We start from the raw sequence: 57671 nt of genomic DNA, 5'->3' as shown, positions 1-57671 counted from the left end.
TTTGCACCGTAGAAATTTCAAAATGGGACAGCGTTTTGAAGAAAAACAATTTATGATAAAGAAGTGGTATTTTTATGCGAGTTTGATCGTTATTATTACATTTTTAAGTTTGGGTTTTATTCCCTCAAATGAAAAAACCAAACCTTGGTTTTTAATCGAAACAACAGATGGATCTGAATATATATTTCCATCACAAGAAAAGGATGATTATCCTAATTTAAACTTCCCATACACCGGAAATCATTTTATAGGTTTTAAAGAAGCGGTAGCTTTTAAAGAATCTCAAGGAAAATACCGGTTAGTCAATTCTCTAGGATACATGGGTAAATATCAATTTGGTTCTAAAGCTCTAAGAGCAATTGGAATTAAGGATGATAAAGCCTTTTTAAAAGATCCCGCTTTACAAGAAAAAGCATTTGTCGCATTGTTATCCAAAAACAAATGGATTTTGCGATATGAAATTCAAAAGTACGAAGGGAAAATTATCAATGGTATCGAAATTACTGAATCTGGAATTTTAGCTGCAGCTCATTTAGGAGGTGCAGGTTCAGTAAAGAATTTCTTTAAAAACAAAGGAAATAAACATTTTAGAGATGCTTTTGGTACTTCGTTAAGAAGTTACATGAGAGACTTTGGAGGTTATGATCTTTCTTATATAGAGGCAGATAATGATGCCGTTATTAAGAAATAAAAGAAAAATAAAAATCCCGATAACTTCGGGATTTTTTATTTAATCAATTAAGATTTCAAGTATTTTAATCGCAGCTTCGCTGATTTTGGTTCCAGGGCCAAAAACAGCAATTGCACCGGCATCAAATAGAAATTGATAGTCCTGCGCCGGAATCACACCGCCTACAATGACCATAATGTCTTCTCGATTGTGTTTTTTTAGTTCTTCAATTACTTGTGGTACCAATGTTTTATGTCCAGCAGCTAGAGAAGAAACACCTAAAATGTGCACGTCGTTTTCTACTGCTTGTTTGGCAGCTTCGGCAGGAGTTTGAAAGAGAGGACCTATATCTACATCAAAACCAACATCTGCATAACCAGTTGCTACTACTTTTGCACCGCGGTCATGTCCGTCTTGTCCCATCTTGGCAATCATAATTCTAGGGCGACGACCTTCTTTTCTGGCAAAGTCATCGGCTAGTTTTTTTGCTTTTTCAAAATTCTCGTCGTTTTTTATTGCTGCACTGTACACACCGCTAAATGATTTTATTTGCGCTTTAAACCTGCCAAATATACTTTCTAAAGCATTGCTTATCTCCCCTAAAGTTGCTCGGTTTCGAGCTGCTTCAATTGCGATTTCAAGTAAGTTGCCTTCGCCGGTTTTTGCACAAAGTATTAATTTTTCTAGTGATCGATTTACTTTTTCAGTATCTCGTTTTGCTTTTATCTCATCAAGTCGATCTATTTGCTGCCTGCGTACCATTTGATTATCAACATCTAAAATATGCAGTGGATCTTCTTTTTCTAATCTAAACTTATTAACACCAACAATTATATCCTGTGAGCTGTCTATTCTGGCTTGTTTTCGTGCGGCAGCTTCTTCAATTCTTAGTTTTGGAATTCCGGCTTCAATTGCTTTTGTCATACCGCCCAATTCTTCCACCTCTTGAATGAGTTTCCAAGTACTTTCTGTAATTTCATTTGTCAAACTTTCTACATAATAGCTACCTGCCCAAGGATCAACAGTTTTGGTTATTTTTGTTTCTTCCTGCAAATAAATCTGGGTATTGCGTGCAATTCTCGCAGAAAAATCTGTTGGGAGTGCAATTGCTTCGTCTAATGCATTGGTGTGTAAAGATTGTGTTCCTCCAAAAGCTGCTGCCGTTGCTTCGATACAAGTTCGCGCTACATTATTAAAAGGATCTTGCTCTGTCAGACTCCAGCCGCTGGTTTGGCAATGGGTTCTTAAAACTAAAGATTTGTCACTTTTAGGATTAAACTCCTTTAATAATTTAGCCCAAATCAATCGGCCGGCTCTCATTTTGGCAATTTCCATAAAATGATTCATGCCAATTGCCCAGAAAAAAGATAATCTCGGAGCAAACTCATCTATCGTCATTCCGGTTGATAATCCAGTTCTTATGTATTCTAAACCATCAGCGAGAGTGTAGGCAAGTTCAATGTCAGCTGTTGCACCAGCTTCCTGCATATGATAACCAGATATAGATATAGAATTAAATTTCGGCATTTTTTTGCTCGTAAATTCAAAAATATCAGCTATGATTTTCATCGATGGCGCTGGCGGATAAATATAAGTATTACGAACCATAAACTCTTTTAGAATATCGTTTTGAATGGTTCCGGAAAGTTTTTCGATAGCAACTCCTTGCTCTTCTGCGGCTACAATATAAAATGCCATAATAGGTAAAACCGCACCATTCATAGTCATAGAAACCGACATTTCATCTAATGGAATCTGATCAAAAAGCACTTTCATATCTTCAACAGAATCTATTGCAACCCCAGCTTTTCCAACATCACCAACCACTCTTTCGTGATCAGAGTCATAGCCGCGGTGCGTAGGTAAATCAAAAGCAATAGAAAGACCTTTTTGTCCTGCAGCCAAATTTCTTTTATAAAAAGCATTACTTTCTTCAGCAGTCGAAAATCCGGCATATTGACGAATAGTCCACGGCCGTCTCACATACATTGTAGCGTATGGTCCACGCAGATTGGGAGCAAAGCCAGCTCCGAAATCAAGAAACTCTAAAGCTGAAAGATCTTTCTCAGAATAGTTTTTTTTAAGTTCAATCCCTTCAGCTGTAAAAAAGCTTTCAGTCAGCGTTTCTGGCTTTTGACTTTCAACTTTTGAATTTTGACTTTCAATATTAATATGTTTAAGATCTTTTCTTATCATGTAAATACTCTTTTGAGCAGATTATTAATTACTTAAAAAATGATTATTCTAATTCTAGTCGTTCCTGTTCCAGCTTTTCAGCTAATCTTTTTTCTATAATCGGCGTAATTAATGTTTTTCTCGGTTTGATTTTTACAAAAGGAAACAATTCTAAATCGTGTTTCATTTTGTCTTCTTTATTTGGGTATTTATTTGTGCCTAATAAAACCTCTTTTTTACTGTCAAATAAATCTTGTTCTTTAGCAGCACTTTCCTGAATTTTCTTTTTGATTGTTCCGTCGTTCAAAAGTTTTAAAAATCCTCCATTTGACTCAATATCTTTAAATAAAGCCAGACTTTTTTCGGCCAGCTGCATTGTTAAACTTTCAATATAATAACTTCCGTCAGCAGGATTGTTTACTTTGTCAAAATAACTTTCATGTTTTAAAATCAACAATTGATTTCTTGCAATGCGGTCTCCAAATTCGTTGTCTTTATGATATAGAGAATCATAAGGCAGATTAGCTACAGCATCTGCACCGCCAAGAATAGCAGACATGCATTCGGTTGTAGTACGGAGCATATTGACATTATAATCGTAAATAGTTTTATTGCGTTTAGTAGGTGTTGCCAATAGATGACATTCTAAATCTGTATTGTATTCGGCAGCAATTAACTTAAAAAGCATTCTCAGTGCACGAAGTTTTGCAATTTCAAAGAAATAATTGCTCCCAACTGAAATCTGAAAAACAATTTGTTTAGGGATTTTTGGCACACGATTTAAATATTCGTTTGCATGCGCGAGACTATAAGCAATTTGCTGTGTAATAGTAGCGCCTGCATTCTGATATAATCCTAAATCTACGCTGAGCAGAGAGAGATTTGTCGTTGATTTGGATATTAAATCTATAGTGTCGAAATTATTTTTATCCGAAGTTGTAAACCAGTTTCCTTCACGTGCAAAATAACCGATCGGGTCTAAATTGCAGTAAAAAACACTCTTTTTTTGAATTGATAATGAGTCTAATAATTTTACGAAATCGATTGAAATAAAATTCAAATTAAAGTAAACGATTCTATTTTCTAAAGGAAGATTTTCTAGTAATTTTTGGATGTCAGTTTTTTCGTTTTGAATAGTAAAACGCAAACTTTCTGCACCTCTTTCGAGAGTGTTTAAGGCTCTTTGAATAGATTTATCCACATCGTAAACAAAAATATTCTGGCAGATTTTAAAATCGGCTGCTTTTGTTTCTACTAGCGCTGCTTTAGAAAACTCATCAATATGATAAAAAGGTTTTACCTGGATATCTTCTGGAGAATTCCAGATTACAGTTTCGTTATAATCGGCTCCATCCAATTCAAACTGAATTTTTTGTTTCCATTGTTTGGATGAAAGTGGATTAAAATCGTCGAATAGAGTAGTAGCCATTGATTTTTTCTGATTATTCTTTATTGTCTTGAATAGTATCTCCTTCAAATTGAATGATGTAAATATCTTCGCTGTCTTTTTTCATGAAATATTTTTCGCGAGCATATTTTTCTATTTGTTCTGGATTTTTAAGCTGTTTTATCTGTTCCTGATCTTTTCGGATCTCTTCCTGATAATATTTTTTATTATCCTGCAGTTCGTTGATCTGACCGTCTAGAAAGCGATGATCAAAATAAGAATAGTTATCTAAAAATAACATCCAAATGACAAAAAATAGTAGAACCCAAACGTATTTATTGCCCAGATATTTAAACCAGGATTTGTCTTTGTATGGGTTTTTTATTTTAATTTTCAATTTAAACGATTTTTATCTTTAATATTTTGATTCATCTCTTTGGTCTAAACAAAGACGAAATCAGGAAACAGCTCCTAAATTTTTATGGAATAAATTTACAATAAAAATTATGAAATTCTCTGATTAATTACGGCACGAACAACATCAATTGCTACAGTGTTGTATTTATCATTAGGAATAATAATATCAGCAAAAGCTTTAGAAGGTTCTATAAATTGCTCATGCATAGGTTTTAAGGTGTTTTGGTAACGGTTTAAAACCTCGTCGATATCACGTCCTCGTTCTGAAATATCTCTTTTTAAACGACGAACTAATCTTTCGTCAGAATCGGCATGAACAAAGATTTTGATGTCAAAAAGCTCACGAAGTTCAGGATTTGTCAGAATTAAAATTCCCTCAACAATCATAACTTTTCTAGGATGTGTAGAAACGGTATCATCTGTTCTATTGTGCTGTATAAAAGAATATACAGGCTGATCTATTGTTTCACCTGCTTTTAGTGCTTTTAAGTGTTTTACTAACAAATCAAAATCAATAGATCTTGGATGGTCAAAATTGATTAATGCTCTTTCGTCAAAAGACAAATTAGTTGTCTCTTTATAGTACGAATCCTGAGAAATTACCCCAACTTCAGTGTCTGGTAATTCGGTCATGATTTGGTGTACTACTGTTGTTTTTCCACTTCCTGTTCCTCCTGCAAGTCCAATAATGAGCATAAATTTGATGTTATAATTTGTTTTGCAAAAATAATAATTTAAGTGAATTGTTAAGCATATAATATAATTTAACCATATAAGTAATGTAAGTAAATTTAAGCAAACAGATATTTAAGCAAAACGTTGCTTGAATGAATTAATATTACTTATATGGTTAAAAGATTATTACTTATGTGGTGAAAAGCATAAAAAAATCCCGAAAGTAAACCTCCGGGATTTCGTGCAATCAGTATAGTTTTAATAAAATATTCTGAATTTAGTAAGCACTTGTAATTATTTATTCTTTTTTGCTTTTATCATCATTTCGAGCTGATCCCAAAGTTCTTCTGGAATTGCTTCTAACAAATTAAATTGTCCGGCACCTTTTAACCATTCTCCACCATCAATCGTAATGACATCTCCATTTACATAAGCTGAAAAATCAGAAACTAAATAAGCAGCCAAATTGGCTAATTCCTGATGATCGCCCACGCGTTTTAATGGTACTTTTTTTGCCATATCAAATTTTTCGGCTAAATCTCCAGGAAGTAATCGATCCCAAGCGCCTTTTGTTGGAAAAGGACCTGGTGCAATTGCATTAGAGCGAATTCCGTATTTAGCCCATTCTACAGCAAGACTTCTTGTCATTGCCAAAACTCCCGCTTTTGCAGTCGCACTTGGTACCACGTAAGCAGAACCTGTCCAGGCATAAGTAGTTACAATATTTAAAATCGTTGCCGATGTTTGTTTCGTATCGATCCAGTGTTTTCCAAAAGCCAGCGTACAGTTTTTAGAACCTTTAAGTACAATATCTATAACAGTATCAAATGCATTTGCAGATAAACGCTCAGTTGGCGAAATAAAATTTCCGGCTGCATTGTTCAAAAGAACATCGACTTTACCAAAAGCTTTTAAAACTTCCTGAAGCATATTTTCTACTTCTTCATAATGACGAACGTCACATTGAAGTGGAAGACATTTTCCGCCGGTTTCGCTTTCCAGCTCTGTTGCAGTTGCTTTCAGTTTTTCTAAATCTCTGGAAGTAATCGCTACTTGAGCTCCTAATTCTAAGAAATATTTAGTCATTGCTTTTCCTAAACCACTTCCACCGCCTGTAACAACAATCACTTTACCTTTCAAAGCGTCGTCACGTAACATTTTATCTGTATAGCTCATACTTTTTCTTTTTACAATATTAATTAAATAAAATAGGATGCGTGCATAATAATGTTATAAAATTTTAATAAACTTTAAATATTACATATTTTTTTTGCTGCAGACTCTAAAGTGAAGTCATCTTTAGCAAAGCAAAAGCGTATTAGTTTTTGATCTTTGTGATCGGAATAAAAAGTCGAAATTGGAATTGCTGCAACGCCGTGATCCGTAATTAATTTTTTGCAAAAAGTAACATCATCATCCTGCGAAATATTAGCATAAGAAGCCACTTGAAAATAGGTCCCTTCACAAGGTTTTAATTCGAAACGGCTGTTTTGAAGCAGTTTCTGAAAATAATCTCGTTTTTCCTGATAGAATTTTCCTAAAAGGTTTACATCAACAACATCTAAATATTCGCTGATCGCAAATTGTGAAATGCTGTTTACGCTGAAAACCAAAAACTGATGTACTTTTTTAATTTCCTTCATCAAATGTTCTGGTGCTGCAGTGTAGCCAATTTTCCATCCAGTAATGTGAAATGATTTTCCAAAAGAAGAAACCATAATACAGCGCTCTAAAAGAAAGTTTTTGGTATGTGCAGAAATATGTTTTTCTTCAAAAGTGATATATTCGTAAACTTCATCAGATAAAACCAAAAGATCAGGATATTTTGAAAGTATTTTTTCTAATTCAAGAAAATCAGATTCGGTCAATATTTTTCCTGTTGGATTATGCGGATTATTAATGATAATCATTCGGCTTTTTGCCGAACACGCTTTTTCGATTGTCTCCCAATTTGGTGTGTAATCGTCGTTCAGCGCCACTCTAATTGGTTTTGCATTACATAATAAAACCGGAGATTCATAAGAATCATAACTCGGATCCAGAATAATTACTTCGTCTTTTTCTTTGACCAAAGCCAAAATAGAAGTAAAAATTCCCTGAGTGGCGCCAGCTGTAACTAAAAGTTCTAATTCAGGATTAATCGTTCTGTTGTAAGAACTCTGAATTAATTTTGCTATCTGGTTCATCAAAGGCGGATAACCTGCCATTGGCGTATATTGATGTACATTTTCCTTCGCTAATTTTGCCAAGATATCTGTTAATCTTTCATCAACAGGAAAATTTGGAAATCCCTGCGAAAGATTTATAGCATTATATTCAGCTGCCATTTTAGACATTACGGTAAAAATGCTTGTTGTTACGTTTGGAAGTTTACTCATTGTAAAGTTTGATTAGTAAAAAACTTGTGAGTACAATATAAAACAATTTATGCTTTAAATTAGTTTATAGGTAGTGTTGCTGCATAGAAAACCCTGACATCTTCATTATCTTTTTTACCAGGATTCCATCTGGGACATTTTTTTAAAACCCGAATGGCTTCGGTTCCTGTTCCGTAACCCGCATCGCTTAAAACTTCAATTTCGGTTAATAAACCATCTTTTTCAATTACGAAAGTAACAAAAACTTCTCCCTTCACATTAAGCTCTTCGTCGGGATATTTAGTGTTAAAATTCATGAATTTATAAAATTTATTAATTCCTCCTGGGAATTCAGGTGCAACTTCTATGTCTTCAATATTATAAATTTTATTGTCAATCTTTGTGATCTCTTCGCGCGAATCAGTAATATTATCTTCTTCTAAAATACTAGGTTTAGATTGTTTTTTTTGAATATTAACTGGTTTCGTATTTTGGGTTTTAGAAACTTTTGTTCCTGAAACACTGTTGATATTTGGAGAAGAAATGCAATTTGTGAAACAAATCAAAATCAGGATTGACAGTTTTTTCATAAATGAAGTTTTATGAGTTGCTTTTACATTTTATGAATTATAAAAATAGTTGGTCTGTTATGTAAATCAACTTTTAATTTTTTCCAATCAGAAATTTTCATTGTTTTAATGAATTCTGTTGGCAGCGTGATATCTGTTGCAATGCATAAATGCGTTGAAGGATTTAGGATTTGCAAAATATCTTCGACTAGTTTATTATTTCTATAGGGAGTTTCTATAAAAAGCTGTGATTGATTTTTATCCTGCGATAATTTTTCAAAATACTTTAATGCAGACTTTTTTTCGTCTTTATCAATTGGTAAATAACCATTAAAGGTAAAACTCTGTCCGTTCATTCCAGAAGCCATCATGGCCAATAAAATAGAAGAAGGTCCCACTAAAGGCACTACCTGAATTCCTTTTTCGTGCGCTAATTTTACAATTACAGCACCAGGATCAGCTACACCCGGGCAACCTGCTTCGCTCATTAAACCCATATTTTTCCCTTCTAACAAAGGTTTTATAAAGTCTAAATGTTCGCTTGGTTCTGTTCGCTTGTTAAGTGTAAAAAGAACCAATTCAGATTGTTTTTTTTCTGGGTAAACTGCTTTTATAGATTTTCTGGCTGTTTTGTCGTTCTCAACAATATAATGATCTATAAGTTCGATACTTCTTTTTACAGTTTGCGGCAAAACATCCAGAGGATCGCTTTCGCCCATTGTCGTTGGAATTAAGTATAGTTTTCCTAGAACTTTCATGGTGCGTTTATTTAAATTATAATTCGAAAGAATTATCGGTGTTTTTGAATAAGCTTGTCTGCAATAAGGTCGGTTACTTCATCTAGCATTTGGTAGACATTGTCAAAACCATTTGTAGTGCCATAATAAGGATCTGGCACGTCAACGTTTTCTTCTGGAAATAATTCGTTTAAGATCAGGCTGACTTTTGCTTTATGTTCAGAAGTTTGTGCAAGATGAATAACATCGCGAAAATTAGAATTGTCCATTACAAAAATGTAATCAAACTCTTCAAAATCAGAAGTGGTAAATTGTCTTCCTTTTTGACTGCTTATGTTTATTCCGTTTTTTTTGGCAGTGTCTATTGAGCGTTTGTCAGGACAATGCCCAATATGCCAAGAGCCTGTACCGGCAGAATCAACAAAGAATTTGTCTTGAGGTAATTTTGAAGCAAGAATTCCTTCGGCTAAAGGTGATCTGCAAATATTTCCCAAACAAACCATTAAAATTTTTACTGGCATGATTCGCGTTTACAGCGTTAGTTTTTTATTGATATCTTCGACAAATTTTTTGAATTGTTTGTCTGTAGAAACTAAATTATCAACTGTTTTACAAGCATGTAATACAGTAGCATGATCACGGTCTCCTATTTGTGAACCAATGTTTGCCAAAGAAGCTTTAGTAAATTTCTTTGCAAAAAACATAGCGAGTTGTCTTGCTTGTACAACGTGTCTTTTTCTTGTTTTAGATTGTAGTGTTTCAATATCTAATTGAAAATAATCTGAAACAATTTTTTGAATATAATCGATTGAGATTTCTCTCTTTACGTTTTTAACAAATTTCTCTACAACGCTTTTAGCCAGTTCAATAGTAACTTCTTTTTTGTTAAAAGAAGATTGGGCGATTAACGAAATAATGGCACCTTCTAATTCTCTAACATTTGATTTGATGTTACGGGCAACATATTCTAAAATATCTTCCGGCATTTCAACACCATCGCGATACAGGATATTTTTTAAGATTGAGATACGAGTTTCGTAATCCGGCTGATGTAATTCTGCAGACAATCCCCATTTGAAACGAGATAATAAACGCTGCTCAATATCCTGCATGTCTACAGGAGCTTTGTCAGAAGTTAAAATTACCTGCTTTCCATTTTGATGTAAATAATTAAAAATATGGAAGAAAACGTCCTGTGTTCCAGATTTTCCAGATAAAAACTGAACGTCATCAATAATTAAAACATCGATCAATTGGTAAAAATGAATGAAATCATTACGATTATTCTTTTTAACCGAATCAATATATTGTTGTGTGAAAATTTCGGCAGAAATGTATAAAACCGTTTTTTCTGGATATTTATCTTTTACTTCAACACCTATAGCGTGTGCTAAGTGTGTTTTTCCTAAACCAACTCCTCCAAAAATCAATAACGGATTAAATGATGTTCCTCCAGGCTTATTGGCAACAGCCATACCTGCAGAACGGGCCAAACGGTTAGAATCTCCTTCAAGGAAATTGTCAAAACTGTAGTTGGCATTTAACTGCGACTCAATTTTTAAATTTCTAATTCCAGGAATTACAAACGGATTTTTAAGTTCAGGATTTAAGTTTTTAAACGGAGCATCAACCTCTTGAGGTTTCATTGGCACTCTATTGGCACTTGGCAGCTGTTCTGTAAACGGCTGTTTATTACCATAAGTGTTTTCCATTTTAATTTTATAGAGTAACTTTGCGTTTTTTCCCAGTTCTTTGGTAAGCGCAACTTTGAGTAATTTAACGTAATGTTCTTCCAGCCATTCGTAAAAAAATTTACTAGGTACTTGAATATATAATGCGTTATCGGTTAGCTCAACTGACTTGATTGGTTCAAACCAAGTTTTGTATGCTTGATCTTGAATATTGTCTTTTATAAAGGACAAACAGTTTTCCCATACCGATTGAGCAGTTTTAGTCATAGATTCAAATAAATTTTTTTATTATTGATAAAGATTCTCCTAATAAAAAAGGAGCAATTTTATTCCGAATTTCGGGATAACAAATATGTGAACAAATTTCTGTAAAAAAAAATAATTTGGCCTCTAATTTTATAAAAAAATGTTGTAAGCAACTTTTAAAAACTAATTTTTTTTAATCTGTATATAATGAAAAATCATCAAACGCAAGTGCGTGTTCGTTACTCTGAAACCGACCAAATGGGAGTCGTATATCACGGAAATTATGTCCCTTATTTTGAGATAGGACGCGTGGAATGGCTTAGAAATAAAGGGATTTCGTATAAAAATATGGAAGAAAGCGGAATTGGACTACCAATTGTGTCCATGCAGATTAATTATAAAAAATCTGCGCGTTATGATGAGCTCCTGACGATTCATACTACTTTCAAAAGTCAATCTTCTGTTAAGATAGAATTTGACTGTGAGATTTATAATGAAGCAAATGAGTTATTAACAACTGCGGTATTTATTTTAGTATTTATTTCGTTAAAAACAGGCCGCCCAACAGCTCCTCCAGATTATATTTTAGAGTTGTTCAAAACGTTGGAATAATTGTTAAAATGGCAATAGATTTTGCAAAAAATCATATAGTTTTGATGTCGATTTCAAACATTAAATCAAAAATGGCGAATACTATTTCGGCATTTTTTTTTCTTGTTTTGAGCTCAATTTTACCAAAAGGAAGACCAGAATCTTCATTTATTTCCATTTCCTGAGATACAATGTCAAGCTTTTTTTCTTTAATAACACGCATCACTTTATTCATGTTTTTGTAATCAAAAGTGATTAGAAAGTGAACATCAATTGTCTTTTCGATAATTTCGCAGACTTCAAGTGTTAATTGAGCGGTTGTTTTATAAGCTGCAATTAAACCGCCGACACCCAATTTTGTGCCTCCAAAAATCCTGACAACAACCAGAAGAACGTTAGTCACTCCAAAAGATTGTATTTGACCGTAAATTGGTGCGCCTGCCGTATTACTGGGTTCGCCGTCGTCATTGGCGCGATATGATATTTTTGGAGCCGTACCAAGCTGATAAGCATAGCAGAAGTGAACAGCGTGCGGATGCTGTTTTTTTAAATTTTCAATAATTGGTTTTACTTCATCCTCATGTGCAATCGGAAAGGCATATCCAAAAAATTTACTGCCTTTTTCTTTTAGCAGAATTTCTTCAGAAGCCGAAGCAATAGTTTGAAAAGTATCGGGATATTCCAAAAGTAATTATCTAAAGTATTTTTTTATCAAATAAATCTATCACGTCTTCTTTTCCAACTTGTAGATTCCAAACATTAAAGCCCAAAGATGCTGCGCTGTCTGTGTTTTCTTTTTTATCGTCTACAAACAGAGTTCTTTTTGGAGATAGTTCATGTTTGTTAATTAAATATTGAAATGCATCGGCATTTGGTTTTCTTTTCCCAATTTCAAATGAAAAATATACTTTTTCAAAACAACGATAAAAATCGCTGTAGAAAGAAATACCGCTTCTGTATTCAAAAGTTGCAATATGTATCGAGTCTGTATTGCTCAATAAAAAGAGTCTGTATTTTCTCGAAAGCAGCTGCAGGAATTCTAATCTATATAAAGGAAAATCGGCCAAAACAGCATTCCAGGCTTCTAGAATTTCTTCTTTTGAAGCATTAGGAAGTTCTTTCTGAAAACCCGCAATAAATTCATCATAAGAAATATCTCCGGTTTCAAACAAAAGATTTAAACGATCTAGTTCTGAATTCCATTCTTTCATGCCTAATTTTTGCAATCCAGAAATAGTAGCTTGTTTGTCTAAATTGATAAAAATATCTCCAAAGTCAAAAATTATAGTATCAATCATGATTTGCAATTTTTATTAATTCGTCACCTCCAATATTGATTCTCGTGGCAGATTTTCCAGATAAAAACGGAGCTTTTGTTCCTTTTTCAAAAAAAACATTTCCTTTAAATATACGGGCTTCATCCCAAATATTTTGATCTATAAAAGTTTGCAGCGTTTTTAGTCCGCCTTCTATAATAATAGATTGTATTTGGTTTTGATGTAGAACTTCTAGAATCTGCGGGATTATATCTTGATTAAAATTTATTACTTCAAAGGTAACGTTTTCTTTTTTTGAAGTGATTTCAGACTTTGTAAAAACAATTGTTTTAACACTATTATCAAAAATAAAACTGTCTTTTGAAATTCTGCTGTTTTGATCTAAAATAACCCGAACGGGATTATTACCGCTCCAATCGCGAACATTTAATTTCGGATTATCATCAATAACAGTTTGTGTTCCTGCTAAAATTGCTTGTTCTTCGCTTCGCCATTTATGAACCAATTGGCGCGAATAACTATTGGTAATCCAAACTGGTTTTCTTTCCTGATTGATTTGTTTTTCTGGTGCTAAAAAGCCATCCTGACTTTCGGCCCACTTTAATATAATATAAGGTCTCTTTTTTTGATGAAAAGTAAAAAAGCGCTTATTAAGATCATTGCATTCTTCTTCTAAAATACCAACAACAACATTGGCTCCAGATTCTATTATTTTTTTTATTCCCCTGCCGGCAACTTTTTCGTTAGGATCTACAGTTCCTACTACCACATTCGGGATTTTATGCTCAATTATCAAATCACAGCACGGAGGTGTTTTTCCAAAATGGCTGCAAGGTTCTAAACTTACATATATAGTGGCTTTTTTTAAGAGCGATTTGTCTTTTACAGATCTAATGGCGTTTACCTCTGCATGCGGTTCTCCTGCTTTTTTATGCCAGCCTTCACCAATGATTTCATCTTTATAAACAATTACGCTCCCGACCATTGGATTAGGATACGTCGTTCCGAAGCCATTTTTGGCCAGTTCCACACAGCGTTTTATGTATTTCTCATGTATATTCACAGTACAAAAGTAATTAATTTTGAGTTTTATGCCGGCGGATATTCATATAGTTGTGAAACATTCCGAATTGTTATGAAACTATCGAAAAAGTATTTTTATTTTTGTAATACTATTTTGTACAAAAGAACATGAAAAACAGGATCATCAGAAAAATAAAAAAAGAAGACAATGAGGCAGTTGCCCGGTTAATAAGATCAGTTTTTGATGAAATGAACATTCCTAAAGTGGGAACTGCATATGAGGATCCCTATTTAGATTTAATGTTTGAAGAATACAATAAGCCAAGATCGGTATATTTTGTAGTCGAAAACGAGGGTGAAATTGTGGGATGTGCGGGAATTGCACCTTTAGAAAATGGAGATGTACAAATTGCAGAATTGCAAAAAATGTATTTCCTGCCAGAAACGAGGGGGTTAGGAATTGGAGCCGAAATGATGGAAAAATGTTTACAGCAGGCAAAAGATTTTGGTTTTGAGAAATGTTATATCGAAACAATGCCTTTTATGCTTGCAGCTCAAAAACTGTATAAAAAATCAGGATTTGAGTATTTAAATTCCCCAATGGGAAATACTGGGCACAGTTCTTGCCCTGTCTGGATGTTGAAAAATTTATAAGCCTATGAAAAATTTTATTGTTACAGCTGTTTTAGCTCTGGTTTTGTTTTCTTGTAATAATTCTAAAGAACCAAAATATAAAATGGTGATCAAAAAGAATGTAGAAAATGATGTCGTTGCAGATAGTACTCAAGACGAAATAGCTGTTGCATACGAGGATTTTAAAAGTGATTTTAAAGTTTTAATACCGAGATCGTATCGAACTTGGGAAAATAAAAACCCAGTAGATTCCTTAAATCAGAATTGGACTGATTTATACGAAGAAAATGGATCGTATTTTTTAGCAAAAGCAAATTATGAAATAGAAAAAGGATTTGATGAATGCTCTGGAGATTCTTTGAAATCTATTAATCCTAAAAATAAATCTTTGATTTTTATGGATTATCCTGAGCTGAAAATGGGAAAAATAAATGCTGTAAAAATTACTAAAGATAAAATCTGGCCGAATGAAAAGATGTCGCTTGTGCTTAATAATCTAAAATATACTTTTAGAGCAGAAGGAAAAGTATTATCTTCTCAAAAAATTGAAACAGAAGACGGTAAAGAAGATTTTTTTAAAGAAGTAAAAAATTATAAACTTTATTTGACTGTAGAAAACAATCCGGAAAAACTTATTTTAGAGCAGGAAAACTTTCATGATACATTTGTTGAATTACTTTTTGCGGGTGATATTGACGGAGACGGGAAATTAGACCTTATTTTTCGCGCAAATAGGGATTATGAAGAAGAAAGAGTAATTTTATTTCTTTCTTCAAAAGCTCAGAATGGCGATGCTATGAAGAAAACTGCAGAAATTGCAGTACAATTTGACTGCTAATTAATCTGTTTTAATAAGAGATAAAATGAAAATTAAACAATATAGAACTCAATTTATACAGGAACTGGCACCATTTTACGATGCATATGAGGCGGAGAGTTTTTTCTATTTAATTTTAGAAGATAAGTTTAGACTTAGACAGATTGATTTGGCTTTAAATCATGAATTAACATTTACTGATAAAGATTTTGTTCTTTTAGATTCAATTTTAGAACAACTCAAGAAAGAAATCCCAATTCAGTACCTTCTCGGAAAAACCAGTTTTTATGGTTTAGATTTTGAAGTAAATGAAAATGTCTTGATTCCCAGACCGGAAACCGAAGAATTGGTAGAATGGATTATTAATGATAATGCTGCACTGGATAAAACTAAAAAGCTTAAAATTTTAGACATCGGGACAGGAAGCGGCTGTATTGCAGTATCGTTGGCAAAAAACCTGCCTAACTCAGATGTTTATGCGATAGATGTTTCTAAAAAAGCACTCGAAACAGCCAAAAGAAATGCCATAAACAACAAGGTCGAAATTACCTTTATGTTTAAGAATATTCTGGATCTAGAGATACTGAAATATGATTATGATATCATAGTTTCAAATCCTCCATATGTTAGAGAATTAGAAAAAGAAGAAATTAAAAAGAATGTTCTGGATTATGAACCGCATCTGGCTCTTTTTGTTAAAGATAATGATGCTCTGATATTTTATAAAAAAATTGCGGGTCTGGCCAAAAAAAATCTATTGCCAAACGGACAATTGTATTTTGAAATTAATCAATATCTGGGTAAAGAAATGACAAATTTACTGGAAGAAATGAATTTTGAGAATATTGATTTAAGAAAAGACATTTACGATAACTACAGAATGATATCCTGCAAGGTTTCTAAAAAGCAGTAATAATATTTATAAATGAAAACAATAACAAAGCTAATATTACTTGCAGTTTTACTGGTTTTTATTGGCTGTAGAGATACAAAATCTGAAAATAAAGGTACTATATCTAAAGTAACTGTAGCCTTTTCGGGTTATGGCTGCGAAAGCAACTGTCCGTTTGAAGTATATAGCGTAGATAATAATTTGAATGTGTCATTTTATGGTGGCGAGGGGGCGTACAAAAACGGTTATTTTAAAGGAAAAGTTTCAAAAGAAATTTGGGATAGTATTCAAGTTCGTTTTGATAAATTTATAGTTAAGGGTATTGACACTACAGAATATAAAAAAACAGATCATCCTGACGTAGAATTTTTTATTCACGATGGTTTTCGAAAACATAAAACAAGGTTTGCCGAAAACACAGGAAAAATGACAAAACAGGATTTAGATATTTTATATTGGTTTAAAAATATTGCTGCGAAACAAAAATTACAAAGCACTGATAGCTTGATTTTTGAAACAACTTTGCAATACATTATACCGCCAAAATCAATCAAAAAATAACAAGAAGTTTTCTAGGCAGGTAAAATCGTTTAATTAAATAGTGTCTATCTAGATGGTTTTGTAAACCTTACAGGAGAAGTTCTTAAAAAAAAGATTCGCCTAATCTAGCCCCGATAGAAGTGGAAATCCTTTTGTGCCGGTGAGGCTTTGGGAGGCACAAAAGATTGAAACGGATAGCGGGACAAGTGGTTTTTTTGAAATTGTTATAGCTGCTTCTTAATTTCAGTTTCGCTGTATTCAGTTTACAGTGAGACTTTGACTGAACTGAAAACTAAAAAATTACTCGTAACGCAAAGCTTCAATAGGATCTAGTTTTGAAGCTTTGATTGCTGGATACAATCCAGATACAATAGCCACCATAAAACTAGTAGCAAAGGCAATTAAAATTGCAAACCACGGAATTACAAAAGCAAAACCCATTGCTGTAGATATACCAAAACCAATAAGCATTCCTAAAATAATACCAACAATGCCGCCAAGCTGGCCAATTAATAATGTTTCAATAAAAAATTGAAAAGCTACTGTAGATCTTTTTGCACCTAAAGCTTTTCTGACTCCTATTTCACGTGTACGCTCGGTAACAGAAACAATCATAATATTCATTAAAGCTATTGATGATCCTAATATTGTAATAATACTGATTATTGCAGAAGCCCAGTCCAAATATTGAGTAATTCCTAAGATCCTGTTTATTAAATCGTCACTGCGTCCAATTCCAAAATTATTGTCACGCACAGGACTTAATTTACGAACTCTTCTCATTGTACTTGTTGCATTGTCTACAGCTTCGTCTAAAAGTTCTTTTTTCGAAACCATTATACTCATCGTATAATTAATGTTGGGAGCTGTGAATAAAGATCGCGCTACCTGAATCGGAATCAGAACACGTAAATCCTGGCTGTTTCCAAAAGTAGAACCTTTTTCTTTTAAAACCCCGATTACTTTAAAACGAGCGCCTCGAATAGAAATGATTTTATCAATTGGATTAATATCTTTTAACAAACCTTTTTCGAAATCTGAACCTACAACGCATGAATATGTATTGTTGTCAATGTCGAATTGATTAAAACTTCTGCCTAAATTGACCTCAAGACCAGAGTTGCTTATAAAATGTTCGTCGACGCCAACAATTGTGATTTCCGGATCTGTTTTTTTGTCTAAATATTTAACTTCTGCTTTTGAAGTTGCAGTAAAAGAAAGAGAAGTTTCTGTAAAAGGATATTTGTATTTGTTTTTAAAAGCAACTGCCTCAGGATAAGAAATAATCGGATTAATGATTTCACGTTCCTTACCACCGCGGTTTCTAACAGTATTCTCGTATTGATTTATGTTGAAAGTATTGGCTCCCATCGATGCAAAATTTTTAGAAATGGTGTTTTCTAATGCCGTTACAACAGTCAGGATTCCAACCAAAGCAGTGATTCCAATGGCGATTATTAAGACGGTAAGAATGGTACGCAGTAATTGTGTTTTGATAGAACCAAACGCAATTCGGATATTTTCTTTGAATAATTTTAGCATCATGACCAATTTGACACGAAAATACGTTTTTTGTTACAAGTTTGTTTTCGAACTGATAATATTTATTTTAAAAAGTGAGATATTTGCAGTCGATTTAAAATAATGAAAATACAAGCAAACTTTCATTTTTCGGCTTTAAGCCAAATCTAAAATCTACAATCAGAAATCTAAAATAAAAAGAAAAATGGCTTCAAAACCAAGCGTACCAAAAGGGACAAGAGATTTTTCGCCTGCAGAGGTGTCAAAACGTCAATATATTATTCAGACCATAAAAAGTAATTTTGAGAAATTTGGTTTCCAGCCAATAGAAACACCTTCATTTGAAAACTCCGATACTTTAATGGGGAAATATGGTGAAGAAGGGGATCGTTTGATTTTTAAAATATTGAATTCGGGTAATTTTTTCTATGATAAAAGAGCTAAAATTGAATTGCCAGAATCTATAGAAGCCCTTCAGGTTAATTCTGCAGAAACAATAGATCTGAATCAAAGAATTGAGTTGAATAAGTTTACAGGAAAAATTTCAGAAAAAGCATTACGTTACGATTTAACTGTTCCGTTTGCAAGATACGTGGTACAGCACCAAAATGATATTGTATTTCCTTTCAAAAGATATCAAATTCAGCCTGTCTGGAGAGCAGATAATCCACAAAATGGACGTTATAGAGAATTTTACCAATGTGATGCAGATGTTGTAGGATCAAAATCATTATGGCAGGAAGTAGAATTGGTACAATTGTATGATACTGTTTTTACTTCTTTAGGTTTAGAAGGAGTGACTATAAAAATCAATAATAGAAAAATTTTATCTGGAATTGCAGAAGTTATCGGTGCTTCAGACAAATTGATTGATTTTACGGTTGCCTTAGATAAGCTTGATAAAATCGGAGAAGACGGCGTGAAAAAAGAAATGATCGAAAAAGGTATTTCTGAAGAAGCTTTGGTTAAGGTACAGCCACTTTTTAGTTTTACAGGGACTTTTGCAGACAAAATCGCCCAGCTTTCTGAATTACTGATTTCATCAGAAGAAGGAATAAAAGGAGTTGAAGAACTTAAATTTATTTGTGACAATGTGGCAGCTTTAGGTTTGTCGACAGCAATTTTAGATCTTGATGTGACCCTTGCTCGTGGATTAAATTATTACACGGGAGCTATTTTTGAAGTAGCAGCGCCAAAAACGGTTACAATGGGTTCTATTGGAGGAGGCGGAAGATACGATGACTTAACAGGTATTTTTGGTTTAAAGGATATGAGTGGTGTCGGAATCTCTTTTGGTTTAGATCGTATTTATTTGGTTTTAGAGAAATTAGAATTGTTTCCAGAAACTATTGCCGCGACTTCAAAAGCAATATTTATCAATTATGGTAATAGCGAAGCTTTATACGCATCGCAGGCAATTCAGAAACTGAGAAAAGAAAATATAAAAGTAGAATTGTATCCAGATAATGTAAAAGTGGGAAAACAATTTCAATACGCAGATAAACGTTTTATTCCGTTTGCGGTAATTGCTGGTGATCAGGAAATCGCTTCGAATACTTATTCGCTTAAAAATTTAGTGACAGGAGAACAGGTTTCTGTTGATTTTGAAGGTTTGAAAGCGGCTTTATTGGCATAAGAATTTAACCGCAAAGTGCGCTAAGATTTAATTTTACTTCACGCATATAAAACACAAAGTTCGCAAAGCTAGATGAACACAAAGCTTTGCGAACTTTGTGTTTATAAAACCAGGCCTTTAAAAATCTTAGCGCACTTTGCGGTTATTTCGCAAAGCTTTGGTAGTGATTGTGTTGATGAATTATTAGTCATAAAAGCCTAAATCTTTTTTAAAATCTGCCTGAAATAGTTGCCGGACAAGAAAAAAAACTTTTAATTTGCCGACCTTAAGTTACGGGCGTAGTTCAAGGGTAGAATAGCGGTCTCCAAAACCGTTGATGGGGGTTCGAATCCCTCCGCCCGTGCAATGTTTTTTACCGTAAAGAACGCAAAGATTTTATCCAAGGATATCTTTAAAAGAAAAAGTTCGCAAAGNNCTTTGCGAACTTTTTCTTTTTTTTGAAAGCCAAGAATAAAAATCTTGCATTCTTTGTAGTAAATTTTTACCAAAAAGCATAAAAAAAAGCTTCGACTGAATGAGACGAAGCTTTTTTTAATATAAGGTAAACTTGAATTAATAATTATTTATAAAGCCGAGGCTAACCCTTAAATTCAATTTTGATAGGTAATTAATTTTGTTTTTAATTAAGTTCAAATATAGTTCAAACTAAAACGTAATAGTCTTAAAATTATACTAAATTTTTTACGATTATAAAACCTCAGAAACAACTTATACTTTTGAGATAGTGACAATTTGACATTTTAAAAGATTTGGCAGTACTTTTGCAATCCAAAAGAAAGAATAAAAATGAAGTTTAAAAATATTTTTAAAAATAAAAGTAATATGACTACGGAAAATACAGAGTTCGATCAGGAATTAGATGATGTAACGTTAGAGAACAATGCCAACGGTGAGCAGTTAATTGTTGAAGAATTAAGTGTTGAAGAGCAATTGGCTCAAGACTTGGCAAAAGAAAAAGATAAGTTTTTGAGATTATTTGCCGAATTTGAAAATTACAAAAAAAGAACTTCAAAAGAGCGCATGGATTTGTTTAAAACAGCAAACCAAGAAGTTTTGTTAGCAATGCTTCCTGTTTTGGATGATTTTGACAGAGCGGCTGTAGAAATCAACAAATCTGAGGATGAAAATTTGAAAAAAGGTGTTGAGTTGATTCACGAAAAATTAAAAAGCACTTTGGTTTCTAAAGGTTTAGAGCAAGTTGAAGTAAGAGCAGGTGATGCTTTTAATGCTGATTTTGCTGAGGCAATTACCCAAATTCCAGCTCCGTCTGATAAATTAAAAGGGAAAATTGTTGACGTTATTGAAAAAGGATACAAATTAGGAGACAAAATTATTCGTTTCCCTAAAGTGGTTATCGGAAACTAAAAAACAAATTAGATTCTGAAAATCAGTTTTTTAAAAATTGGATTTTGGAATTTATCCCGATAGCTATTGGGATTGGAATTTAACCTAAACTATGAAAAAAGATTTTTACGAAATACTTGGCATTTCAAAAAGTGCCGATGCTGCTGAAATTAAAAAAGCATACAGAAAAAGTGCGCTAAAATATCACCCTGATAAAAATCCGGGCGACAAAGAGGCAGAAGAAAACTTTAAATTGGCTGCAGAAGCTTATGAAGTTTTAAGTGATCCGAACAAAAAAGCAAAATACGATCAATACGGACATCAGGCATTTGATGGTTCTGGCGGATTTGGCGGAGGTGGTCATGGCGGTATGAATATGGATGACATTTTCAGCCAGTTTGGTGACATTTTTGGAGGTGGATTTGGCGGATTTGGCGGAGGCGGAGGTGGTCCTCGCCGCGCTAAAGGAAGTAATCTTAGAATTAAAGTTAAATTGACTTTGGAAGAGATTGCAAATGGAGTAGAGAAAAAAGTAAAAGTTAAACGTAAAGTTCAGGCCAAAGGTGCTACATACAAAACTTGTACGACTTGTAATGGTCAGGGTCAGGTAATGCGTGTAACCAACACAATTTTAGGAAGAATGCAATCTGCATCTACCTGTCCAACTTGTGGCGGTTCGGGACAAATTTTAGATAAAAAACCTTCTGAGGCAGATTCTCAAGGAATGGTCCAGGAAGACGAAACGGTATCAATCAAAATTCCTGCTGGAGTTGTTGACGGAATGCAGCTTAAAGTTTCCGGAAAAGGAAACGATGCTCCAGGAAACAGTATTCCAGGTGATTTGATTGTAGCTATTGAAGAATTGGAGCACGAATTCCTGAAACGTGAGGGAGAGAATGTTCACTTTGATTTGTATATCAGTTTTCCTGAAGCAGTTTTAGGCGTTTCTAAAGATATTGAAGCAATCAACGGAAAAGTTCGTATAAAACTAGAAGAAGGAATTCAGTCTGGAAAAATTTTAAGATTAAAAGGAAAAGGAATTCCGAGTATAAACGGTTACGGAAGCGGAGATCTTCTAGTTCACGTAAATGTTTGGACTCCAAAAACATTAAACAAAGAACAAAAGCAATTTTTTGAAAATGCTTTAAACGATGAGCACTTTATTCCGAATCCGGAAAAGTCAGAAAAATCATTTTTTGAGAAAGTTAAAGACATGTTTTCATAAGCTGAACTTTTTTAAAAGACTTAATAAATATAAAAACCCATTCTAGTGTAAATATTAGGATGGGTTTTTTGTTGAATAATAAAAAGTTTCGCTACTAATTATTTACTTTTACACTCGCAGACTGCAAAAGGTCAAAATGTCGCAGAAATTCAAAAAACAGCATGAGCAACTTACTCGAAGTACATAAAGTCGTAAAAAAATATGGTGATTATGTAGCGCTAAACGAAGTTTCATTAAATGTGCCCAAAGGCAGTATTTACGGATTATTAGGTCCAAATGGAGCAGGAAAAACATCTCTGATAAGAATTATAAATCAAATTACACTGCCGGACAGCGGCGAGGTGATTTTAGACGGAGAAAAATTACAGCCCAAACACGTACAGACTATTGGTTATCTTCCAGAAGAACGAGGCTTGTACAACTCAATGAAAGTGGGGGAACAATGTTTGTATCTGGCACAAATGAAAGGACTGTCTAAAGCAGAAGCAAAAATGCAGTTAGAATATTGGTTTGACCGATTGGGGATTCAGGGTTGGTGGAACAAGAAAATTCAGGAACTTTCTAAAGGAATGGCACAAAAAATTCAGTTTGTAGTTTGTGTTTTGCACAAGCCAAAACTGTTGATTTTTGATGAGCCGTTCTCTGGATTTGATCCGGTAAATGCAAATGTAATTAAAGACGAAATTTTAGCATTAAGAGAACAAGGTGCAACTATTATTTTTTCGACGCACCGAATGGAAAGTGTAGAAGAACTCTGTGATCATATTGCCTTGATTCATAAATCGAATAAATTGATTGAGGGAAAAGTTGGAGATGTAAAGCGAAAATTCAGAACCAATAGTTTTGAAGTTGGAATTCTTACAAGTAATGTAGAAGGGTTGATGTATGATATAACACAAAAATTTACTGTTTCGCCTGCTCGTTTCAAATCTCTTAATGATGATTTAAAATTAAATATTGATATAGGAAATGCGACTCCAAATGAATTACTGAACATCCTGACGCAGCGAGGACAGGTGACGCATTTTGTAGAGAAAATTCCAAGTATAAACGATATTTTTATTCAAACAGTAACTGGATAGATCTTTAGATCGTTAGACTTCTTTGATTTTGAGATTAAATCTGGAAATCTAAAAAATCTAACAATCTAAGAAGTCTAAAAAATCTAACTAATCTAAAAAATGAGTATAATTTCATTAATTATAAAAAGAGAATTTATAGCAAAAGTCCGCAATAAGTCTTTTGTTGTTATGACTTTTTTAAGTCCATTATTGTTTGTTGCGGTAGCTGGATTTATTGGTTATTTGAGTTCAATGAAAGCAGAAACCAAACGAATTGCTATACATGATGAGACAGGTTTGTTTGCTGATGATTTTGTAAAACAGAATAAAAAAGACGCAGAATATAAATATATTAATTTATCTGAAATTAATATTGCAGCCTTAAAAGACAGTATTGCAAAAGAAAATTTCAGCGGATTATTGGTAATTCCAAAAACAAACAATGAGAAAGATTTAGAATCAAAAATTGATTTTATTTCAAACAATAGTCCTAGTATTTCGTTTATCGAAAACACACAAGATGTTATAGCGTCAAAGATTACTAAAATCAATCTCGAAAAAGCTAAACTGGACACTTTGGCAATTCAGAAAGCTCAGGCAGCAGTGAATATTCATTTGGCAAAAGCATCGGGTGAAGAAAGTCTGAAGGGTCTAAACGAAATAAAAATTGGAATCGGCGGCGCATTTGGATATCTGATTATGATGTTTATTATCATTTATGGAAACATGGTAATGAGAAGCGTAATCGAAGAAAAAACCAATAGAATTATTGAAATTATAATTTCGTCGGTAAAACCTTTTCAATTAATGATAGGTAAAATTGTCGGGACTTCACTTGCAGGATTATTGCAGTTTACAATCTGGGCAATAATTGGTTTGAGTTTAATGTTTGCTGCTTCGGCATTTTTTGGAGTAGATGTTAGTCCAACAGCCAGAATTTCCCCAGAAATGATGCAGTCTGCACAACACGAATTATCAGGCACTGCTCAAATGTATATTGCAGAATTATGGAATCTTCCTATTGCAAGTATTATAATTGGTTTTGTTGTGTATTTTGTTGGAGGTTATTTTTTGTATAGCTCTTTCTACGCAGCAATTGGTGCAGCAGTTGATAACCAAACCGATTCGCAGCAATTTCTTCTGCCTATTATTATGCCGCTTATTTTGAGCGTTTACATTGGTTTTTTTACGGTTGTAAATGATCCACACGGAACTGTTGCTGTTTTGTTTTCGATGATTCCGCTTACATCGCCTATAGTCATGTTAATGCGTATTCCGTTTGGAGTACCGTGGTGGCAAATCGCAATTTCGGTATCATTATTGTTTGCTACTTTTTTCATTGTCGTTTGGTTTGCAGCAAAAATTTACCGCGTAGGAATTTTAATGTATGGCAAAAAACCGACCTGGAAAGAATTGTATAAGTGGCTTAAATATTAGTTTGTATAGTGGCAAAGGTTCAGAGGTGCAAAGCTGCAAAGGTTTTTCTTTGTAGTCTGAAATAACTTTAAAATCTTCCCAAAATAGTATAAAAAATAATAACAAATATTGCAAACGAAAAGTGACAAAGATTTTAAGCTTTGTGCCTCTGAACCTTTGCAACTTTGAACCTTTAAAAAGAATGAGTAAAATACTAATTATAGAAGACGAAGCAGCGATCAGAAGAGTTTTGGTGAAAATTTTATCAGAAGAAAATGATTCGTATCAAGTAGATGAAGCAGAAGATGGAGCTGTGGGTCTTGAAAAAATAAAAAACAACGATTACGATTTGGTTTTGTGTGATATCAAAATGCCAAAAATGGATGGAGTTGAGGTTTTAGAAGAGGCAAAAAAAATAAAACCTGAAATTCCGATGGTTATGATCTCGGGTCATGGCGATATGGAAACAGCGATTCATACGATGCGTCTGGGAGCTTTTGATTATATCTCGAAACCACCAGATTTGAATCGTTTGTTGAACACAGTTCGTAATGCTTTGGATAAAAAGCAATTGGTTGTTGAGAATAAAATTCTAAAGAAAAAAGTCAGCAAAAATTACGAAATGGTAGGAGAGAGCGAAGCCATCAATCATATTAAAGTAATGATTGATAAAGTAGCTCAAACCGAGGCCCGAGTTTTGATTACAGGTCCAAACGGAACAGGAAAAGAATTGGTAGCACATCAATTGCATGAAAAAAGCGAACGTTCTAATTTTCCTTTAATTGAAGTAAACTGTGCCGCTATTCCAAGTGAATTGATCGAAAGTGAATTGTTCGGACATGTAAAAGGCGCCTTTACTTCTGCTGTAAAAGACCGTGCAGGAAAATTTGAAGCAGCAGATAAAGGGACTATTTTCTTAGATGAAATCGGAGACATGAGTCTTTCGGCGCAAGCCAAAGTATTGCGTGCTTTGCAGGAAAGCATGATTACAAGAGTTGGAGCAGAAAAAGATATAAAAGTTGATGTTCGCGTTGTAGCAGCAACCAACAAAGACTTGAAAATAGAAATTGCAGAAGGCCGTTTCCGTGAAGATTTATATCATAGATTGGCAGTTATTTTAATTAAAGTACCGCCATTAAACGAAAGACGTGACGATATTCCGGCTTTAATAACTCATTTTACAGAAAAAATTGCATCAGAACAAGGGAATGCCGTTAAAGCATTTTCGGCGCAAGCCATAAAATTATTGCAGGAATACGATTGGACCGGAAATATTCGTGAACTTCGAAATGTAGTAGAGAGATTAATTATCTTAGGAGGAAATGAAATCTCAGAAACAGATGTGAAAATGTTTGCAAGCAAATAGATGCTTTGCGCAATAGGCTTTAAGCTTTAGGCTTTAGCTTTTTAAAAATAAATTATTTTAGCTTATAGCTTAATGCTTAAAGCTTAAAGCATAAAAAAGATGAAACTAAAAAAAATAAACGAGAAGCTGCAAGACGCTTTAATAGAAAATGGTCTTACAGAGGCAAATGCATTGCAGCTTGAAACTTTTTCGACTATAAAAAGCGGTTCAGACTGCATTATTCTCTCTCCGGAAGGAAGCGGAAAAACGACTACAATTGTATTAAATGTAATTCAGCAGCTGGCGGGTCAGACAGAGGAATCTCCGCGTGCTTTAATTATTGTAGAAGATAAACCTAAAGTATTGGAGATGGTAGAGCTTTTTGCGAAATACGGAAAATATACCAATCTGGAAATTTACGGTGTTCATGAAAAAGGCGATATGGATTACGATAAAAACTATATTTCTACAGGAATAGATGTTTTAATTGGGACAGCAACAAAACTAAATGATATGTTTAGTACTGCTGGATACAATGTAAACCGTCTAAAAATGTTTATCCTAGATGATGCAGATCCTATCTTAAAATTACGCCACGAAACCAAAATAATGCGTATTTCTAACAGTATTGCCAAAGTGCAGCGAATTATTTTTGCCGAGCAATTAACAGAGCGTATCGAAATTTTGGCAGACAAAATGTTGTTGGAGCCTTATCTTTTTGATATGGACGAAGATGGAGAAGACGAACTTGATGAAGAAGAAGACCAAATCGAAGAGGAATAAAACTATAATTGTAAAATTTGCATGGAAATATTTAAAACACTTAAATTTTTGACAATCGTACTTTTAGCTTTTTTTGTTGTTATTTATGTGCTGCTTATTTCCTATGTTTATTTTAATCAGGTTGGAATGATTTTTCAAAGTACGGCGCTTCCAAAAGATCATCAATTTGTTTATGAATCCAAATTTGAAGAATTAAACATTAAATCTTATGATGGAGTAAACCTAAACGGATTACTGTTTAAAGCAGAAAATTCTAAAGGTTTGGTTTTTTATCTTCACGGTAATGCAGGAACTCTAGATACTTGGGGTAAAATTTCAAAAATATACACCAATCTGGGATATGATATTTTCATTTTGGATTACAGAGGCTTTGGAAAAAGTGAAGGTGAAATTGAAAATGAAGATCAATTAAACAAAGATGTTGCCACAGCTTATAAAACATTAAGTATAAGATATCCTGAAAATAAAATAATCATTGCGGGTTATTCTATCGGTTCGGGATTGGCTGCTTTATTGGCTTCTGAAAATAAGCCTAAAGCGCTGTTGCTGCAGTCGCCCTATTTTAGTTTTACAGAATTATCGGGCAGCAGAGTGCCATTCTTTCCCAATTTCATGAAAAAGTTTCATCTCGAAACTTTTAGATATATTACAAAAGTAAAAGCACCAATTTATATTTTTCACGGTGTAGATGATCAATTAATATCGTGCTCGAATTCGGTCCGATTAAATAAATTACTCGATTTTAAAGGGCATTTTTATGCGTTGAAAGGTCAGGACCATATTGGAATGAATGAGAATGAAGAATTCCAAGACCGGTTAAAAACAATATTAGAATAAAGAATAATAATAAAACAATAAATGTTATGGGATTAATGAAGGTATTTTCGGGAAGTGAAATTTTAGCAATTGCTTTGCAGGAAAGATTACAAGAAGCAGGAGTAGAAACGGTTAAAAAAGATAATATCCAATCAGCGAGACTGGGTGGTTTTGGACAGACAGATTTGGCTGTTGAGGTTTTTATTCAGGAAACAGATTTTGCAAAAGCAAATCCAGTTATTGAGGATTTTAGAATGAGCATATAAATTTCGGTCTTTAAATTAGAACACACAATAATGCAATATAAAATGCTGGTACTCGACATGGATGATACCTTGTTGACGGATGATCATAAAATTTCAGATTTAAATAAAAAAGTTATTTTAGAAGCCCAGGCCAAAGGTGTTTACGTGGTTTTGGCTTCAGGACGACCAACATCTGCCATGACTGCATATGCTAAAGAATTAGAATTGGATCTGAATGATTCTTATATTCTTTCTTATAATGGAGCCATAATAAGTACTGTAAAAGATAATCTTGTGCTGTTTGAGCAAAAGCTTACTGTAGAGCAGATTCATGAATTGTACGATTACAGTGTGAAGATGAAGACGCACATTATAACGTATTTGAATGAAGAAATTATCAGCGAAACCGATTCGGAATATATCGAAATCGAAAAAGAAATTACAGGGTTAACACATCGTAAAGTGCCAAATTTTAAAGAAGCGGTTGATAAACCAGCTGTAAAATGCATTTTGTTAGAAAATCCAGCTTATTTAAAAGAAGTAGAAAAAGATTTAAAGGTTGCGATGCCTCATTTGAGCATTGCAATGTCTAAACCTTTTTTCCTGGAAGCTGCTCAAAACGGAATTGATAAAGCTGCTAGTTTAAAACTTTTAGCGGCGAAGTTAAACATTCATCAGAGTGAGATTATTGCTGTTGGAAACGCTGGAAATGACTTGACAATGATAGAATATGCGGGATTGGGTGTTTGGGTTGACAATGTGACACCAGAACTGCGCGATAGAGCAGATGTTATTGTAGCCTCAAATAATAATGATGGCGTTGCCGAAGTAGTGCAGCGTTATATTTTAAATTAATCTTTTATGAAAACATCAATAGAAACGGAGCGATTGATTTTGAGAGAACTGCTTCTTTCAGATGTTGACGGCATGTTTGAAATGGATTCTAACCCAAACGTACATCGCTTTGTGGGGAAAAAACCTTTAACACATATTGATGAAAGCCTTGATCAGATTAAAAAAATCCAGGAGCAGTATAAAAAAAACGGAATTGGCCGCTGGGCCGTTATTCTAAAAGAAACGAATGAATTTATTGGCTGGTCCGGAATAAAATTAATTTCGAACGAAATCAATAATCATCAAAATTTCTATGAAATTGGATATCGTTTTATCGAAAAACACTGGGGAAAAGGATATGCCACTGAAGCCGGAAAAGCTTTTATAACGTATGCTTTTAATGAAATGAAAGTTGAAGCACTGTATGCTTATGCAGATGAAGGAAACGAAAACTCAAGAAAAATTCTTGAAAAACTCGGTTTACGCTACATAAATTCTTTTGAATATGAAGAGGAATTGGAAGTTTGGTACGAACTCAAAAATCCAAATATATACTAGACATAAAATCCAAATCTTTATAAACCAAAAGTTGAAATATAAAGATTTGGAAATTACCCCAGATTATTCAAGAAAGGAAATCTTGAAATATTATTTTTTAGCTACAGAAACAAAATATTTATTTCCGTCACCCATTGTCAATTTTACGCGTTCGTCGCAAAGATCAATTACAAAATTTGCACTTTCGTAACAGCTGCAAGTTGTGTTTTTATCTTTAGACATTTCTGTTTTACAGTTGTTGTTTTTGAAAGTTGCCAACTGAGGAGTGTACAAGCTCACTAAATCTGTAGAAGCTGTTACCAAAGAAATAATACTAGCTGAATTATTACTAGAAATTCTGTATACAATTCTATCAGTATAATTTACTTCATTTACCGTTACTTTACGAATATAAGTATAAGCAGTAGATCCTTCGCTTGGTTCCTTTACTTCAAATTTAAAACCAACTGCACGAATTGCAACATCAAATTGCTGCTGCGAGTTTAAACTTGCCCAATTCGTTAATGTGCTGATAGAAGGAAATGGATTTGTAGCTGGAGCATTAGTCTGCGCTTGCGAAGTAAAAATGGTTAAGAACATCAAGCAGATTGTGGGTAAAAATGCTTTCATAAAGTGGTATTTGTATTATAATTTTGCCTACTCTCTTTGGTTTTCGGCTTTCCCATTTCATTTTGTAACACAAAACAACAACATAACGAGTAAAATTCAAAATTGTTATGTTCGAATTATTATTTAATTAACCAAAGCTGTCTAAAATTCTGAAAATCTGAATTTATTGTTGAAGAATTTAAACAAAGGTAAATGTAAGTTTTTTTCAATTTAAATTCCAAAAAAACGTATTTAATCGATGAAATTTGCACTTAATCGATTATTTTGTCAATTTATTCTTATTCTATTGCTTTCAAATGTAACTTTAAATGATTAAGTTGTTTAAATTTTAGCTAAAAATACAATTTTTTTTTCCGCACAAAAAATTTATTCCGCTCAAAATATTAATGCGAAGTCTCTTAATAGCTTTCTTTTGCAGAAAATTGTTTGTAATTTTGCAGCCTTAAATTTTTTGACAACGATTTCATTAATTTAAGATGCATTATGGAAAACAGAAAAAAAGTTGCCTTTTATACTCTGGGTTGTAAGCTGAATTTTTCAGAAACTTCTACAATCGCCAGAAATTTTAATGACGAAGGTTTTGACCGCGTTGATTTTGAAGAAATAGCAGATATTTATGTAATTAATACTTGCTCTGTAACAGAAAATGCAGATAAGCAGTTTAAGCAGGTAGTAAAAAAAGCAATGAAGCTTAACGAAAAAGCTTTTGTTGCAGCTGTCGGCTGTTATGCACAACTAAAACCAGAAGAATTGGCAGCCGTAGACGGTGTTGATTTGGTTTTGGGTGCGACCGAAAAATTTAAAATTACCGATTATATTAATGACTTGAGCAAAAATGATATGGGTGAAGTTCACTCGTGCGAAATTGCTGAGGCTGATTTTTATGTGGGAAGTTATTCAATCGGAGATCGTACACGTGCTTTTTTAAAAGTTCAGGACGGCTGCGATTATAAATGTACGTATTGTACAATTCCGTTAGCGAGAGGAATTTCAAGAAGTGATGCCCTTGAAAATGTTTTACAGAATGCCAAAGAAATTTCTGCTCAGAATATTCGAGAAATCGTATTAACCGGAGTAAATATTGGAGATTACGGAAAAGGGGAGTTTGGCAATAAAAAACACGAACATACTTTTCTGGATTTAGTTCAGGCTTTAGACAAGGTAGAAGGAATTGAACGTTTGAGAATCTCATCTATTGAACCCAATTTATTGAAAAATGAAACTATAGATTTTGTTTCAAAAAGCAGAACTTTTGTACCTCATTTTCATATTCCGCTGCAATCTGGAAGTAATGATATTTTAAAATTAATGAAACGCCGTTATTTGCGCGAAGTGTATACAGAACGCGTAAACAAAATTCGTGAAGTCATGCCTCATGCTTGTATTGGTGTAGATGTTATTGTGGGTTTTCCAGGTGAAACAGACGAACACTTTTTAGAAACGTATCATTTCTTAAACGAAATGGACATTTCGTATTTACACGTTTTTACGTATTCAGAAAGAGATAATACAGAAGCTGCAGCTATGTCGGGAATTGTTCCTGCAAATGTAAGAGCAAAACGAAGCAAGATGTTACGTGGATTATCAGTTAAAAAACGTCGTGCTTTTTATGAAAGTCAATTAGGAACGAGCAGAACGGTTTTATTTGAAAGTGAAAATAAAGAAGGATATATTCACGGTTTTACCGAAAATTACGTAAAAGTAAAAACGCCCTGGAATCCAGAATTGGTAAATACTTTACAAGCAATTAACCTGACAAAAATAGACGAAGACGGAAGCGTTCGTTTGGAATTTTTAAATAAGTTAGCAGAGGCTTGATTTATTGCTGTTCTCGCTGTTAATTAAAAACACAAAAACCCTTTTTATAAAGGGCTTTTGTGTTTTTAATGCTATTTTTATTTTCGTTCTACCATTCTAATTTCATTATAATTGGGGATTCGGCCAATTGATTTAGAGAAATGAAAAGGATTTGTTGATTTTACTTCGTCAGCCTTATTTATTGAATCGATTTTCTTTTGATCGAAGAATTCAAATACTTCCTTTCTTTCGGTAATTCCTTTTAGGCTTATTTTATGAGTTATAATTTCGAAAGCATTATCTTCTCTCGATAGAGCATTCCAATCGCTTTCATAAACGCCCATTCCTTCCTTTTTATGCTTATTGCGAACCATTAAAAGAGTATCATTTTTTATATTGATAACTTTAAATAAGGTTTGAGAAATCTTATTTTCGGCAGCTTTTCCGTCGGGTGTTAAAAACATTGAATCAATGTTAACTTTGTAAATATCTCCAACTTTAGGATCTTTAAGCAATTCAATATTTTGTGTATTCGTGTTTTTAGAATTCCAAGCCGTGAAAAGGCCATAAATAAGACCTAATCCGAATAAAATAAAAACAGTCCAAGGATTAATAAATCGCAAAAGAGAACGTTTGTGATTGGCCTGAATGTCTTTAACAGCATTAATTATTCCAGTCGTATATTCTTTTTTATTGGATAAAGAAGAATTGATTGATTTTATTTCATGACCACATTCAGTACAATGAACGCTAGTTGGCCTGTCCATGTAAAGAAGGGGAATTATCAACTTGCCATACCTCACATACAAAGTAACTTCCAAGCAGCCCTTTTTTAAACAAACCGGACAAGTCTCATCCTTTAATCGTATTGATGCTAGAGGCTTGGTAACAATGCTAATAATGTAAAACATAGTGTTCTTATTTTCGTTCTACAATTTCAATTCCGTTATAATTTGGGATTTGGCCAATTGATTTAGAAAAGTGAAGAGGATCTATTGATTTTACTCGATCTGTTTTGTTTATCGAATCAATCTTCTTTTGATTGAAGAATTCGAATACTTCCTTTCTTTCGGTAATTCCTTTGAGACTAATTTTATGAGGAGCAGTTTCAAAAGTATTATCTTCTCGGGATAAAGAATTCCAGTCACTTTCTTTAACACCAATTCCTTCTGTTTTTTGTTTATTACGAACCATTAAAAGAGTATCACTTTTTATATCTATAATTTTAAATAGGGTTTGTGATCTTTTACTTCCCATGGTATTTGCATTTAATAAATACATGGAATCAATATTTACTTTGTAAACGTCTCCAATTTTTGGGTTTGCAAGCATTTCACTGGTTTGTGAATTCGTACGGGAAACGGAATATTGTGTTAACAAACCAAAAATGCACAATAAGCCCAGCAAAATTAATATTGACCACGGATAAAGCAATTGCCACAGTGTGCGCTTGTGGTTAGCTTTAATTGTTTTTATCCCATTAATTATTCCTGGTGAATAATTATTTTGAGCAAAAAGAGGCGTATTTACCGATTTAATTTCGTGACCGCATTCTGTGCAATGCACACTGGTTGGTCTTCCTAATCCAAACATCGGAATCAGTGCGGTTGCAAATTTCATGTATAATACCACTTCGATAGTTCCTTTTTTTGAGCAAACCGGACAGATTTCGTTTTGTAATACAACTGAAGTTAAAGGCTTTGTGACAATACTGTAAAAGTAAAACATAATTTTTATTGATTAATTAGATACTGATTTTTCAACCATTTGATAAATTGTTTTTTTCAATGCTATCATATCTACAGCCAACGTAGCTGATTCAATGGTAAAAATAGATTTAATGTTATTTTTAGTATTAAATTTGATTAATTTCTTTTTGCTGTTATTTCCTATTTTGTCTAAGTAAATTGACGGGGTTTTAACATTTACACATAGCATTTTTACTTTAGCAGAACCAAAGTAAGAACTTCCTGTTTCTATTTCAGTAGAACCAGTAATTTCGCTCCACGGAACGATACTTACTCCAGTATAATCTTTATTAAAAAACTGGATGCCTTTTTCTGTAAGTGACAATATCACATCATTATTTGATGCAGTTTTATGTTTTTTTATGGTTTCAATTAATAGTATTACAAAACATATTGGCATAAAAATAACCAATTTAGGATAGTAGAAATCTTCAGTAAAAAATTTGCCGGTTCCATACCAAAATCCGAATAAGCAGCATAATGTAAGGACGCCAAAAAGGATAGATTCTTTTCTTGCTTTTTCTTTATTTATATAGATTTTGTTTGGGAATTGTAATGATTTTGTTTCCATGATTAACTTTTAATTTATTTTAAGTATTGTTTTAGTTTTAAAAAAAAATTGCAAAGGCGTGGTTTATATAGTTACAGCAATTAATTCTTATGCAGCCATCCTTTTACTACTAAATCAGTTGCGGCATAATTTGATCCGGAGACTGTTACTTCCTGAGGCGGGTCTGAAAATAAATAATCCGGATATTGCGTCACAGAATTCATGCTGTAGGGCAGAATGTCTTTATGACCATATTCTATAGAGTTATTTCCTTTTTTGCTGTAGCCGATTAAATCAAAAAATATGGGAGTTGCTGTGTCGTTAATTATGATAGAGGTAGATTTTTCGTTTTGGAAGCTGACAGTTAATACAATTCCGTTTTCAAGTTTGTAGGTTGTATCATATACCAGTATGTACCTGCTTACGGTTTCATCATTTTTAACAACAGCTATATTAAGACATCCAAATGTTATATAAAGAAAAAGGCCGATTGCAGGAATTAGAAATGTTAGAACAATAGTACGTTTGTATTCTGCGAAAGAACTAATGCGAAAAACGAATACTAGAATTACAACTAATAAACTTGAAAAAATTATAATGAAAAATAAGAGAAGCCAGTAGGATATCATTGCTTTTGAGTTTTTGGATAAAAGATTCAACGCTTTACAACCTCTTCTTTTTAATATTTTGACTTCAAAAAAGATTACACCTTCATTTCCAGTATTTAAACAATAAAAACTGTTGTTGCTTAGCGAGTGCAAAAGTCAGATTTAAGCTAGGGTATTAACGCCTCTAAAAGACTTAATAATATCATTTTAAGCTATTATTTTAAGAGATGAGGGAATTTATAAAAATTAAAAAAGGGAGTAATATTATCAGTGTAGATAAAAAGCAAGAAAGCCCTTTGTTTAAAGGGCTTTCTTGCTTTTATAAAAGGAATTTTACTTCTGGTCTTCCGGAATAACCAACTTCAAAAGTTAATATAATTCGTATCAAATTCTATAATCCGAATTTTTAGGATTCTAATCTTATTTCAAATCGATTTTTTTTCTAAATAATTTTAAACTTTCATCATTAGGGTCTGTTTCCAGTTTATAAACTGTTTTGTTTTCGATAAAAATTCTATTTTGCAATTCATCATATGTAAATCCGTCACAACCTGTTGAAATTAAAAATGGTTCTATAACCTGTTTCCAATTTGAATTCTGTAACGAATATGTAGTCATAGAATAAGTACATCCATTCATTGGTGCCTGAAAAACTGAAAATTCATCTTTCCCATCTTCGTTTAAATCTCCCTCATTTATAAGTTGGGCTTCACAACAACCAATAACAATTGGTTTCAGGGATGTATTGCTAAAAGAAATAGTATATTCATCTGGAGTTCCATCTTCTACTGGATTTCCTTCTCCTGTTTTTGTTTTTGTTACAATTGCAAATTCATTTTTTCCGTCACCATCAAAATCACCTTCAATTTTTGCACCAACCAAAATTCTATCTGCTTTTTCTGGCAGGGGAGTTTTGGTTTTAGCTTTTAAAGTAACAGAATCGTTTTTTAAAATTTCGGAATTACTATTCTCAGTTTTGCTTTTTTGAGAGCAGGAAATCAAGAAGCATAATGCTGGTATAATAATGATAATCTTTTTGTACATATTTTTATTTTTGATCTTCCGGAATAACCAACTTCAAAGAATTAATATAATCCGTATCAAATTCAATAACCCGAATTTTTTCTGGATTAAAACTCAATTCACCGCCAAATTGGCCTTTTGTGTCTAGAAAATCTATGATAAGTTCTTCATCATTCAACTCGAGAAGTTTTCCTAAATAGGCAGATTTTGCAGATTTTTTGGCAATCTGAAAGATACCGTATTTGTTGTTTACATAATTTATAATTGAAGCCAGATCCCGAATCGGAATAATATCTTCAGAATTAGTTTTTAAGCCTTTTAAACGGATTACCTTTTCTGTAAAAGCCAGATCATGATCTCTGTTTACCGCTTGTATATTTTTGTTTTTAAGAATCAGAAAGCCATCCAGAATAAAATCTACCGGATTATTGCGAAGTAAAATCCAGTCATCTGAATAATCAATAAGAAATCCGGTAAAAATTTCTTTTTTATCCAAAAATTCAATTTCTATTAATTGTCTTAAATATTGTTCCATATTTATAGTTTTTGAAATTCAAATGCCGAAGTATTACACTTGGAATTAGAACTTTATTTTTTTAAGGATTTGTAGACCAGATACTGCTGTTTTTAATAAACACTCTTCGGTTTAACTTTAATTGTGCGATGATTAAATCTGCCATATCTTCAGACTGCATCACTTTTTCTGGATTTCCATCTGTTAAATTTAAGTCCTTTGCCATATCTGTAGCAACTGTGCTTGGTGTTAAGGCCGTTACACGAATGTTATGTTTTCTCATTTCCTGCATCAAAGAATCGGTCAAACCTAAAACAGCAAATTTAGAAGCGCTGTATGCACTTGTAAGCGCATTTCCGTTTAAACCTGCAGTAGATGAAATATTAATAATATCTCCAGTTTGTCTTTCGATCATATTCGGGATAATGGCGCGAGTCGTGTAGTATGTTCCCATTAAATTTACCTGAATAATTCTTTCCCAAGCTTCTGGCTCCAATTCTAAGAATTTTCCAAAAGAAGCAATTCCTGCGCTGTTGATTAAAATATCAATATTTTTGAATTCGGAAAGAGCTTTTTCTACCGCACTATTTATGGAGTTAATGTCAGAAACATCAGCAGATAATGCTAGAGATTTTACTCCTAATTTTGAAGTTTCTTGTGCCAGTTGTTCCACATCAGATTGTGTTCTTGAAACTAAAATTACGTTTACGCCTTCTTTGGCCAAGGCAATAGCTACTGCTTTGCCAATTCCTTTTCCAGCTCCAGTAATTAGGGCATTTTTATTTTTTAGATCTGTCATTTTAGTATTTTATAAATGTAAAAAGCATTATTTTAGTCTAACAAAAATAAGCTTTTGCGAACTAAAATAATGCTTTTAAATGTTTTGTTAAACTAAGTTTAACAACTTTTTTATTATTCTTTCAGAACCATATCGATGCACATTACAGCTCCCAAAATTAATTGTCTCAATGAGCTGTCAGCTGGGACAGTTTCTTCTATATTGAGGACATAATTATCTGCACTTGTAAAAAGCTCTTTCCCCATTCCGGCCCACTTTTTAGTTACCTGAGCCAGTTGTTTATTTTCATGCGAGAATGTAAAATCCCAGCCGGTCCATTTACCCTGAAGAGTTGCAACCGGTTTTACATTTTTATCCAGAATTTCGAATTTTCCTCCAATAGAAAAGAATTTTTGTTTGAAAGTTCCAACCAAACGATCATTTTCATCCAAAACTTCAACAGTCGATCTAAATATGGCAACGCCTCTTCTTACGGTAATTAACTTTTCGCCAGAAGCGGTTGTAATTTCAATGTTAAAAGGTGTTGCTCTTTTATAATCTGTAAAACGAAGTATTTTAGTAAAAAAACCAAGATTATTTTCTCGACAGTTCATGATAATCTGATTCGTTTCCGGATTGTATATATCGTAATTGTTTGCAGCTTTAAACATTCCGACATGTTCTTTTACTAAAAATAGATTTTGGCTTAAAATGGAATTCATATGAGTATAAAAATTAATGTTTGAATAAAGCTCAAATGTAAATAAATATTTATTAATTATACTGTTTTGATGTTTCAACCAGACGAATAAATTCTGCTTTATAGCCCTCAGCGTCGTTTGAATTTCCTTGTTTAGCCAATTTTACAATTTCTTCAGAAGATTTAGCAGCGATCAATTTTGAATCTCTTAATTTTAATCCGAACCAAGCTACCGCCGAACTAAATTTCATATCATCACTCGCTTTTTCTAAAGCTGCCGATTTGTTCTCAATAACCTGAACTATTTCGATACTTTTATCGCCGTCAGGTTTTTTGTAACGGAATTTTATTGTAGCCAATTCATTATTGTAATTACTTGAACTTGTTTCTGTTTTAGTATATTTTAAATCATCTGGCTGTTCTGCTAAATAATTACTTTTTGCGCCGGCGGGAATAATTTCGTACAAAGCTGTAACGGTATGATTGCTTCCTAATTCTCCAGCATCGATCGCATCATTTTTAAAATCTTCTGCGCGAAGTTTTCTGTTTTCATAACCAATCAAACGATACGCCTGAACCTGTTTTGGGTTGAATTCAATCTGAATTTTTACATCTTTCGCGATAGCAAACATAGAACCTTTAAATTCTTTTCCTAAAAAACGATTGGCTTCCTGAATATTATCAATGTAAGCATAATTTCCATTTCCTTTGTCGGCAAGAATTTCCATTTTACTGTCTTTATAATTTCCCATTCCGTATCCTAAACAAGTTAGGAAAACTCCCGTTTTTCTTTTCTCTTCAATTAATTTTTCCATATCAGAATTAGAAGAACTTCCCACATTAAAATCTCCGTCTGTTGCCAGAATCACACGGTTATTACCGCTTTTGATATAATTTTCTGCCGCAATATTGTACGCCAGTTCAATTCCTGCACCGCCCGCTGTACTTCCTCCAGATTGTAATTTATCCAAAGCGTCAATAATTGTTTTTTTCTCATCCCCAGAAGTTGGAGCCAAAACCATTCCTGCAGCTCCGGCATAAACCACAATGGCTACTTTGTCTTTTGGACGCAATTCGTTTACCAATATTTTTAAGGATTGTTTTAATAATGGCAGCTTATTCATTTGGCTCATAGAACCCGAAACATCAATAAGGAAAACAAGATTGGATGCTGGTAAATCTTCTGTTGGAATGTTTTTTCCCTGTAAACCAATTTTTAAAATTTTGGTGTTTGAATTCCAAGGTGAATCGCTTACTTCTGTATTGATAGAAAACGGATTTTCGTTTTTTGGCTGTGGATAAGTGTATTTGAAAAAATTAACCATTTCTTCTACACGCACGGCATCTTTGGGAACCTGCTGTCCGTTATTTAAAAAACGTCTGATATTGGTGTAAGAAGCATTATCAACATCTATAGAAAATGTAGAAAGCGGCGCCGTTTTTGGACTTTCAAAAGCATTTTCGACAAAAGCATTATAATCTTCCTGAGTTGGTTCTGCAGGAACAGGTGTAATGATGTTTAATTTTTTATCGATTTCTTTTTCAGAAAGGTTTTTGTAAAGTTCATTTTTGGTTGAGATAACAACAACACCATTTGAAGCTCTTGTTCCATAAACAGAAGTTGCGGCTTTATCTTTTAAAACTGATACATTATCGATATCATTAGGATTAATTTTTGCCATTTGATTGGCATTAATGGCAACTCCGTCAACGATATAAATCGGTTCACTTTTTGGAGATACAGATGCTGTTGAGCGTATCACAACATTTGGGCTTGGATTCGGAACATATCCAACATTATTTTGAATTTGAAGTCCAGCTGTCTTTCCTTTTAGTGCCTTAGAAATATCTCTTTTTTCTCTTTTTCTTTCAGCACGTGCATAACTTCGATCTTCAGATTCCGAATCACTGCTTCCATATCCTACAACAACAACTTCACTTAAAGTTTGGTTATCATAATGCAGTTGTATATTGATTTTTTCTGTGTTTTCTACTCTTTGTCTTTGAGTTTGATATCCAATAAAACTAAAAACGAGCATATCTCCTTTTTGAGCCTGAATGCTGTATTTACCGTCAAAATCGGCCATAGTTCCTTTTTTTGTATACTGAATAGTAACACTTGCTCCTGGAACAGGTGCGCCGCTTTCATCAGAAATGATTCCGGTAATCGTTTTTTCTTGTGCCATAGTAACGAAACATATAAGCATAGCAATGGCTGATGAAATAAGTTTTAGACTTTTCATAATAATAAGTTTTAGAATTAATGTTGGTGTGTTTACTTTGTCAAAGTGCCGTACTTTGACAAAGTTTAGAATGAATTTTAGTTATTTTAAGGGAGTTGGTTTCCCTGTTTTAGTAGTAATTATTACAACTCCTTTTTTTCCTTTATCGCCATATTTTTCTGTGGCTTCCAGATCTTGCAGAATCGTAATTGTTTTTATTTCCTGTTTGTTTAAAGGAGCATAAGGACTCGTTGGATTTTTACCAAATAAATCATTTTCAGAATAATAAATACCATCAATAATGTACAAAGGTTCATCTAATATTACCAGCGAATCTAAATTTTCGGGATTCATATTAGGAAGTTCTTCCTGCATCATTTTATCTCTTTTCTGATCGTTGCTGTGAGAGATCGGTCTTCCGTTCATAATAACGAGTGGTGCACTTTTTTTAGCCATTTGAGTTTCTTTTTCAGAATCTGCAAGGGCATATGAATTTCTTTTACTTGATTTTTCAGATTCGTAATCTCTCGCTTTATCTCTGGCAATAGAATCTCGCTGACTTATATAGCCGGAAACGATTGCAGGAGCGGGAGCAAAAACTTCGTCAGCAGCTATTGGAGACGCCGCTTCTGTAATCAAAGGCGCATTATCTACAATTACAGCTTCATTGAAAACAACTGTAGGTTTTTGAAGTTTATTTATAATTTTTTCTGCTTCGTCTTCTGGAATAATTACAGAATCATCTGAAGCTGCAACTTTACCTTTTCTTGATTCTGAGTTCTGAATTGATTCTTTCCCAGCTTCGTTGATTACTACTTTATCGGTATTTTCAATACTTGGAGTTTTATCGGTTTTAAAAAACTGAGAGCCTAAAGAAATTATTAATAAAAGAGATGCAGCAATTGAAACTTTTTTCCACATCGAAATTGCTTTTTTATCTTCCTTTTTGTCGAGTTTTTCTTCAACACGCGACCAGACTTTTTCCATTCCCGGAAAATCTTTAGCTGTTTCGTTTTCTGCAGCTTCCTTAAATCTATTGAATATTTTATCTTGATTGTCCATGACTATTTTGCTTTTTGATAATACAATTTATTAACCAGATCTTTTAGTTTGGTTTTAGCGGCATTCAGTTGTGATTTAGAAGTGCCTTCTGAAATGTTCAGCATTGCCGCTATTTCCTTATGACCGAAACCTTCAATCACAAAAAGATTAAAAACGGTTTTACAGCCATCCGGAATATGGTTTAATAAATTGAGTAAATCTTCTTCTTCTAACTCACTCATTTCTTCTGTAAAAGGCTGCGAAAGCATCTTTACATCATCAAGATACATATTAAAATTAGTGTTCTTCTTGATGGAGGCCAAGCAGTGATTAACAGTAATTTTTCTGGCCCAGGCTTCAAAAGCCTTATCTTCTTTGAGCTGTTCTAATTTTGTAAATATGGTATAGAAAGCATCAGCCAGAGCTTCTTCAATTTCTTCTTCTTTCTTAAGGTATCGTTTGCAGACGCGATACAATTTTGGAGCCATATGCTCATAAACCTGACGCTGGGCATCACGGTTCATTTTTTTGCAGTTAGAAATTTGAGTTTCGTTTATCACAAGTTTGGTCTTTATTATAAAGAGCACTAATAAGCTAAAAAGGTTGGGACGAAGATGAAATAAATATAAAAATAATTTAAATTATTTTGTAAACATCTGTTTTTGTGGACTTTATTTAAATTTAATTTTATCGTGTTTTGGCGATTAAAAGAAGCAGATCCCATAAAAAATGACACATAATCAGGATTTTTATGTTTCTGTATTTGTCGTATTGTACGGCAAATACCAATCCGATTACAATTGGACCAACAACATTTATCAAAGTTCCGTAACCAATATGCAGGAATCCAAAAATAATGCTGGAAATAATTACAGCCAGTTTTTTATTTTTTAGCAGCAGTTCTAACCTTGGGAGTAAATAACCTCTAAAAATTAATTCCTCGGTAATACCAGCCGTGACACAAGTAAAAAACAATAAAAAATAACTCTTTTTAAAAAGAGCCAAAGCTTTATTTAATACAGCACTTTCTCCTGTTATCTTAAATAATATAAACAAAACCCCGGTAATGAATACCGCTATGAATAATTTTAGGAATGTAATGAATAGGGCTTTAGCAAAAAAAGAAAAAGAATATTCGGTTTCTTTCCAAAGCAGGAATGGCTGTTTTTCTATTTTTAAAGAATAAAAGAATAGCAGCAGTAGAGAAAACCAAATTGCAAATCTCGAAATGTAAAATTGAATTTCGTTGCTAATGCCTATTTTTTTGAAAAGTAAAGAAAAAAAAATGGCTAGAAAAGGAAGAAGTACAGAAAGTAAAATCCCGATAATTAATGCCGATTTCTTACTAGAGTTTGTATTGTTGAGCATTTAGTTGGTTATAGGTTTGTTTTAGTGAAAAGAATAACCTTTGTGAATCTCTGAGCTGACTTTGCGAATCTTTGCGTTATAGTTTTACCGCAAAGATTCGCAAAGAATTACGCAAAGGCTCGCAAAGTAAAGTTGCTTATTTTAGTGGCAAAGTCAATTTAAAAATCTTAGTTTCTAAAACGTCTGTGTCATTATCTTCGCAAAGCAAAAATTCGATTTTATTGTTTTCCTTTTTATAAAAAGTCAAGCCTTCAAATTTATTAGTGGAAGTAATTTTTTGTGTAAAATCAATTTTCATGGTTTTAAGATCAATTCTGCCTATAAAACTTCCTAAGATTTCTCCGTCGTCGTAAGTTGATTTTGTGTCTTCTGCAGTAGAAAGAAAATAAATTTTATCTTCGACCAAAACGGCGTCGGTAAAACTAGAACGTACTCCTTTTATTTTTGGCAGTTTATAATTAACAGAAATCAAGGCAAATTCTTCTCCAAGATTTTTGGCATGAATGGTAAAAATGGCGTTTTTGTTAGAAACTCCGTTTCCGCGATTGAATAAATACCAGTTTTCGCCGTCAAAAATAGCACCTTCCAGATTAAAATCTTCTGGTTTTATTTCGCCAAAACTTTGCATTAAACCATATAAATCCACCAAATTATTTTTCTGTAAAATGGTTTTATTTTTAAGATCGAACTCGATCATTTTGTTTCTGTTTTCGGTTGAACCAGAACCAAAAACATAAAGTGTATCGTTATGATATGTTAAAGATTCAAAATCAGGTTTTAGATTTTTCGGAATATTCTGTGTTGGATTATCAATTAATGCATGCTGATTTAACTGCTGATTCTGCATATTGTATTCGTACAAAAAGCCGCTGTTATCGCCAATTACGTAAAGCGCATCATTATTATAAAATAATCCTGATGCAGAACCTATTCCGATGATTTGAAATAATATTTCTAATGTGAATTTTTCCATTAATGTTGTTTTGAAAAAGTATTGCAATGAATGGGAGTTCCGATAGTTATCGGAATTCGTAAAAGTAGTATATTTATGATATTAAATTTGAAAAAATATGAAATCAATAAATCCGAATGATTTTAAAGTTACTAAGGAAATTAAACTGAAAAAAATTCCTACGCTGCTCGATATAAAAGCCGATGATGAAGAAAAAGAAGAAAAGCTAGATAAAGTACAGGCAAAACTAAGTGATTTACAGGACACAATGTATGCGCACAACAAGTATTCGGTTTTAATCTGCCTGCAGGGAATGGATACTTCCGGAAAAGATAGTTTAATCAGGGAAGTTTTTAAAGAATTTAATCCGCGTGGGGTAGTAGTTCACAGTTTTAAAACTCCAAATTCTACAGAACTGAGCCATGATTATTTGTGGAGACATTATATTGCACTGCCAGAGAAAGGTAAGTTTGCAATTTTTAACAGAACGCATTATGAAAATGTTTTGGTAACGCGCGTGCATCCGGAATATATTTTGAATGAAAATCTGCCTGATATAAATTCAGTCGAGGATATTAAACCTAAATTTTGGAAAAATAGAATTGAGCAGATCAATAACTTCGAAAAACATATTGCCGATAACGGAACGATTATTTTGAAATTTTATCTTCACTTAAGCAAAGACGAGCAGAGAGAAAGATTATTACGCCGTTTGGAAGAAGGAAAACATAACTGGAAATTTTCTCCCGGAGATTTAAAAGAGCGCGAACACTGGGATGAATACCAGAAATATTACGAAGAAGCGATCAATGAAACTTCTAAAGAGCATGCGCCTTGGTACGTTGTTCCTGCAGATGATAAAGAAATGGCACGATATATTGTTGCTAAAATTATCTGGGAAGAAATGAAAACACATACCGATATTAAGGAGCCAGAATTGGATGATAAGATACTGGCAAATTTTGAAAGCTATAAAAAAGCACTGGGTGCATAAAATAAAAAAACCGGCAGACTAAGAGAGATCTGCCGGAATTTTCCCAAAAACAAAAAAATAAAATAAACCTAATTTAATTTTTATAAGTCAAAACCATAAGCAACACGCAGTGCTACCTGATTGGTTCTAAAATCTTTATAATCTTCGTAACGAACGCTTAAGTCAATATATTTATTGGCATATCCAATTCCTGGAGCCCATAAAAAAGTAGTTTTATCGTAGCCATTAGTTACAGCAAAACCTGCACCTACTTCTCCTAAAACATAAAATTGATCTTCCCAGATAAACGCTTTAAAACCAGCTTTTGCAGGTATAAAACCTAAATCTTTAGCGTCTCCTTTTTGAAACAAGTTTGTAAAACCCGTTGTAAGTGTCAATGATGCTCTCTTTGTTAAATCGTATTGTAAACGAACATCTCCTCCAAGTGACCAATCGTAATCTTTGTCAGTTGGTATACCGCCATTAATTCCAAATCCTAATCTAAAACCTTGATCGTAATTTTTAATTTCACTGTCTTGAGCGAAAGTTGTATTGGCGTATAAAAAGGCAAAAGCTGCCAGGCATAAAATTTTTAGATTTCTTGATTTTCTCATGACAATTTCATTTTGAATTATTAATAATGTAAAAGTAAAATCTAGCCTTAAAGGCGTTGTTATATAATTTTTAGGAATTGTTATATAATATTGGTTTTATAAAGGATATTCTTAATATTAGCTTATATTTTTAATAATAGAAGAGAATTCAAAGCTTCTGATTATCTTTGCCGATTAAAAAGAATGCAAATTGAATCTTAAACAATACACAAAAGAGTTTTCGTATAATTTTAGACTAGCATATCCTATAATATTAGGAATGGTAGGACATACCTTAATAGGTATTGTCGATAATATCATGGTGGGAAAACTGGGAAGTACAGAATTAGCAGCGGTTTCATTGGGTAACAGTATGATTTTTATCGCAATGTCCTTAGGAATTGGATTCTCAACGGCTATTACACCAATCGTTGCAGAAGGCGATGCAGAGAAAAATGATACTAAAATTCGTTCTGCATTTCATCACGGCTTATTTCTTTGTACAATTTTAGGAGTAGTGCTTTTTACCTTAATTATGTTCGCAAAACCAATAATGGAATTGTTAGATCAGCCCGCAGATGTAATTGCATTGGCAAAACCTTATCTAGGATGGGTTGCATTCTCTTTGATTCCATTAATAATGTATCAGGGATATAAGCAATTTGCTGATGGATTGTCATTCACAAAATATTCTATGTATGCTATGGTTATGGCAAACGTACTTCATGTGGGTATGAATTATGTATTAATATATGGAATCTGGTTTTTTCCAAAAATGGGAATTATCGGCGCCGCGCTTGGAACTGTGATTTCAAGAATATTTTTGGTGATGTTCATGCATATTATGTTGTCCAGAAGAAACGATTTAAAACGATTTTTCAAAAATTTCAGTTTTGATGAAATAAAAAGTACAACCATAAAAAAGATAATCAATATAGGATTTCCGTCTGCTATGCAGATGCTTTTTGAGGTAGTTCTTTTTACGGCGTCAATCTGGCTTTGCGGGAATATTGGTAAAACAAGTCAGGCTGCCAACCAAGTTGCTCTAAGTTTATCTTCTCTTACTTTTATGTTTGCCATGGGGTTAAGTGTAACTTCTATGATAAGAGTGAGCAATCAAAGAGGATTGGGCGATTTTAAGAAATTGGTAGTTGTTGCTCGTTCAATATTTTTACTTGCCATAATTTTGGAAACTATTTTTGCTTTACTGTTTATAGCTTTTCACAGCTTCTTACCGCATATCTTTTTGAATATGGAAAACACCGGCCAGATTCTGGATAATACTGAAGTGGTAAGTATTGCATCAAAATTACTGTTGATAGCTGCTGTATTCCAGATTTCTGACGGAATTCAAGTTGTGGTGTTAGGAGCACTTCGCGGTTTACAGGATGTTAAAATCCCGATGTATATTACCTTTACTGCCTATTGGGTAATAGGTTTTCCAATTTCTTATTATCTGGGAGAATATACAGAATGGAAAGCGCAGGGCGTTTGGATCGGACTTTTGGCAGGATTGACTTTTGCTGCAGTTTTCTTGTATCTTCGCTTTCATTACTTAACAAAAAAATTAATCAATAATTCATTTTCAAATACCTAAATTTGAAATATTTAAAACTATAATAATATGGAATTACCTAAATTTTTACTTGGAGATAATACTGACTTTCCAGATGATATCTTTATCATTCACCTTGATTATCCAAGATTTATCATTAATCTTAAAGATGATGAGGTTGAGTTTATGGAAGAAGCAGAAGATCTTGATGAAGCTGAACTGAATGCTGAAATGGAAGGCTTAATTGTTTTGGCAAATGAATTTTATGATAGAGAAATAAACCGTTACGAAGAGTAATTTTAGTTCTGATTTTTAAGCTTTAATTCTTATTAATGAAAAAATTTAGTTTTTTAAAACCTGTTTTAAATTTCATAGCAATCGGATTGCTTATCACTACGTTAAGCCGCATATTTTTATTTTTTCTTTTTAAAGAAAGAGTGGCCGAAACGCCAAATTTCTGGTACATTTTTCCAATCGGTCTGCGAATGGATTTAATTTTACTATGCTATTTGTCTTTTCTTCCTGCGGTTCTGATTACTTTTCTACCTAATAAAGCAATTAAATTCACCAATAATTTTCTGGTTATTTACAGTTTTTTATTTTTGTTTTTGATTCTTTTTGTAGAATTAGCTTCGCCGGATTTTGTAAAACAATATGATACGCGTCCTAATAAGATTTTCTTAGATTATCTTATTTACCCAAAAGAAGTTGTCGGAATGCTGCTTAAAAGTTACCTGACTTCAATAATTATCACATTCTTAATTCTGGGATTAGTATTGTATTTTGCATTTAAAAAAGGAAAAAAACTTTTTCATACCACTACTGCCGAATATAAATTCAAATTGATGGTTTTTCCATTAACAGCATTTTTATTGTTTTTTGGAGCACGTTCGAGTTTAACTTCAAAACGTCCTATTAATGCCAGTAACGCTGTTTTTTCTACAGATCAGTTAACAAATACTCTGGGTTTAAATTCATTTTATACTGTTGCTTTTGCTGCTTATTCTATTAAAAATGAAGGCAACACCAAAATGTACGGAAAAATGGACGAAGCCGAAGCTGTGGCTCGTGTAAAAAAATACATGATCGCTGGTCCAAATGATTTTACAAATGCAGAGATTCCGTTTCTTCATGTACAACAACCGGATACAGTAGTAAAGAAACCGTATAATTTGGTAATTTTTCTACAGGAAAGTTTAGGGGCAGAGTATGTTGGGATTTTAGGAGGAAAGCCATTAACACCAGAATTTGATAAATTATCAAAAGAAGGTTTATTATTTACCAATTTATATTGTACCGGAACAAGAAGTGTACGTGGTATTGAAGCTGTTGTGACAGGATTTTTGCCATCGCCGTCTGAAAGCGTGGTGAAACTAGGAAATTCGCAGCAAGGTTTTTTTACTTTGGCAGATGCTTTAAAACAAAAAGGCTACGATACTAGTTTTATTTATGGAGGAATGGCCAATTTTGATAATATGGCTTCGTTTTTTAACGGGAATGGTTTTCAGGATATTGTAGATCAGGAAGATTTTGAATCTGACGGAAATAAATACGCTTTTAAAGGAACTTGGGGATATTCTGATGAAGATTTAGTAACAAAGGCTAATAATTATTTTAAGTCAAAAGGAGATAAACCTTTCTTTTCTTTAATGTTTTCAACCTCAAATCATGAACCTTTTGAATATCCGACAGGAAGAATAAAAACGTACGATAAAAAACCTGCAACGGTAAACAATGCTATGAAATATGCAGATTTTTCTATTGGAAAATTCTTCGAGATGGCTAAAAAAGAAGCGTATTTTAAAAACACAATATTTATTGTAATTGCAGACCATAATACCAGAACTTACGGTAAAAATTTAGTTCCGATTAATAAGTTTCATATTCCGGCATTAATCATCGGACCTGGAGTTCAAAAAGGTTCTGTTTATAATAAATTGGCCAGTCAGATTGATATTCCACCAACATTATTGGGTTATTTAGGACTTCCTTTTGAGACTCCGATGGTAGGAAGAAATTTGAATAAATTAAATTCGGATATACAAGGAAGATCGATTATGCAGTTTAATGATATTAATGCATTTAGAGTCGAAGATCAAGTTGTCATTATGCAGCCTAATCTAAAACCACTGCAATTCCAAATTAAAAATGATACTACTCTAATTCCTGTAAAATTAAACGAAGAATTAGCCAAAGATGCTTTAGCACACGTTATAACAGCAGGAAATTTGTATCAGGAAAAAAAGTATAAACTCAGAAAATAGGTTTAGAGGGACAAAGGTTCAGAGGAACAAAGGAAAAAAGGTTCAAAGAAACAGAGTATATAAACTTTGTCGCTTTGAACCTTTGATGCTTTGAACCTTTTCTTTTTTTTTGAAGTTTTAGAAGGATTATTTCTTCGCTTAATGACGAAAACCTTTGTACCTCTGAACCTTTGATGCTTTGAACCTTTTATTTAAAATACAATTTCAATAACTCCTGAGCTGCTGCAAAAGGGGACATTTCATCATTTTGAACTGCTTTTTTGTTTTCTTCTAATTGTAAAATAATTTCAGGCTGATTATAAAAGTTTGATTTTAATTGTTCGTTTATTGTTTCCATCAGCCAAAACTGATTTTGCTCTTTTCTTTTTTCCTGAAAAAATCCACTTTCATTTGTCATCTCAAAATAATCAGAAATCGTTTTCCATATATCTGAAATTCCATCTTTAGTAATCGCACTGCAAGTACTAACTTTTGGAGTCCATGCAGATTTTTTAGCAGGAAATAAATGTAAAGCTCTATTAAACTCTAATTTCGCCAAATTTGCTTTTTTGATGTTGTCACCATCTGCTTTGTTAATTACTATTGCGTCTGCCATTTCCATAATCCCGCGTTTAATGCCTTGAAGTTCATCGCCGGCGCCGGAAATTTTTAATAAAAGAAAAAAATCAACCATACTGTGAACGGCTGTTTCACTTTGCCCAACTCCAACTGTTTCAATAATTATTGTATCAAAACCTGCTGCTTCGCATAAAATAATTGTTTCGCGTGTTTTTCTCGCCACACCGCCCAAAGTATCACCAGAGGCACTTGGTCTAATAAAAGCATTTTCGTCTTTGACTAATTCTTCCATGCGCGTTTTGTCTCCTAAAATACTTCCGTGCGAAAGGGAACTGCTTGGATCAACTGCCAATACGGCCACTTTTTTATTCAAAGCGGTTAAAAACTTACCAAAGACTTCAATAAAAGTACTCTTTCCAACTCCCGGAACTCCCGTGATTCCAATCCTAACCGATTTGTTTGCGTGAGCTAAACAGCCGTTTACAATTTCGTTTGCCTTTGCAGCATGTTCGGGATTTGTGCTTTCGATTAAAGTAATAGCTCGGCTCAATGAAGTTCTGTTTCCTTCTAAAATGCCTTTAATCAATTCTTGAGAAGAAGGTTGTTTTCTGCGCTTGTTTTTAATTTGATTAATAGCTGCAATATTGGTGATTTCGGGAGACGAAATTCCAGGTTTTTCTTGTAAACTGCTTGATTGTTTTTTTGAAGTCGGCAAAATGTACTTTTTGGTATTGTAAAAGTACAGAAAACAAAAACAGTTTCAAAAAGTTAGTTTGCCGCGAATTACACGAATTTCCACTAATTTGTTATGCACAAAACGGACATTAATAAAAAATAATTGTTGGAAATTTGTGTAATTCTTGGCTAACAAAAGTCTTAGTAGCCAGCCGTAAAACGAACTTGATGATGCTTTGGATTTTCTGTTTCATCAGCAATAACCACTGCTAAATCTTCAACAGATAAAATGCTTCTTTGCTCATCATTAAAAACTGGATTTTCAAGTCCTAAACGATATTTTCCTGTTCTTCCTGTCGTAGTTCCGGCGTGCATTTCAAAAGCAGGACTAAAGAATGCCCAGTCTAAATCTTTTTCTTCTTTAATAATATTTAAATAATGTCTTGCAGCATTGGCACCAGGATAGATTTCTTTAGGAAAATCTGGAGTGTCAACAGCTTGTAAGTCTGGAGCAACAAATAAACTTCCTGCACCGCCAATTGTGATAAAACGTTTAACACCCGATTTTTTAACCGCTTCCTGTATCGCTTTAGAACCTGCAAGAAAATTATCATATATGTTCGGGTTTGTCCAGCCAGGATTATATGCATTAATTACAGTGTCGTGACCTTTTAGAATTTCTGCCAAAGCCTCAGTATTAAAAATATCTGCAGCAACCCACGCTGCGTTTGTACTGTCTTTTGGAGTTCTTGCAATAGCAGTTATTTCATGCTTTCTGTCTGCTAATTCGTTTAAGATGGCTGAGCCAACAAATCCTGTTGCTCCAATAATTGCGATTTTCATAATATATAAATTTATTTAGTAATAAAAAATGTTACAGTTTTGGTTAAAAAAATAGTTTAGAACTGATTCGAAAAATCTTCTAAAGAAATTCCTTCCAGCTGTGCGCTGACTTTTTGATTCATTTCACTGTACAAAGCGTCTAGATTCTGATTGATTTTTTTTCCTACCGGACAATCTGGATTCGGCTGGTTTTTAGCGTACCCCAAACCTATTGTTTCAAAAGTCATTTCAAAAATTTCTTTTAAAGTCAGTTTAGAAGAATCAACCGCTAGCTTTGTACCTCCATTTTTACCTTCTTTACTTTCTACAATATGATTTGCTTTTAGGTTGGCAATCTCTTTTCTCACCAAAACAGGATTCAGATTGATACTTCCCGCAATAAATTCAGAAGACAAAAAGTCATTAGGGAATTTAGTGAGTAGCGTTAGAATGTGAATCGTTATGGCAAACTTACCTGAAATCATACTGTAATAAAATATGTTACAAATATAAGATGTTTTATTGGTTAAAAAATAATTTTAACTAAAAATTAAACTTCTCCGTTGTTTTATAAAACCTTATTTTTGTGATGATTCTAAGCTATGAACAATTTTATTCTAATATTCTTCTTCTTGTTTTTGGGTTTACTTTTGCAAAGAGTAAAACGTTTTCCGACCCATATCTATAAGGTTTTAAATAAAATTGTCATTTATTTTTGCCTTCCTGCCATTACCTTATATCATATTCCGAAAATAAAATGGAGTAACGATTTATTGTTTCCGATAGGAGCGGGGTGGATTACTTTTGTTCTTGCTTTTTTCTTTTTTCATTTTCTCGGAAAACGATTGGGCTGGTCTAAAAAACTTACAGGCTGTTTAATTCTTACGGCAGGATTGAGTAATTCTTCCTTTCTTGGTTATCCAATTATCGAAGCTTTGTTTGGAAAACGAGGTTTAGAAACTGCAGTTTTGGTAGATCAGCCGGGAACATTTGTTGTTGTTTCTACATTGGGAGTTTTTGTAGCGGCTTTTTATTCAAAAGGAACTCCGGATACTTTTGGAATTATAAAAAAAATAATACTATTTCCTCCGTTTCTAACTTTTATAACTGCTTGTCTGTTAAATATTTTTGAATATAATTTGAATGATAGTCTTCAATCTGTTTTATTAAAAATCGGTAGTTTGGTTACGCCTCTAGCTTTATTGTCCGTAGGATTACAACTTACTTTTGACAGGAAAAGCCAGCATTGGAAGTTTTTGAAACTTGGACTTTTTTATCGTTTGATTTTTGCACCGCTTATAATTTTTGTTTTATATGTTTTTGTATTTAAACAGAATTCTGAAGAAATTAAAATTACCATTATGGAAATGGCAATGGCGCCAATGATCACAGGGGCAATTTTAGCTTCTACTTACGGATTAAAACCTAAATTAAGCAGTATGATGATTGGGTTTGGAATACCAATTTCTTTTGTAACGCTGGCTGTTTGGTATTTTGTATTGAGCTTTATTTAATTGTAATTACTAATTATATAGGTAAAGTAGAACTTTAACAATATTTTAAATATTGATTGTTTTCTCGTTGCATTTTTTAGTTAATTTTAGAGGAACTAAAAACTATAAATTATGTCAACATTAAGATTAGGCGATATAGCTCCAGATTTTCAGGCAGAAACAACACAAGGACCAATTAATTTCCACGAATGGTTGGGAGATTCTTGGGGTGTTTTATTCTCACATCCGGCAGATTTTACTCCTGTTTGTACAACAGAATTGGGAACTGTTGCGAACTATGTTCCGGAATTTGTCAAAAGAAATACTAAGGTTATCGCACTGAGTGTAGATGGTTTAGCTTCGCACTTAGAGTGGATTAAAGATATTAATGAAACTCAAAACACAGAAGTTAACTTCCCGATTATCGCAGATGAAGATAAAAAAATAGCTAATTTGTATGATATGCTTCACCCAAATGCGAGTGATAAGTTTACTGTACGTTCTGTTTTTGTAATTGGCGCCGATAAAAAAATCAAATTAACCCTGACTTATCCAGCTTCTACAGGAAGAAATTTTGACGAATTATTACGTGTAATAGACAGTTTACAATTGACTGCAAATTACAGTGTGGCAACTCCTGCAAACTGGAAAGACGGAGAAGATGTGGTGATTTCGCCTGCAGTTCCAGACAGTGATATTCCGGCAAAATTTCCAAAAGGGCATACACCTATAAAACCTTACCTGCGTTTGACACCGCAGCCCAATAAGTAGTTTTTTTTAAAGCTGCTAAATTTCTAAGGTGCTAAGTTGGTAAGAATTTAAGAGAATAAAACTCTTGGAAACTTTCCAACTTAGCGCCTTAGTATCTTTTGAAAAAAAGCAAAAAGCTAAATTTCTAGATTACCCAAAGAGATAAACTCTTAGTGCCTCAGAAACTCAGTATCTTAATTCCTTTAAAAAAAAACTATCTATTTGCTCTAATCAAATCAGCTATTTTTTTTCTGTCACCAACAACCCAGATAATATCATTTGGCTGTAAAAGTAAACTAGATTCAGGGTTTAAGATACGATTACCATTTCTTTCAATTCCTACTACCATTCCACCTGTTTTTCCTCTAAATTGTCCAATGCTTTTTTGTGTAAATTCTTCCTGAGAAATTTCTAACTGACGTAAAACAATTTCAGATTCTTCGATTTTTCTGGCTTCATTTTCGTTTTGAGTTAAGTATTTGGTAAATTCTGCAATCTGGGCATCAGTGCCAATTACAGAAATCTCGTCTCCAGGAAACAAGCGCTCATTTTTTGATGGAATCGGAATCGTAACTTCCCCACGTCTGATATATGCAATATTAATTCCCAGAAGTTCCCGAATTTTTAATTCTTCTAAAGTTTTTCCGGCAAGATTCGATTCTTTTCCAATATCAAAAATAGACATGTGGCCATCCCAAGGCATTAAATTTGCATATCTTCGGTCTAATTTTTTGTTTTCGCGATCGTTCAGATTTTTCAAAAAGTGACTTTCGATTTTATGATATTGATCATTTAATTTCTTAGGGAATATCTGATAGGCGGCGATAGCAATAATTAATGCTATAAAAGCGATCAAAGGAGAAAAGAAAATATTCAATAAAAAACCAACGAAAAATAATCCGAGACTCATTCTGATTAAAATCAGCATCAAAAGTGCACCTCTGTATTTACGTTCTTCCCACAAAGATTCTACTTCTTCAACCTTAACGCGTCGCAATGAAAGAGCCCATAAAAATGGCGCAATAATAACTAGAGTGATAAGTGCTGCTAAAGTGTTTCCGAATCGGGTATCTTCTACCAAAGGCGCCACAAATTTTGATGATAACAAAATGATCGCTGTGATAATTATGGTATGCAGTATAATTTGTGTTATTGAAGATCGCAATACAATCTGCCAGGTACTGACCGATTTAATCGCTTGGGCATTTACACTATATCGGTTAATGTTTTTAGCCCATTTTTTTGGCATTTTTTGTTCTAAAAACTGAGCAAAAGATTCAGAATATTTAATTAAAAACGGAGTTGTAAAAGTTGTAATCGCAGACACGGCAACAATTATTGGGTATAGAAAATCACTGGTAACTTTTAATGTCATTCCTAATGTTGCGATGATAAAAGAAAACTCTCCAATTTGCGCCAAGCTCATTCCAGTTTGAACAGATTGTTTGAGCGGTTGTCCTGATAATAAAGCTCCTATAGAAGAACTAAATGCTTTTCCGAAAATAGTTAAAAGTGTTATAATCGCTACTGGTAATGCATAGGTTACCAAAGTCTCCGGATTGATTAACATACCAACTGATACAAAGAAAACAGCACCAAATAAATCTTTTACCGGCTGAATTAAATGTTCAATTTTTTCTGCCTGAGTGGTTTCAGCAATAATAGAACCCATAATAAAAGCACCGAGAGCAGGCGAAAAACCAACATTGGCAGCAAAAATTACCATCATCAGACAAAGTGCAAGAGAAATAATCAAAAGCATTTCATCAGTCAAAAGATGTTTGGCTTTTTTTAAGATGGTTGGGATAATAAAAATTCCGCCTAAAAACCATATAATCAAAAAGAAAATTAATTTTAAAACTGATTGTAATAATTCAGTTCCCGAAACCTGATCGCTTACCGCAATTGTCGATAACAAAACCAGCATTAAAATAGCCACAATATCTTCTACAATTAGAGCGCCAAATACAATTCCAACAAACTTTTTTCCTTTTACTCCTAATTCGTCAAAAGCACGAATAATGATAGTTGTAGAAGAAATAGAAAGTGTTGCTCCGAGAAAAATACTGTCCATTTTTCCCCATCCCATCCATTGTCCCACACAATAACCAATCAGTGTCATAAAAAGGATTTGGGTAATGGCGGTTATGGAAGAAGTTCCTCCGACTTTCATTAATTTTTTAAAACTAAATTCGAGCCCCAAACTAAATAACAAAAAGATAACGCCGATTTCTGCCCATACTTCTACACTTTTCATGTCTGTAATAGAAGGAAAAAAATCAAAATGATTTCCAGCTAAAAATCCAGCGATCAAATATCCCAGCACGAGGGGCTGTTTCATTTTCTTAAATAGGAGCACGGCAATTCCGGCGGTCATCAGAATTAATCCAAGGTCGCTGATCAAAGGTTGTAAATGATGTGTAGTTTCTGCAGCGGCGTTTAATGCAAACATATAATAAGTGGTATTTTTAAGCAGCTATTTCCAGCTTATATTTTTCAGCTTTTAATTAAAAAAAGTTTTTTATAAAAAGCTTTCTATTTCAGCATGAGCTAGTTTTCAATCAAATTCAATAAAAAAAGCTATCTCGATAAAGATAGCTTTTTTTGACAAAATATTTTAGGTTTTATTTAAATTCCTGTGTAATTACTAGGAGTTATTTGCAATAATTCTGCTCTTACAGCATCAGAAACTTCTAAAGTCGCAATAAAATTATGAATTGCATTTTTATCAATCGCTTCATTTGTTCTTGTTAAACCTTTCAACGCTTCATAAGGATTAGGATACGCTTCACGACGAAGAATTGTCTGGATTGCCTCGGCTACAACCGCCCAGTTTCGCTCTAAATCTTCAGCAAATTTAGCTTCATTTAATAGAAGTTTATTCAAACCTTTCAAAGAAGCTTCAAAAGCAATGATCGTGTGTCCTATCGGGACTCCAATATTACGTAAAACAGTGCTGTCTGTTAAATCACGCTGTAATCTGGAAACAGGCAGTTTGGCTGCTAAATGTTCAAAAATAGCATTTGCGATACCTAAGTTTCCTTCAGAGTTTTCAAAGTCTATCGGATTTACTTTATGAGGCATTGCAGAGGATCCAATTTCTCCCTCTTTGATTTTTTGTTTAAAATAATCCATCGATACATACGTCCAGATATCACGATCTAGGTCGATAATGATTGTATTGATTCTTTTTAAACCGTCAAAAAAGGCAGCAAAATGGTCATAATGTTCTATTTGTGTTGTTGGAAATGAATGATGTAAACCTAAGTCAGTTTCAACAAATTTATTTCCGAATTTTTTCCAGTCAATTTGAGGATATGCTACATGATGTGCATTATAGTTTCCTGTCGCACCGCCAAATTTGGCTGCAAACGGAATGTTGAACAACAAACGCATCTGCTCTTCTAAACGCTCAACAAAAACCAGGATTTCTTTTCCTAAACGAGTAGGAGAAGCCGGCTGGCCGTGGGTACGAGCCAACATTGGAATAGCTGCCCATTCTACACTTAATTCTTTTAGTTTTGAAATTAAAGAAATTAAAGAAGGCATATAAACCTGCTCAAAAGCATCTTTTGTAGAAAGTGGAATGGCAGTATTATTAATATCCTGAGAAGTTAAACCGAAGTGAATAAACTCTTTGTATTGGGATAACCCAAGTTTTTCAAAAGCATCTTTAATAAAATATTCTACAGCTTTTACATCGTGATTTGTTACTTTCTCTGTTTCTTTGATCCAAAGAGCATCTTCAGTAGAGAAATTTTTGTAGATGCTGCGCAGGCTGTCAAACAAATTAGGGTTAACGTCTGCAAGTTGTGGTAATGGTACTTCGCATAATGCAATAAAGTATTCAACTTCAACCAATACACGGTATTTTATCAGTGCTTCTTCAGAGAAAAAAGGAGCCAGGTTTTGAGTTTTATTTCTATATCTTCCGTCAATTGGCGATATAGCGTTCAATTCGTTTAGAGTAGTCATTGTTATGTTGTTTTTTCGAAAGGTGCAAATATAACGTATTGCTAAAACTTCTGAAAATTAGTTGTAAGTTATTATAATCAATTCTGTTATTTAAATTTTGGTTTTAAGGATTTTATCTTAAAATAGTAAAATTAAAATCATTTGCTCTTTTCCAGCTCCAGTAATCTTTCTCTAAATTCTGCAACACCTGTAGAGGCAAACTGAGCAATTGTTTCTACTTTATTTCGAATATTAGGAATCGCAATTGGTTTCGGATCAATATAAAAAATCGGGGTTGTACTTGGTGTGTAAGAAATAAGTCCAGCAGCAGGATAAACTTGCAGGGAAGTTCCGATTACGGCAAAATAATCTGCAGTTTCTGTTATTTCAATAGCTTCTTCAAGCGCAGGAACTTCTTCGCCAAACCAAACAATATGAGGTCGTAATTGATGTCCGTTTTCGTCAAAACTTCCAGTAAATAGATCTTCTGTCCAGTCGAGAATTAGATTTTTATTTTGAGTGCTTCTAACTTTTAGTAATTCTCCATGCAAATGCAAAACGTTTGTACTTCCGGCACGCTCGTGTAAATCGTCTACATTTTGAGTAATAATGTATACATCAAAATCTTTTTCCAGATGAGCCA

The 57671-nt window shown here is 33.3% G+C and carries 59 protein-coding genes and 1 tRNA gene (1 of these 60 only partly in view); 25 read left to right on the top strand and 35 right to left on the bottom strand.

Annotation, left to right across the window (positions count from 1 at the left end):
• Positions 1–52: 52 nt before the first annotated feature.
• A complete protein-coding gene (locus B0A68_RS14995) occupies positions 53–691 on the top strand; it encodes a hypothetical protein (RefSeq protein ID WP_035690336.1) in 639 nt (212 codons plus the stop codon).
• A gap of 39 nt (positions 692–730) precedes the next feature.
• Here B0A68_RS14995 and scpA read toward each other — a convergent pair whose 3' ends face one another.
• From scpA to dnaA, 10 genes are all read right to left on the bottom strand, one after another.
• Positions 731–2866: a methylmalonyl-CoA mutase gene (gene scpA / locus B0A68_RS14990; protein ID WP_035690128.1), complete on the bottom strand. Its 2136-nt coding sequence runs from the start codon at positions 2864–2866 to the stop codon at positions 731–733.
• A 43-nt stretch (positions 2867–2909) separates the two neighbouring features.
• The gene (locus B0A68_RS14985) at positions 2910–4274 is read right to left on the bottom strand and encodes a methylmalonyl-CoA mutase subunit beta (protein ID WP_035690129.1); all 1365 of its coding nucleotides are present in this window, start codon (positions 4272–4274) and stop codon (positions 2910–2912) included.
• 13 nt (positions 4275–4287) lie between these two features.
• A complete protein-coding gene (locus B0A68_RS14980) occupies positions 4288–4623 on the bottom strand; it encodes an FtsB family cell division protein (RefSeq protein ID WP_035690337.1) in 336 nt (111 codons plus the stop codon).
• A gap of 113 nt (positions 4624–4736) precedes the next feature.
• The gene (gene udk, locus B0A68_RS14975; RefSeq protein ID WP_035690130.1) at positions 4737–5345 is read right to left on the bottom strand and encodes a uridine kinase; all 609 of its coding nucleotides are present in this window, start codon (positions 5343–5345) and stop codon (positions 4737–4739) included.
• Between the two features lie 273 nt (positions 5346–5618).
• Positions 5619–6500 carry an SDR family oxidoreductase gene (locus B0A68_RS14970; protein WP_035690131.1) on the bottom strand — a complete coding sequence of 294 codons (882 nt, stop codon included), beginning with the start codon at positions 6498–6500 and terminating at the stop codon, positions 5619–5621.
• A gap of 74 nt (positions 6501–6574) precedes the next feature.
• Positions 6575–7702: a methionine aminotransferase gene (locus tag B0A68_RS14965; RefSeq protein WP_035690132.1), complete on the bottom strand. Its 1128-nt coding sequence runs from the start codon at positions 7700–7702 to the stop codon at positions 6575–6577.
• A 59-nt stretch (positions 7703–7761) separates the two neighbouring features.
• Positions 7762–8271, bottom strand: a complete 510-nt coding sequence (locus B0A68_RS14960; RefSeq protein ID WP_051893005.1) for an energy transducer TonB — start codon at positions 8269–8271, stop codon at positions 7762–7764.
• A gap of 23 nt (positions 8272–8294) precedes the next feature.
• Positions 8295–9008, bottom strand: a complete 714-nt coding sequence (locus B0A68_RS14955; RefSeq protein WP_035690133.1) for an SAM-dependent methyltransferase — start codon at positions 9006–9008, stop codon at positions 8295–8297.
• Between the two features lie 32 nt (positions 9009–9040).
• The gene (locus B0A68_RS14950; protein WP_035690134.1) at positions 9041–9508 is read right to left on the bottom strand and encodes a low molecular weight protein-tyrosine-phosphatase; all 468 of its coding nucleotides are present in this window, start codon (positions 9506–9508) and stop codon (positions 9041–9043) included.
• A 9-nt stretch (positions 9509–9517) separates the two neighbouring features.
• Positions 9518–10945 (bottom strand): chromosomal replication initiator protein DnaA, encoded by a 1428-nt coding sequence (gene dnaA, locus B0A68_RS14945; protein WP_035690135.1) that lies wholly within the window; start codon positions 10943–10945, stop codon positions 9518–9520.
• Between the two features lie 186 nt (positions 10946–11131).
• On the opposite strand from dnaA, the gene B0A68_RS14940 reads away from it, so the two are divergent.
• Positions 11132–11536, top strand: a complete 405-nt coding sequence (locus B0A68_RS14940) for an acyl-CoA thioesterase (protein ID WP_035690136.1) — start codon at positions 11132–11134, stop codon at positions 11534–11536.
• A 31-nt stretch (positions 11537–11567) separates the two neighbouring features.
• Here the strand turns inward: B0A68_RS14940 and B0A68_RS14935 are convergent, their stop codons facing one another.
• From B0A68_RS14935 to ribD, 3 genes are read right to left on the bottom strand one after another with little or no spacing between them, the layout of a single operon-like run.
• Positions 11568–12200 carry an IMPACT family protein gene (locus tag B0A68_RS14935; RefSeq protein WP_035690138.1) on the bottom strand — a complete coding sequence of 211 codons (633 nt, stop codon included), beginning with the start codon at positions 12198–12200 and terminating at the stop codon, positions 11568–11570.
• A 10-nt stretch (positions 12201–12210) separates the two neighbouring features.
• Positions 12211–12813, bottom strand: coding sequence for an HAD family hydrolase (locus tag B0A68_RS14930; RefSeq protein ID WP_035690140.1), 603 nt, complete (start codon positions 12811–12813; stop codon positions 12211–12213).
• The gene (gene ribD / locus B0A68_RS14925) at positions 12806–13855 is read right to left on the bottom strand and encodes a bifunctional diaminohydroxyphosphoribosylaminopyrimidine deaminase/5-amino-6-(5-phosphoribosylamino)uracil reductase RibD (protein ID WP_035690141.1); all 1050 of its coding nucleotides are present in this window, start codon (positions 13853–13855) and stop codon (positions 12806–12808) included. The genes B0A68_RS14930 and ribD overlap by 8 nt, the downstream gene beginning before the upstream one ends.
• Before the next feature lie 128 nt (positions 13856–13983).
• On the opposite strand from ribD, the gene B0A68_RS14920 reads away from it, so the two are divergent.
• From B0A68_RS14920 to B0A68_RS14905, 4 genes are read left to right on the top strand one after another with little or no spacing between them, the layout of a single operon-like run.
• A complete protein-coding gene (locus B0A68_RS14920; protein WP_035690142.1) occupies positions 13984–14469 on the top strand; it encodes a GNAT family N-acetyltransferase in 486 nt (161 codons plus the stop codon).
• A 4-nt stretch (positions 14470–14473) separates the two neighbouring features.
• Positions 14474–15286: a hypothetical protein gene (locus B0A68_RS14915; protein ID WP_051893008.1), complete on the top strand. Its 813-nt coding sequence runs from the start codon at positions 14474–14476 to the stop codon at positions 15284–15286.
• A gap of 25 nt (positions 15287–15311) precedes the next feature.
• Positions 15312–16178, top strand: coding sequence for a peptide chain release factor N(5)-glutamine methyltransferase (prmC, locus tag B0A68_RS14910; protein ID WP_035690143.1), 867 nt, complete (start codon positions 15312–15314; stop codon positions 16176–16178).
• A 12-nt stretch (positions 16179–16190) separates the two neighbouring features.
• Positions 16191–16718: a DUF6438 domain-containing protein gene (locus B0A68_RS14905; protein WP_035690145.1), complete on the top strand. Its 528-nt coding sequence runs from the start codon at positions 16191–16193 to the stop codon at positions 16716–16718.
• Positions 16719–16997: 279 nt separating this feature from the next.
• Here the strand turns inward: B0A68_RS14905 and B0A68_RS14900 are convergent, their stop codons facing one another.
• Positions 16998–18242 (bottom strand): ABC transporter permease, encoded by a 1245-nt coding sequence (locus B0A68_RS14900; protein ID WP_035690146.1) that lies wholly within the window; start codon positions 18240–18242, stop codon positions 16998–17000.
• A 181-nt stretch (positions 18243–18423) separates the two neighbouring features.
• Between B0A68_RS14900 and hisS the strand changes: the two genes are divergently transcribed.
• The 12 genes from hisS (at position 18424) to B0A68_RS14840 (ending at position 29481) form a co-directional block, all read left to right on the top strand.
• Positions 18424–19854 (top strand): histidine--tRNA ligase, encoded by a 1431-nt coding sequence (hisS, locus tag B0A68_RS14895; RefSeq protein ID WP_035690148.1) that lies wholly within the window; start codon positions 18424–18426, stop codon positions 19852–19854.
• A gap of 272 nt (positions 19855–20126) precedes the next feature.
• A tRNA-Trp gene (locus tag B0A68_RS14890) sits at positions 20127–20197 on the top strand.
• Positions 20198–20640: 443 nt separating this feature from the next.
• Positions 20641–21219 (top strand): nucleotide exchange factor GrpE, encoded by a 579-nt coding sequence (locus tag B0A68_RS14885; RefSeq protein ID WP_029272664.1) that lies wholly within the window; start codon positions 20641–20643, stop codon positions 21217–21219.
• Between the two features lie 91 nt (positions 21220–21310).
• Positions 21311–22423, top strand: coding sequence for a molecular chaperone DnaJ (gene dnaJ / locus B0A68_RS14880; protein WP_035690150.1), 1113 nt, complete (start codon positions 21311–21313; stop codon positions 22421–22423).
• 161 nt (positions 22424–22584) lie between these two features.
• Positions 22585–23505, top strand: coding sequence for an ABC transporter ATP-binding protein (locus tag B0A68_RS14875; RefSeq protein ID WP_035690152.1), 921 nt, complete (start codon positions 22585–22587; stop codon positions 23503–23505).
• A 99-nt stretch (positions 23506–23604) separates the two neighbouring features.
• Entirely contained in the window at positions 23605–24921 is a 1317-nt protein-coding gene (locus B0A68_RS14870; RefSeq protein WP_035690154.1) for an ABC transporter permease, read from the top strand.
• Between the two features lie 181 nt (positions 24922–25102).
• The gene (locus B0A68_RS14865) at positions 25103–26266 is read left to right on the top strand and encodes a sigma-54-dependent transcriptional regulator (RefSeq protein WP_035690156.1); all 1164 of its coding nucleotides are present in this window, start codon (positions 25103–25105) and stop codon (positions 26264–26266) included.
• 99 nt (positions 26267–26365) lie between these two features.
• Entirely contained in the window at positions 26366–27028 is a 663-nt protein-coding gene (locus tag B0A68_RS14860; protein WP_035690157.1) for a DEAD/DEAH box helicase, read from the top strand.
• A gap of 48 nt (positions 27029–27076) precedes the next feature.
• Positions 27077–27865, top strand: coding sequence for an alpha/beta hydrolase (locus B0A68_RS14855; RefSeq protein WP_240475349.1), 789 nt, complete (start codon positions 27077–27079; stop codon positions 27863–27865).
• A 26-nt stretch (positions 27866–27891) separates the two neighbouring features.
• Positions 27892–28110 (top strand): putative signal transducing protein, encoded by a 219-nt coding sequence (locus B0A68_RS14850; RefSeq protein ID WP_035690161.1) that lies wholly within the window; start codon positions 27892–27894, stop codon positions 28108–28110.
• Positions 28111–28140: 30 nt separating this feature from the next.
• A complete protein-coding gene (locus B0A68_RS14845; protein ID WP_035690162.1) occupies positions 28141–28944 on the top strand; it encodes a Cof-type HAD-IIB family hydrolase in 804 nt (267 codons plus the stop codon).
• A 6-nt stretch (positions 28945–28950) separates the two neighbouring features.
• The gene (locus tag B0A68_RS14840) at positions 28951–29481 is read left to right on the top strand and encodes a GNAT family N-acetyltransferase (protein WP_035690163.1); all 531 of its coding nucleotides are present in this window, start codon (positions 28951–28953) and stop codon (positions 29479–29481) included.
• Between the two features lie 90 nt (positions 29482–29571).
• On the opposite strand, the gene B0A68_RS14835 is transcribed toward B0A68_RS14840, so the two are convergent.
• Positions 29572–30090: a hypothetical protein gene (locus tag B0A68_RS14835; protein WP_035690166.1), complete on the bottom strand. Its 519-nt coding sequence runs from the start codon at positions 30088–30090 to the stop codon at positions 29572–29574.
• Positions 30091–30573: 483 nt separating this feature from the next.
• On the opposite strand from B0A68_RS14835, the gene mtaB reads away from it, so the two are divergent.
• Entirely contained in the window at positions 30574–31908 is a 1335-nt protein-coding gene (gene mtaB, locus B0A68_RS14830) for a tRNA (N(6)-L-threonylcarbamoyladenosine(37)-C(2))-methylthiotransferase MtaB (protein ID WP_035690168.1), read from the top strand.
• Positions 31909–31985: 77 nt separating this feature from the next.
• On the opposite strand, the gene B0A68_RS14825 is transcribed toward mtaB, so the two are convergent.
• The 13 genes from B0A68_RS14825 to B0A68_RS14765 all read right to left on the bottom strand — a co-directional run bounded on the left by B0A68_RS14825 (position 31986) and on the right by B0A68_RS14765 (position 43412).
• Positions 31986–32798: a hypothetical protein gene (locus tag B0A68_RS14825; RefSeq protein WP_123947518.1), complete on the bottom strand. Its 813-nt coding sequence runs from the start codon at positions 32796–32798 to the stop codon at positions 31986–31988.
• A 7-nt stretch (positions 32799–32805) separates the two neighbouring features.
• The gene (locus B0A68_RS14820; protein ID WP_035690171.1) at positions 32806–33615 is read right to left on the bottom strand and encodes a hypothetical protein; all 810 of its coding nucleotides are present in this window, start codon (positions 33613–33615) and stop codon (positions 32806–32808) included.
• A gap of 12 nt (positions 33616–33627) precedes the next feature.
• Complete coding sequence (locus tag B0A68_RS14815; RefSeq protein WP_035690173.1) at positions 33628–34206, bottom strand: STM3941 family protein; 579 nt, start codon at positions 34204–34206, stop codon at positions 33628–33630.
• A gap of 80 nt (positions 34207–34286) precedes the next feature.
• A complete protein-coding gene (locus tag B0A68_RS14810) occupies positions 34287–34814 on the bottom strand; it encodes a hypothetical protein (RefSeq protein ID WP_123947517.1) in 528 nt (175 codons plus the stop codon).
• 399 nt (positions 34815–35213) lie between these two features.
• Positions 35214–35837, bottom strand: coding sequence for a hypothetical protein (locus B0A68_RS14805; protein WP_035690177.1), 624 nt, complete (start codon positions 35835–35837; stop codon positions 35214–35216).
• A gap of 4 nt (positions 35838–35841) precedes the next feature.
• Entirely contained in the window at positions 35842–36351 is a 510-nt protein-coding gene (locus B0A68_RS14800; RefSeq protein ID WP_035690179.1) for a hypothetical protein, read from the bottom strand.
• A gap of 61 nt (positions 36352–36412) precedes the next feature.
• Positions 36413–37129 (bottom strand): 3-ketoacyl-ACP reductase, encoded by a 717-nt coding sequence (locus tag B0A68_RS14795; RefSeq protein ID WP_035690181.1) that lies wholly within the window; start codon positions 37127–37129, stop codon positions 36413–36415.
• A gap of 113 nt (positions 37130–37242) precedes the next feature.
• Positions 37243–37908 (bottom strand): phospholipid scramblase-related protein, encoded by a 666-nt coding sequence (locus B0A68_RS14790; RefSeq protein WP_394332275.1) that lies wholly within the window; start codon positions 37906–37908, stop codon positions 37243–37245.
• A complete protein-coding gene (locus B0A68_RS14785) occupies positions 37883–40051 on the bottom strand; it encodes a vWA domain-containing protein (protein ID WP_035690185.1) in 2169 nt (722 codons plus the stop codon). The genes B0A68_RS14790 and B0A68_RS14785 overlap by 26 nt, the downstream gene beginning before the upstream one ends.
• Before the next feature lie 81 nt (positions 40052–40132).
• A complete protein-coding gene (locus tag B0A68_RS14780; protein WP_035690187.1) occupies positions 40133–41092 on the bottom strand; it encodes a hypothetical protein in 960 nt (319 codons plus the stop codon).
• Positions 41093–41094: 2 nt separating this feature from the next.
• Positions 41095–41595 carry an RNA polymerase sigma factor gene (locus B0A68_RS14775; RefSeq protein WP_035690189.1) on the bottom strand — a complete coding sequence of 167 codons (501 nt, stop codon included), beginning with the start codon at positions 41593–41595 and terminating at the stop codon, positions 41095–41097.
• Between the two features lie 163 nt (positions 41596–41758).
• Complete coding sequence (locus tag B0A68_RS14770; protein WP_035690191.1) at positions 41759–42439, bottom strand: CPBP family intramembrane glutamic endopeptidase; 681 nt, start codon at positions 42437–42439, stop codon at positions 41759–41761.
• Between the two features lie 136 nt (positions 42440–42575).
• A complete protein-coding gene (locus B0A68_RS14765) occupies positions 42576–43412 on the bottom strand; it encodes a DUF6929 family protein (protein ID WP_035690193.1) in 837 nt (278 codons plus the stop codon).
• A gap of 97 nt (positions 43413–43509) precedes the next feature.
• On the opposite strand from B0A68_RS14765, the gene B0A68_RS14760 reads away from it, so the two are divergent.
• Positions 43510–44385, top strand: a complete 876-nt coding sequence (locus B0A68_RS14760; RefSeq protein WP_035690195.1) for a PPK2 family polyphosphate kinase — start codon at positions 43510–43512, stop codon at positions 44383–44385.
• Between the two features lie 80 nt (positions 44386–44465).
• Here the strand turns inward: B0A68_RS14760 and B0A68_RS14755 are convergent, their stop codons facing one another.
• Positions 44466–44978, bottom strand: a complete 513-nt coding sequence (locus tag B0A68_RS14755) for a hypothetical protein (RefSeq protein WP_035690197.1) — start codon at positions 44976–44978, stop codon at positions 44466–44468.
• Between the two features lie 190 nt (positions 44979–45168).
• Between B0A68_RS14755 and B0A68_RS14750 the strand changes: the two genes are divergently transcribed.
• From B0A68_RS14750 to B0A68_RS14740, 3 genes are read left to right on the top strand one after another with little or no spacing between them, the layout of a single operon-like run.
• Positions 45169–46554, top strand: coding sequence for an MATE family efflux transporter (locus tag B0A68_RS14750; protein WP_035690198.1), 1386 nt, complete (start codon positions 45169–45171; stop codon positions 46552–46554).
• A 27-nt stretch (positions 46555–46581) separates the two neighbouring features.
• Positions 46582–46809 carry a hypothetical protein gene (locus B0A68_RS14745; RefSeq protein ID WP_017495128.1) on the top strand — a complete coding sequence of 76 codons (228 nt, stop codon included), beginning with the start codon at positions 46582–46584 and terminating at the stop codon, positions 46807–46809.
• Positions 46810–46844: 35 nt separating this feature from the next.
• Entirely contained in the window at positions 46845–48776 is a 1932-nt protein-coding gene (locus tag B0A68_RS14740) for an LTA synthase family protein (RefSeq protein WP_035690199.1), read from the top strand.
• Between the two features lie 187 nt (positions 48777–48963).
• On the opposite strand, the gene meaB is transcribed toward B0A68_RS14740, so the two are convergent.
• The 3 genes from meaB to B0A68_RS14725 all read right to left on the bottom strand — a co-directional run bounded on the left by meaB (position 48964) and on the right by B0A68_RS14725 (position 51316).
• Entirely contained in the window at positions 48964–50049 is a 1086-nt protein-coding gene (gene meaB / locus B0A68_RS14735; protein ID WP_035690200.1) for a methylmalonyl Co-A mutase-associated GTPase MeaB, read from the bottom strand.
• Positions 50050–50210: 161 nt separating this feature from the next.
• Entirely contained in the window at positions 50211–50852 is a 642-nt protein-coding gene (locus B0A68_RS14730) for an NAD(P)-dependent oxidoreductase (protein WP_035690201.1), read from the bottom strand.
• A 56-nt stretch (positions 50853–50908) separates the two neighbouring features.
• A complete protein-coding gene (locus tag B0A68_RS14725; RefSeq protein WP_035690202.1) occupies positions 50909–51316 on the bottom strand; it encodes an Rrf2 family transcriptional regulator in 408 nt (135 codons plus the stop codon).
• A gap of 117 nt (positions 51317–51433) precedes the next feature.
• Between B0A68_RS14725 and B0A68_RS14720 the strand changes: the two genes are divergently transcribed.
• Entirely contained in the window at positions 51434–52345 is a 912-nt protein-coding gene (locus tag B0A68_RS14720) for an AEC family transporter (protein ID WP_035690203.1), read from the top strand.
• A 111-nt stretch (positions 52346–52456) separates the two neighbouring features.
• Positions 52457–53095, top strand: a complete 639-nt coding sequence (locus B0A68_RS14715; protein WP_035690204.1) for a peroxiredoxin — start codon at positions 52457–52459, stop codon at positions 53093–53095.
• Positions 53096–53288: 193 nt separating this feature from the next.
• On the opposite strand, the gene B0A68_RS14710 is transcribed toward B0A68_RS14715, so the two are convergent.
• From B0A68_RS14710 to B0A68_RS14700, 3 genes are all read right to left on the bottom strand, one after another.
• A complete protein-coding gene (locus B0A68_RS14710; RefSeq protein WP_035690205.1) occupies positions 53289–55526 on the bottom strand; it encodes a cation:proton antiporter domain-containing protein in 2238 nt (745 codons plus the stop codon).
• A 176-nt stretch (positions 55527–55702) separates the two neighbouring features.
• On the bottom strand, positions 55703–57049 hold the full coding sequence (purB, locus tag B0A68_RS14705) for an adenylosuccinate lyase (protein ID WP_035690206.1): 1347 nt from the start codon (positions 57047–57049) through the stop codon (positions 55703–55705).
• A 137-nt stretch (positions 57050–57186) separates the two neighbouring features.
• Positions 57187–57671, bottom strand: partial view of an SIR2 family NAD-dependent protein deacylase gene (locus tag B0A68_RS14700; RefSeq protein ID WP_035690208.1) — the 3' portion only. It continues 217 nt past the right edge of the window; the window shows 485 of its 702 coding nt (coding positions 218–702); the start codon falls outside the window, past its right edge; its stop codon occupies positions 57187–57189.

The sequence above is a fragment of the Flavobacterium reichenbachii genome (genome assembly GCF_002217435.1).
GTDB classification, from domain to species: Bacteria; Bacteroidota; Bacteroidia; order Flavobacteriales; family Flavobacteriaceae; genus Flavobacterium; species Flavobacterium reichenbachii.
This window is presented reverse-complemented; position numbering and strand designations above follow the sequence as displayed.

What these genes read in the sequence shown, in the direction of transcription:
- prmC (WP_035690143.1), top strand. Translation starts at nt 15,312, where the DNA reads ATGAAAATTAAACAATATAGAACTCAATTTATACAGGAACTGGCACCA.
- B0A68_RS14805 (WP_035690177.1), bottom strand. Translation starts at nt 35,837, where the DNA reads ATGTACAAAAAGATTATCATTATTATACCAGCATTATGCTTCTTGATT.
- B0A68_RS14920 (WP_035690142.1), top strand. Translation starts at nt 13,984, where the DNA reads ATGAAAAACAGGATCATCAGAAAAATAAAAAAAGAAGACAATGAGGCA.
- B0A68_RS14825 (WP_123947518.1), bottom strand. Translation starts at nt 32,798, where the DNA reads ATGTTTTACATTATTAGCATTGTTACCAAGCCTCTAGCATCAATACGA.
- B0A68_RS14715 (WP_035690204.1), top strand. Translation starts at nt 52,457, where the DNA reads ATGTCAACATTAAGATTAGGCGATATAGCTCCAGATTTTCAGGCAGAA.
- B0A68_RS14950 (WP_035690134.1), bottom strand. Translation starts at nt 9,508, where the DNA reads ATGCCAGTAAAAATTTTAATGGTTTGTTTGGGAAATATTTGCAGATCA.
- dnaJ (WP_035690150.1), top strand. Translation starts at nt 21,311, where the DNA reads ATGAAAAAAGATTTTTACGAAATACTTGGCATTTCAAAAAGTGCCGAT.
- B0A68_RS14930 (WP_035690140.1), bottom strand. Translation starts at nt 12,813, where the DNA reads ATGATTGATACTATAATTTTTGACTTTGGAGATATTTTTATCAATTTA.
- B0A68_RS14915 (WP_051893008.1), top strand. Translation starts at nt 14,474, where the DNA reads ATGAAAAATTTTATTGTTACAGCTGTTTTAGCTCTGGTTTTGTTTTCT.
- B0A68_RS14905 (WP_035690145.1), top strand. Translation starts at nt 16,191, where the DNA reads ATGAAAACAATAACAAAGCTAATATTACTTGCAGTTTTACTGGTTTTT.
- purB (WP_035690206.1), bottom strand. Translation starts at nt 57,049, where the DNA reads ATGACTACTCTAAACGAATTGAACGCTATATCGCCAATTGACGGAAGA.
- B0A68_RS14965 (WP_035690132.1), bottom strand. Translation starts at nt 7,702, where the DNA reads ATGAGTAAACTTCCAAACGTAACAACAAGCATTTTTACCGTAATGTCT.
- B0A68_RS14845 (WP_035690162.1), top strand. Translation starts at nt 28,141, where the DNA reads ATGCAATATAAAATGCTGGTACTCGACATGGATGATACCTTGTTGACG.
- B0A68_RS14885 (WP_029272664.1), top strand. Translation starts at nt 20,641, where the DNA reads ATGAAGTTTAAAAATATTTTTAAAAATAAAAGTAATATGACTACGGAA.
- B0A68_RS14840 (WP_035690163.1), top strand. Translation starts at nt 28,951, where the DNA reads ATGAAAACATCAATAGAAACGGAGCGATTGATTTTGAGAGAACTGCTT.
- B0A68_RS14835 (WP_035690166.1), bottom strand. Translation starts at nt 30,090, where the DNA reads ATGAAAGCATTTTTACCCACAATCTGCTTGATGTTCTTAACCATTTTT.
- B0A68_RS14955 (WP_035690133.1), bottom strand. Translation starts at nt 9,008, where the DNA reads ATGAAAGTTCTAGGAAAACTATACTTAATTCCAACGACAATGGGCGAA.
- B0A68_RS14810 (WP_123947517.1), bottom strand. Translation starts at nt 34,814, where the DNA reads ATGATATCCTACTGGCTTCTCTTATTTTTCATTATAATTTTTTCAAGT.
- B0A68_RS14940 (WP_035690136.1), top strand. Translation starts at nt 11,132, where the DNA reads ATGAAAAATCATCAAACGCAAGTGCGTGTTCGTTACTCTGAAACCGAC.
- B0A68_RS14775 (WP_035690189.1), bottom strand. Translation starts at nt 41,595, where the DNA reads ATGAACCGTGATGCCCAGCGTCAGGTTTATGAGCATATGGCTCCAAAA.
- B0A68_RS14860 (WP_035690157.1), top strand. Translation starts at nt 26,366, where the DNA reads ATGAAACTAAAAAAAATAAACGAGAAGCTGCAAGACGCTTTAATAGAA.
- B0A68_RS14970 (WP_035690131.1), bottom strand. Translation starts at nt 6,500, where the DNA reads ATGAGCTATACAGATAAAATGTTACGTGACGACGCTTTGAAAGGTAAA.
- B0A68_RS14875 (WP_035690152.1), top strand. Translation starts at nt 22,585, where the DNA reads ATGAGCAACTTACTCGAAGTACATAAAGTCGTAAAAAAATATGGTGAT.
- B0A68_RS14730 (WP_035690201.1), bottom strand. Translation starts at nt 50,852, where the DNA reads ATGAAAATCGCAATTATTGGAGCAACAGGATTTGTTGGCTCAGCCATC.
- B0A68_RS14710 (WP_035690205.1), bottom strand. Translation starts at nt 55,526, where the DNA reads ATGTTTGCATTAAACGCCGCTGCAGAAACTACACATCATTTACAACCT.
- udk (WP_035690130.1), bottom strand. Translation starts at nt 5,345, where the DNA reads ATGCTCATTATTGGACTTGCAGGAGGAACAGGAAGTGGAAAAACAACA.
- B0A68_RS14850 (WP_035690161.1), top strand. Translation starts at nt 27,892, where the DNA reads ATGGGATTAATGAAGGTATTTTCGGGAAGTGAAATTTTAGCAATTGCT.
- B0A68_RS14740 (WP_035690199.1), top strand. Translation starts at nt 46,845, where the DNA reads ATGAAAAAATTTAGTTTTTTAAAACCTGTTTTAAATTTCATAGCAATC.
- B0A68_RS14960 (WP_051893005.1), bottom strand. Translation starts at nt 8,271, where the DNA reads ATGAAAAAACTGTCAATCCTGATTTTGATTTGTTTCACAAATTGCATT.
- B0A68_RS14795 (WP_035690181.1), bottom strand. Translation starts at nt 37,129, where the DNA reads ATGACAGATCTAAAAAATAAAAATGCCCTAATTACTGGAGCTGGAAAA.
- B0A68_RS14815 (WP_035690173.1), bottom strand. Translation starts at nt 34,206, where the DNA reads ATGGAAACAAAATCATTACAATTCCCAAACAAAATCTATATAAATAAA.
- B0A68_RS14720 (WP_035690203.1), top strand. Translation starts at nt 51,434, where the DNA reads ATGAACAATTTTATTCTAATATTCTTCTTCTTGTTTTTGGGTTTACTT.
- B0A68_RS14765 (WP_035690193.1), bottom strand. Translation starts at nt 43,412, where the DNA reads ATGGAAAAATTCACATTAGAAATATTATTTCAAATCATCGGAATAGGT.
- B0A68_RS14865 (WP_035690156.1), top strand. Translation starts at nt 25,103, where the DNA reads ATGAGTAAAATACTAATTATAGAAGACGAAGCAGCGATCAGAAGAGTT.
- B0A68_RS14780 (WP_035690187.1), bottom strand. Translation starts at nt 41,092, where the DNA reads ATGGACAATCAAGATAAAATATTCAATAGATTTAAGGAAGCTGCAGAA.
- scpA (WP_035690128.1), bottom strand. Translation starts at nt 2,866, where the DNA reads ATGATAAGAAAAGATCTTAAACATATTAATATTGAAAGTCAAAATTCA.
- B0A68_RS14870 (WP_035690154.1), top strand. Translation starts at nt 23,605, where the DNA reads ATGAGTATAATTTCATTAATTATAAAAAGAGAATTTATAGCAAAAGTC.
- B0A68_RS14985 (WP_035690129.1), bottom strand. Translation starts at nt 4,274, where the DNA reads ATGGCTACTACTCTATTCGACGATTTTAATCCACTTTCATCCAAACAA.
- dnaA (WP_035690135.1), bottom strand. Translation starts at nt 10,945, where the DNA reads ATGACTAAAACTGCTCAATCGGTATGGGAAAACTGTTTGTCCTTTATA.
- B0A68_RS14760 (WP_035690195.1), top strand. Translation starts at nt 43,510, where the DNA reads ATGAAATCAATAAATCCGAATGATTTTAAAGTTACTAAGGAAATTAAA.
- B0A68_RS14770 (WP_035690191.1), bottom strand. Translation starts at nt 42,439, where the DNA reads ATGCTCAACAATACAAACTCTAGTAAGAAATCGGCATTAATTATCGGG.
- B0A68_RS14785 (WP_035690185.1), bottom strand. Translation starts at nt 40,051, where the DNA reads ATGAAAAGTCTAAAACTTATTTCATCAGCCATTGCTATGCTTATATGT.
- B0A68_RS14745 (WP_017495128.1), top strand. Translation starts at nt 46,582, where the DNA reads ATGGAATTACCTAAATTTTTACTTGGAGATAATACTGACTTTCCAGAT.
- B0A68_RS14800 (WP_035690179.1), bottom strand. Translation starts at nt 36,351, where the DNA reads ATGGAACAATATTTAAGACAATTAATAGAAATTGAATTTTTGGATAAA.
- B0A68_RS14755 (WP_035690197.1), bottom strand. Translation starts at nt 44,978, where the DNA reads ATGAGAAAATCAAGAAATCTAAAAATTTTATGCCTGGCAGCTTTTGCC.
- B0A68_RS14725 (WP_035690202.1), bottom strand. Translation starts at nt 51,316, where the DNA reads ATGATTTCAGGTAAGTTTGCCATAACGATTCACATTCTAACGCTACTC.
- mtaB (WP_035690168.1), top strand. Translation starts at nt 30,574, where the DNA reads ATGGAAAACAGAAAAAAAGTTGCCTTTTATACTCTGGGTTGTAAGCTG.
- hisS (WP_035690148.1), top strand. Translation starts at nt 18,424, where the DNA reads ATGGCTTCAAAACCAAGCGTACCAAAAGGGACAAGAGATTTTTCGCCT.
- B0A68_RS14900 (WP_035690146.1), bottom strand. Translation starts at nt 18,242, where the DNA reads ATGATGCTAAAATTATTCAAAGAAAATATCCGAATTGCGTTTGGTTCT.
- B0A68_RS14820 (WP_035690171.1), bottom strand. Translation starts at nt 33,615, where the DNA reads ATGTTTTACTTTTACAGTATTGTCACAAAGCCTTTAACTTCAGTTGTA.
- B0A68_RS14995 (WP_035690336.1), top strand. Translation starts at nt 53, where the DNA reads ATGATAAAGAAGTGGTATTTTTATGCGAGTTTGATCGTTATTATTACA.